Genomic DNA, 48,775 nt, shown 5'->3' on the forward strand with positions numbered 1-48,775 from the left:
TGCTATCAGCGACATGGCATCACAGATGCAGGCAAGCGGTAAAGTCGGTTGGTTGTATCGGGTGATTGCAGCGGGGCGCGTCTCAACGGATTCGCCGCTGGAGCTGGCGTCACGGGTTAGCGATGTGAGCGTTGATGAAGCGGGTGCGATTGCCTGGTATCAGCCGTTTGATGATGAGCAGTACCACCGTTTGTTGTCGGCAGCAGGGTTATCGGCCAGCTGGACGCGAACGTTACAGAACCGGCGGATCCACGGCAAAATTGAAGATGATTCCCGTCGGTTGTGGGGTAAATAATCGCGGGCAAGAAAATGCCCTCTCTTGCCGGGAGAGGGCATGCAGTCATGCGCGTTTGTATAACGGCAGCCAGAGCGTTAAGCGTAAACCGCCCAGCGGGCTGTCATCCGCTTTTACCCAACCGCGGTGCTGCTGGATAGCGGTTTCTACAATCGCCAGTCCCAGCCCGGTGCCGCCGGATTCCCGATCACGTGCTTCATCTGTCCGGTAGAACGGGCGGAAAATCTGTTCGCGATCTTCCGGGCTGACGCCAGGACCGTCATCATCAACGTTGATGGTGATGCCGTCTTTATCCACCGCAAAGCTGACTTCGATTTTGCTGTGTGAGTAGCGCAGCGCATTGCGGACAATATTCTCCAGCGCACTTTCCAGCGCGTTCGGGTTTCCGTACAGCGGCCATGGCCCCGGCGGGAAATTGACCGTCAGGGATTTCCCCATCTGTTCTGCTTCAAAGGCGGCGTTATCCAGCACCTCTTTCCACATTTGGTTAGCTTTGACCGTTTCGCTCACCAGCGCATTTTTTTGCTGATTACGCGACATGACCAGCAGGTCGTTTATCATGCCATCCAGTCGCTGTGCTTCCGTTTCAATTCGTTCCAGCTCTTTGCTTTCGCCACTGCGGCGACGCAGCAACGCCGTACCCAGTTGCAGGCGCGTAAGCGGTGTACGCAGTTCGTGAGAAATATCGGAAAGCAGGCGCTGCTGCGCGGTTATCATGCGCTCCAGTGCCGTTACCATCTGGTTAAAACTGGCACCGGCGGCGAGAAACTCCTGTGGCCCGGCTTCCAGCTCCGGATGTTGCCGTAAATTGCCCTGGGCGACTTCGTCGGCTGCATTTTTCAGTTTACGCGCCGGTTTTGCCAGGCTCCATGCCAGCCACAGCAACAAGGGTGAACTGATCAGCATGGTGACGATCAGCAGTAACAGCGGGCGATCGAACAGCAGGTTGATAAAGTCGGATTGCGAGCTGCTGGCAGGTCGAATCAAATAGAGTTGGTAGTTATCTTCGCCGTCACGCACTGAAAAAGGGCCGACCATTTCTACCCGGCCATATTTTTTCTTCTGCGGATGATCGGAGTTGTCTGCCTGGCCAATGAAATTGCGGATGATCTGCATTTCATTGCGCTCGGCACCAATGACGCGGCCTTCGCTCGTCACCAGCAGCAGTCGTTGACCCGGCGGCGCCCATTTGTCGATGGCGCGAAACAGCCTGCGCCACCACATCAGGTCGTTAGGTGGATCGTTAGAGAGTTCTGCTTCGACATGCTGCTCGATCATCACCCCCTGACGCTGCTCACTGTCGAGCAGTTCTGTCATTTGGCGCGAATCAAGCTTCGGCACCATCAATACCAGCATCAAAACCAGCGCCAGCGTGAGCCAGAAAATGGCAAAGATGCGGGCAGTCAAACTTCCTATCATGAAGCGGATACCATCAGATAGCCGCGACCACGCAAGGTTTTAAACCACGGGTGCCCATCTTTGCGGTCCGGCAGTTTGCGACGCAGGTTCGAAATGTGCATATCGATGGCGCGGTCAAACGGCGTTAAGCGTTTGCCCAGAACCTCCTGGCTCAGGTGTTCACGAGAAACCACCTGACCCAAATGCTGAGCCAGCAAGTAAAGCAGGGTGAACTCCGTGCCCGTCAGCTCCAGCGCCGTGCCATCAAAGCTGGCCTCCTGGCGACCCGGATTAAGGCTTAATGCATCCACTTCCAGCGTTGGGGAACTGTTATCGCTGTTCTGCTGTTGTTCACTCCAGTGTGAACGGCGCAGGATCGCACGGATACGTGCAACCAGCTCACGGTCATTAAACGGTTTCGGCAGGTAGTCATCCGCGCCCAGTTCAAGGCCAAGAACGCGATCAAGCTCGCTGCCGCGTGCAGTCAACATAATCACAGGCGTCTGGTGTGTCTGACGTAGCTCTTTAAGGGTATCAATGCCGTTTTTCTTCGGCATCATCACGTCGAGCAAAAGCAAATCGATACTGTCGTCGAGGAGGTCGAGCGCCTGTTCCCCGTCATGAGCAACGAGCACATTAAAACCTTCCATGTCGAGTAGCTCTTTTAACAGGGATGTAAGCTCTCGGTCATCATCTACTAAAAGGATTTTATTCATTGTTTAAATACCTCCGAGGCAGAAATTACGTCATCAAGAGTCGCTAATCCATGACTTTACGTTGTTTTACACCCCCTGACGCATGTTTGCAGCCTGAATCGTAGACTCATTCTCGTTGATACGCGATACGGAAATATTACTGGAGTAAATGATGCGCAAAGTTACCGCTGCCGTCATGGCCTCAACGCTGGCGTTAAGTGCTGTTAGCCAGGCGGCTGAGGTCGTAACAGGCGATAACTGGCACCCGACTGATAGTCTCGCGCAGCGCAGTGTCCAGAACCATATGTTCGACGGAATTAATTTAACCGAACAGCAACGTCAACAGATGCGGGATCTCATGAGACAGGCACGGCACGATCAGCCTCCTGTTAATGTTAGCGAAATGGAGACAATGCACAGTCTTGTCACCGCAGAAAATTTTGATGAAAACGCTGTGCGCGCTCAGGCAGAAAAGATGGCGCAGGAACAGGTGGCTCGTCAGGTTGAAATGGCAAAAGTCCGCAACCAGATGTACCACCTGCTCACGCCGGAGCAGCAAGCGGTTTTAAACCAGAAGCATCAACAACGGATGGAACAACTGCGAGAAATTGCGCAGATGCAGCAAAGTTCCCCGTCAACAGTGTTAAGTAGCAGCAGTACCCGGCATTACCAGTAACAAACCCTGTTTTCCTTGCCATAGACACCATCCCTGTCTTCCCCTCCATGATGGAGGGGTTTTTTTTATCAATGCTTTGGCATTCTTGCCTGTAAACAGTGTTTTCATCCGTTAAATAAAATCCCTAAATGGCGCAAGACAGATAGCAACTGCCTTAATGAAAAACAGGGAGTAATACTTTTCATGCGGCTTGCCTGAAAATACCCTACATATGGTCGAAATATACTTTAGGCCCGCTCGAACGTTTGCCCTCCCGGTGCAATTCCCTGACTCTTACAAGTAACCTGCGTGGCTCTATTCTGTGTCACTGTTTGAAAACGTGACGCAGTAAAAATCGTCAGGGAATTGGCTATCATCTGTATGTCTGCGAATGACATCAACGATGGTAGTCGATTCCCTATAGAAACAAGGGCTTCTATCGCATCATACGGTTTGTTATCACCTCTTCTTACGTTTAATCCTTTCATTGCCGCCCGCACCATCCGTTATAATTTCTGCATAGAAAAGCAGGAGCCTCTATGAATGAATCCTATGGGCGGCTGGTCACCCGCGCCGCAGTCGCCGCGACAGTCATGGCATCGTCATTACTGGTCATTAAAATCTTCGCATGGTGGTTTACCGGTTCAGTCAGTATCCTGGCAGCCCTGGTTGATTCGCTGGTCGACATTGCCGCGTCGCTGACCAACTTGCTGGTAGTGCGTTATTCACTCCAGCCTGCGGATGAAGAGCATACGTTCGGCCACGGCAAAGCGGAATCACTGGCTGCCCTGGCGCAAAGTATGTTTATTTCCGGCTCGGCATTGTTTCTGTTTTTGACCGGTATTCAGCATCTCGTCAAACCTGAACCTTTGAATGCGCCAGGCATTGGTGTGGTAGTCACTGTGGTCGCGTTGCTCAGTACTGTGATTTTGGTCACTTTTCAGCGCTGGGTGGTGCGTAAAACCCAGAGCCAGGCCGTGAGGGCGGATATGCTTCATTATCAGTCTGATGTTATGATGAACGGCGCAATCCTTATCGCTCTTGGTTTGTCATGGTATGGCTGGCACCGGGCAGATGCATTATTTGCGCTGGGTATTGGCGTTTATATTTTGTCCAGCGCGTTACGCATGGGTTACGACGCAGTCCAGGCATTACTGGATCGTGCATTGCCCGACAACGAGCGTCAGGAAATTTTCGAAATCGTTATTTCCTGGCCGGGCGTCAGCGGTGCACACGATCTTCGCACGCGGCAGTCAGGGCCGACTCGCTTTATTCAAATTCATTTAGAAATGGAAGATAACCTGCCGCTGGTTCAGGCTCATCGGGTTGCCGATCAGGTCGAGCAGGCGATTCTGCAGCGTTTTCCGGGATCGGATGTGATTATTCATCAGGATCCTTGCTCCGTTGTCATTCAGGGACGATAAGCAATTAAAAGCTTTCGTTTTTCAGTGGAAAAAAAATGCGTCAGGCCTGCTTTTTGTGTATAAATTATCACCATTTGGCCTGACCTGAATCAATTCAGCAACCAGGGATTGATATACTATTTGCAGCATAGTTGTTCGCTCCCATTGGGGAGTCGCTTCGGGCCACAGAATTTTATTTTGCATTCCTAAGTTCAGAGGTAGTCATGATTAAAAAAATCGGTGTGTTAACAAGTGGCGGTGATGCGCCAGGCATGAATGCCGCGATCCGCGGTGTCGTCCGCGCAGCATTAACAGAAGGTCTTGAAGTTGCAGGGATTTATGATGGTTACCTCGGCCTGTACGAAGACCGTATGATCCAGCTAGACCGCTACAGTGTATCCGACATGATCAACCGCGGTGGTACGTTCCTGGGTTCTGCCCGCTTCCCGGAGTTCCGTGAAGAGCATATCCGCGCCGTGGCTATTGAGAACATGAAAAAACGCGGTATCGACGCGCTGGTTGTTATCGGCGGCGACGGTTCCTATATGGGTGCTAAGCGCCTGACGGAAATGGGCTTTCCGTGCATCGGTCTGCCAGGCACCATCGACAACGACGTAGCGGGTACTGACTACACCATCGGTTACTTCACCGCGCTGCAAACCGTGGTTGAAGCTATTGACCGCCTGCGTGACACTTCCTCCTCTCACCAGCGCATCTCCATTGTTGAAGTGATGGGGCGCTATTGCGGCGATTTGACCCTGGCGGCGGCCATTGCCGGCGGTTGCGAGTTTATCGTTCTGCCGGAAGTGGAATTCAACCGCGAAGATTTGGTGTCGGAAATCAAAGCCGGCATCGCGAAAGGTAAAAAACACGCGATTGTGGCCATCACTGAACACATTTGTGATATCGATGAACTGGCGAAGTATATTGAAAGCGAAACTCAGCGTGAAACGCGTGCTACCGTGCTTGGTCACATCCAGCGTGGCGGTTCGCCGGTTCCTTACGACCGTATTCTCGCTTCCCGTATGGGCTCGTACGCTATCGAACTGCTGCTGCAGGGCTACGGCGGTCGCTGTGTCGGCATCCAGAACGAAAAAATGGTTCACCATGACATCATTGATGCTATCGAAAACATGAAGCGTCCGTTTAAAGGTGACTGGCTGGACTGCGCGAAAAAGCTTTATTAATTACCGATACGCCCTCAAATACGAGGGCGTTTTTTCACTTCTGATATTCCCGCAAGTTATAGCAAATCTTTTTTTATTCTTTATTCATTGATTCGCTTTCTGGCACTCTGAGGCCATCAAAATAGCTAACCTTGAGAGAGTGGGCGATGAATAAATGGGGCGTGGGAATAATACTACTGCTGGCTTCCACCAGCGTTCTGGCAAAGGATATCCAGTTATTAAACGTATCTTACGATCCAACGCGCGAATTGTATGAACAATACAACAAGGCGTTCAGTGCGCACTGGAAACAAGAAACCGGTGATAACGTTGTGATTCGCCAGTCGCATGGCGGTTCCGGCAAACAGGCGACCTCTGTTATCAACGGTATCGACGCGGATGTCGTGACGCTGGCGCTGGCTTATGACGTTGACGCTATCGCTGAACGCGGGCGCATTGATAAAAACTGGATCAAACGCCTGCCAGATAACTCCGCGCCCTATACCTCAACTATCGTTTTCCTGGTACGTAAAGGCAACCCGAAACAAATTCATGACTGGAGCGATTTGATCAAGCCCGGCGTCTCGGTGATCACGCCGAACCCAAAAAGCTCCGGTGGCGCACGCTGGAACTATCTAGCGGCCTGGGGTTACGCCCTGCATCAGAATGGTGGCGATCAGGCGAAAGCTCAGGAGTTCGTGAAGGCGCTGTTTAAGAACGTAGAAGTGCTGGACTCTGGCGCACGCGGCGCAACCAACACCTTTGTAGAACGTGGTATCGGTGATGTGCTGATTGCCTGGGAAAATGAAGCACTACTGGCGACCAATGAACTGGGTAAAGATAAGTTCGAGATTGTGACGCCGAGTGAATCGATCCTTGCCGAGCCGACAGTGTCGGTGGTGGATAAAGTGACGGAGAAAAAAGGCACGCAAAAAGTTGCCGAGGCTTACCTGAAGTATCTTTATTCACCGGAGGGCCAGGAGATCGCAGCGAAGAACTTCTATCGCCCGCGCGATCCGCAGGTCGCCGCGAAATATGCTAATGCGTTCCCGAAACTGAAACTCTTTACCATTGATGATGAGTTTGGTGGCTGGACCAAAGCGCAGAAAGAGCATTTCTCTAATGGCGGTACTTTCGACCAGATCAGTAAGCGTTAATTCTTCCTCTTCACATCGCCCTCGCATGAGGGCGATGTCGTTTGGTTCTGGCAAAATTCTGGATTTCCAACTTCCCTGGCGTTTTGCGCTATCATTCCGATTCTTTCAGCAAAGGAAGCGGAAATATGAAAACAGCTCGTCGCATCGCGGTTGCTCTGTTGGTGCTGGCCGTATTGGCCGGGGCAGGAGCCTGGTATTGGCTTAAGAGTAGCGGCAATCCTAATGCCTTACGTCAGATAGTCCTGGAGCAATGCCTGCCGAATGCCCGCGAGCATCACTCCCCGGAACCTTGCGCGCAGGTTAACCAAAAAAGCGGCTATGTACTGATGAAAGATCGCAACGGCCCGCTCCAATTTTTGCTGATGCCGACTTACCGCATCAACGGTACGGAGAGCCCGCTGTTGCTCGATCCTGCGACCCCCAATTTCTTTTGGCAGGCATGGCAATCCCGCGATGTGATGAGCAAACAGCGCGGCAGTAAAGTGCCGGAAAACGCCATCTCTCTGACAATTAACTCGCGTACCGGGCGCACGCAAAACCATTTCCATATTCATATTTCCTGCCTGCGTTCAGACGTGCGCGCTCAGCTTAATGACAATGCGGCCCGCATTAGCAGCCAGTGGCTGGATTTCCCCGGCGGTTTGCGGGGTCATCACTATCTGGCGCGCCGCGTGACCGAGGCGGAGCTGGTACAGCGCAGCCCGTTCCTGATGCTGGCTGAAGAAGTGCCGGAAGCGAAAGCCCATCTGGGGCGCTTTGCGCTGGCGATGGCGCAGCAGGCCGATGGCTCCTTTATTTTGCTGGCAACGGAGCGAAACTGGCTGGCATTTAACCGTGCTTCGGCTGAGGAAATTCAGGATCATCAATGCGATATTCTGAAATAGCCCCACCATAATTCGCGTTTACTCCTCCTGCCTGTCGCCGTAGACTTGCTGAAAAAATCTACAGGAGACAGGCATGTCGCTCTGGTTTACACATCCTCTGTTCCTTCCCTCTGTGATTGTCGGTATCACCATTGTGTTGTGGGCCACTTCATTGCTGCCGGAGTTTATTACTGCGCTGTTGTTTTTTACGGCGGCGATGGTGGCAAAAATCGCGCCCACGGACGTCATCTTTGGCGGTTTTGCTTCCTCCGCTTTCTGGTTGGTGTTCAGCGGCTTTGTGCTGGGCGTCGCCATCCGTAAAACCGGGCTGGCAGATCGGGCGGCGACGGCGCTATCGGCGAAACTGACCGACTCATGGCTGCAAATGGTCGCCAGCGTCGTGCTCTTGAGTTATGCACTGGCTTTTGTCATGCCTTCGAATATGGGACGCATTGCGCTGTTAATGCCGATTGTCGCAGCGATGGCTGCACGCGCGGGCATTCACGAGGGGACGCGCCCCTGGTACGGACTGGCGCTGGCGGTGGGATTTGGCACGTTCCAGCTTTCCGCTACTATTCTGCCTGCAAACGTACCTAACCTGGTGATGAGCGGTGCGGCAGAAGGCTCATACGGTATTCACCTTAATTATGTGCCGTACCTGCTGTTGCACACGCCGGTTCTGGGGATCCTGAAAGGCATGATCCTGATTGGCCTGATTTGCTGGCTGTTCCCGGGCCAGCCGCAAGCGCCACGTGAACAGTTGCCTTCACAGCCAATGAGTCGACAGGAGAAACGCCTGTCGTGGTTACTGGCTGTAGTGCTGACACTGTGGGTGACCGAAAGCTGGCATGGCATTGGCCCGACGTGGACGGGCCTGGCGGCGGCCTGCGTGACGCTGTTGCCGCGTGTCGGGTTTATTAATGGCGATGAGTTTTCCAGCGGGGTGAACATTCGCACTTGTATTTATGTTGCCGGGATCCTGGGTCTGGCGATCACCGTGACGCAGACTGGCATCGGTAACGCGGTGGGTGATGCATTGCTGCATGTCATGCCACTCGATCCCGACCGGCCGTTCACCAGCTTCCTGGCGCTGACGGGCATCACCACGGCTCTGAATTTTATTATGACTGCGAACGGAGTTCCTGCGCTGTTTACTACGCTGGCGCAGAGTTTCTCCGAGGCGACCGGTTTCCCACTGCTGTCGGTCATTATGATCCAGGTGCTGGGCTATTCGACGCCGCTATTGCCTTATCAGGCGTCACCGATTGTAGTGGCGATGGCGCTGGGAAAAGTACCTGCCCGTGCGGGGATGTTGCTGTGTCTGGCGCTGGCGGTGGCGACATATCTGGTGTTGTTACCGCTGGATTACGCGTGGTTTAGCGTACTGGGGAGACTCTGAATAAGCCTCTCCCCGGCAGGGGGAGAGGTAGTAAGCAGCTAACAGCGATTAGGCCTGTTTTGCTGCTTCGGCTGCTTTTACGATCACGGCAAATGCGTCTGCTTTCAGTGACGCGCCGCCAACCAGTGCGCCATCAATGTCCGGCTGGGTGAACAGCTCTGCAGCATTGCCAGCGTTAACGGAACCGCCGTACTGAATGATCACTTGCTCAGCCACTTTCGCGTCTGCTTTGGCAATGTGATCACGAATAAATTTGTGAACAGCCTGTGCCTGTGCCGGGGTGGCGGATTTGCCAGTACCGATAGCCCAAACCGGTTCGTAAGCAATGACTGCGCCTTCGAACGCAGCTGCGCCCTGCGTTTTCAGTACTGCGTCGATCTGACGTGCACACACTTCTTCCGTTTTACCGGCTTCGTTTTCCGCTTCGGTTTCGCCGATGCACAGTACAGGGATCAGACCCTGCGCTTTCAGCACCGCAAATTTTTTGGCGATGAATTCGTCAGACTCCGCGTGGTAAGTACGACGCTCAGAGTGACCAATAATGATGTATTTCGCGCCAATATCTTTCAGCATCTCGGCAGAGGTTTCGCCGGTGAATGCGCCAGACAGGTTAACGTCAACATTCTGCGCGCCCAGTACGATGTGGCTACCGTCAGCAGCATGCTTAGCCAGATCCAGGTACATTTCAGGTGGGGCAATAGCAACGGCACAGCCTGTTACGCCGGCCAGTTCGGTACGCAGATTAGCAACCAGTTCGTTTACCATGTGGCGGCTGCCGTTCAGTTTCCAGTTACCCATCACTAAAGGATGTCGCATTTTTACTCTCCACGCGCTTGGCGAATTAAGGAATATGGCCGCCCCTGGGGGCAGCATGTCTGTGAAACAGTATAGAGATTCATCCCCTGAAAGGCTTTGCTTTTTGTCATTTATTGTTACCTTCAAGGGCCTCAGATAACGCCAGCTTAATCGGTTCAACAGCGAAGGTCAGCCCCTTTTCGCCGTTATCTGCTACCACATAGCGGATCGCGCCTTCCGTTTCGGCGTAGTAGGGTTTGCCTTTGCCATTCGTCAGCAACTTTTGCAGCTTCTGTACACTTTGCGCGCTGGTCAGCGTTGGCGAAAATTCGCGAATAAACGCCGCCATATACTCCTGTGCTTTCGATTTTGCCGCTTTTTGCTCCGGCCCTTGCACGGGTAGCCAGGTGATCTGCATTGATTTGATTTTCAGCGTGCCTTGCTCCAGCGCCGTGGAGGCGTAGAGGTTTTCATTAATTTTCGTTGCTGCGCGGGTCAGGCTTTTGTCGCCGTCACTGTCTACTGCACGAAATTCATTTAGCACAAGCGTAGGATTGTCGTTATTAAACTTCTCGCGAAACTGGCTAATAGATTGATCAAACGTCGGCGCGCCCGGCAGTAAATAGGGCGCAGTCGCCACCGTTGGTGTGTCTTCCGCCATGGCGGGCGAGCAGAAGACCAGCGCTGAAAATAGCAGCCAAATTTGATAACGCCACGCTTTCATTAACATCGTCCTCTGTACAGTTTGCTCACGATTAAAACGATAACAGACGGGCTTGTCAAAAACTCCCGCCGCCAGGGTAAACTACGCAGCATTACGATAATAAGGAACCTTACATGGGCATACAGCAGTGGTTGTTTTCCTTCAAAGGGCGCATCGGGCGCCGTGATTTTTGGATTTGGATCGTGCTCTGGGTCGTGAGCATGACGGTACTGTTTGCACTGGCAAACAGTGGCATGCTTGATTTTCAGATGGCGGCTTTTTTGCTGGTGTGTCTGGTCTGGCCGACGGCCTGCGTGATGGTAAAACGTCTGCATGACAGAGGGCGTCACGGTGCGTGGGGATTTCTGATGGTGCTGGCGTGGATGCTGCTTTCCGGCCATTGGGAAGTTCTGAATGAGACTATGGCGTGGGTGGTGGGACGCCTGATCCCGGTAGTGATTGTGGTGATGATGCTGATTGACCTGGGCGCGTTTATCGGCACCCAGGGAGAAAACAAATACGGCAAGGATACGCTGGAAGTAAAATTCCGCTGATCACCAGTAATGTTCAGCAGTAATGTGCCCCGGTCGACGGCGAAGATGTTTCGCCATTTGCCGGGTATCTTTCAGCAATTGCGTGGTATCGCGCACCATCTGCGGGTTGCCGCACAACATCACATGGCTGGTTTCCGCGTTGATCGGTAGCCCGACGGCCTCTTCCAGCGCGCCGCTGGTGATCAACGCCGGTATGCGCCCGGTCAGTGAACCGGAAAGCGTTTCCCGGCTGACGACGGTTTGAATACGTAATTTACCTTCGTAGCGTTTTTGCAGCTCCAGCATCAACGGTAAATAGCTTAAATCTGCCGCGTAGCGTACCGCGTGAACCAGTACCAGATTTTTAAAGCGCTCAAGATCTTTCCCTTCCTGCAAAATCGACAGATACGGCCCAATCGCCGTTCCGGTCGCCAGCATCCACAGCGTTTCGCAGTCTGGAACCTCTTCCAGCACGAAAAATCCAGCGGCTTCGCTGACCATCAGAATTTCATCGCCGGGTTGCAGCGCTGCCAGACGCGGGCTCAATTTCCCTTCCGGAACAGTCACGAGGTAAAACTCAAGGTCGGGGTTGCCTGGCGCATTCACATAGGAATAAGCGCGTTGAACACGCTCGCCGTCAATTTCCAGCCCAAGTTTGGCGAATTGCCCGGCAGTGAAGGGGAGAACGGGGGCACGTACGGTGAGGCTAAACAGCGCATCGGTCCAGAATTGTACCTTTGTGACTTTTCCTGTTACCCAGTCCGCCATGGTTATCTCCTGTTCTGTTGCGTTGCTTTATCTTCATGCTTGCGGTGTGAGATTTCCAGCCCGCCGGGGCCGGAAAGCTCAATTGAACAAATACCCTTACAGTATATGACGCTGCACATCCGGATCTTTGCGATCAAGATAGTGAATGGATTGGATACGGCGAATGGTGCGTGATTTGCCGCGGATCAGCAGCGTTTCGGTGGTGGCGATATTCCCCTTACGGGTAATGCCATCCAGCAGATCGCCTTTAGTAATGCCGGTCGCGGAAAAGATCACATTGTCGCTACGCGCCATTTCGTCCAGACGCAGGACATTTCCGGCTTCGATCCCCATACCGCGGCAGCGTTTTAGCTCCTGCTCGCCAATCCGGCGATTCTCTTCGCTGTCGCCTTTGACCTGATGGCGAGCCAGCAGGCGGCCCTGCATATCGCCATCAAGCGCGCGGATCACTGCGGCAGAAACGACCCCTTCCGGGGCGCCGCCAATGCCGTACAGCACATCCACTTCACTGTCTGGCATACAGGTCAGGATCGAGGCCGCCACATCACCATCGGGAATGGCAAAAACACGCACACCCAGTGTTTGCATCTCTGCAATGGTAGTATCGTGGCGCGGTTTCGCCAGAATTGTCACCGTCAGCTCGCTCAGCGGTTTGCCCAGCGCGTTCGCAACATTACGCAGGTTATCCGCCAGTGGCAGGTTAAGATCAATAGCGCCTTTGGCTCCCGGCCCGACAATCAGCTTCTCCATATACATATCCGGCGCATTGAGGAAACAGCCTTTATCGCCTACGGCCAGCACGGCCAGTGCGTTGGCCTGCCCCATGGCCGTCATGCGGGTACCTTCAATCGGATCGACCGCAATATCAACGGCATCGCCTTTACCCGTGCCCACTTTTTCACCGATAAACAACATCGGCGCTTCGTCAATTTCCCCTTCGCCAATGACAATGGTTCCGTCGATATTGACGTTATTGAGCATAATACGCATGGCATTGACCGCCGCGCCGTCAGCTGTGTTTTTGTCGCCGCGTCCCAGCCATTTGTAGCCAGCCAGCGCCGCAGCTTCAGTAACACGGGAGAATTCGATGGCAAGTTCTCGTCTCATAACAAACTCTATAGTGAAAGAAATTGAGCGAAGTTTATCACAGCGAGAGGGGGAGGGTGGCCGGGCAGACGCCCTCTCACCGTGAGTGAGAGGGCGTTGTAAAGGGATTACTCGTCGCGCTCTTCCCATGCCAGTGCACGTTTAACGGCTTTTTTCCAGCCGCTGTAGCGGAAGTTACGCTCCGTGGTTTCGATACCCGGGCGGAATTCGCGCTCAATGACGGCTTTTTCCTGCAGCTCATCCAGATTTTGCCAGAAACCGACAGCCAGACCAGCCAGATACGCCGCACCCAGCGCCGTCACTTCACGCACTTCAGGACGTTCCACGCGGGTGCCAAGAATATCGGACTGGAACTGCATCAGGAAGTTGTTCGCCACTGCGCCGCCATCCACACGCAACGCGTGTAAACGGATGCCGGAGTCAGCCTGCATCGCTTCCAGCACGTCACGGGTCTGATAAGCAATAGACTCGAGCGTGGCACGAATGATGTGGTTGGCGTTAACACCACGGGTCAGGCCAAAGATGGCACCGCGGGCATACGGATCCCAGTATGGCGCGCCAAGGCCAGTAAACGCAGGCACGACATACACGCCGTTGGTGTCTTTCACTTTGGTGGCGAAATATTCGGAGTCGAATGCATCGCTGAGCAGCTTCATCTCATCACGCAGCCACTGAATGGACGCACCCGCCATAAACACCGCACCTTCCAGCGCATAGTTCACTTCGCCTTTCGGGCCGCAGCCAATGGTGGTCAGCAGGCCATGCTCGGATTTCACGGCTTTCTCACCGGTGTTCATCAGCATAAAGCAGCCGGTGCCGTAGGTGTTTTTTGCCATCCCTTCTTTAACGCACAGCTGGCCAAACAGCGCTGCCTGCTGGTCACCGGCAATACCGGCGATAGGAATACGCGTGCCGCCTTTGCCGCCAATGTTGGTCTGACCGTAGACTTCGGATGATTTACGCACTTGTGGCAGCATGGCGCGCGGAATATCCAGCGCGTCCAGCATCTTGTCATCCCAGTCCAGCTCGTGAATGTTGAACAGCATGGTACGCGAGGCGTTGGTGTAATCGGTCACGTGGACGCGACCCTGGGTCATTTTCCAGATAAGCCAGGTATCGACCGTACCGAACAGCAGTTCGCCGCGTTTGGCGCGCTCACGGGAGCCTTCGACATGGTCGAGGATCCACTTCACTTTGGTACCGGAGAAGTAAGGGTCAACCACCAGGCCGGTGGCGTTACGCACATACTCTTCCATGCCGTCGCGTTTCAGTTTTTCGCAAATATCAGCCGTACGGCGGCACTGCCAGACAATGGCGTTATAAATGGGCTTACCGGTTTCGCGCTCCCAGACAATTGCAGTTTCACGCTGGTTGGTAATTCCGATAGCGGCGATTTGGTCTGAACTGATGTCGGCTTTCGCTAACACTTCCACCAGCGTGGAGCTTTGCGAGGCCCAGATTTCCATCGGGTCATGTTCAACCCAGCCTGGCTTCGGATAAATTTGTTCAAATTCACGCTGTGAAACGCTGATGATGTTGGCGTCATGATCCATCACCACGGCGCGGGAGCTGGTAGTGCCCTGGTCGAGCGCAACGATATATTTTTTGTCAGTCATGGTTATGTTCCCGTAGTCACATTACAGCGAAGCTTTTTGTTGAGTGGTGGAGGCGGTGCCTTTTTCTTCCGCAGCCTCACTGGCATCGGACGGCAGATGGCGACCAATCAATTTACGATAACCGAATGCGCCTAACGCCGCCCCTACAATCGGCCCAAACAACGGCACGAGGAAGTAGGGAATATCTTTACCGCCGGTAAACGCGACGTTACCCCAGCCCGCAAGCCAGGCGAAGGTTTTCGGCCCGAGGTCACGTGCCGGGTTCATGGCGAAGCCCGTCAACGGTCCCATCGATGCGCCGATCACGGCAATCAGCAGGCCGATCAGCAACGGCGCCAGCGGACCACGCGGAATACCGTTACCATCATCGCCCAGCGCCATAATCACACCCATCAGAACGGCGGTAATCACCATTTCAACGGCGAAAGCCTGTACAAAATTGATGTGCGGGTTCGGGTACGTTGAGAAAATACCAGCCAGATCAAGGCTTTCTACGCTACCGCGCACCATGTTGTGTGTTTGTTCAAAGTCGAGGAAAAGATTGTAATAAAGCCCGTAAACAAGTGCAGCCGCGCAAAACGCGCCGGCAAACTGAGAAATGATAAAAGGAACAACTTTACGTCCGTCAAAACTGGCGAAGAGCCACAATGCAATCGTCACTGCCGGGTTGAGATGCGCGCCGGAAACCCCTGCGGTCAGGTAGATGGCCATCGCCACGCCCAGACCCCAAATAATACTGATTTCCCATTGACCAAAGGTGGCACCAGCCACTTTTAGTGCCGCGACACAGCCCACACCGAAGAAAATCAACAACCCGGTGCCGAGAAACTCGGCGATGCACTGGCCTTTTAAGGTTGATGTTTGACTCATAATCGGATCCTGCAAAAGTTTAGTGGTTATTGTTAGCACGGAGGTACAAGGCCGCCATGATGTCGTGTAGACATAGTGTTAATTTATCGTTAACGAGCAAAAACGAGAAATATCGAAATTAAAATGTGTGTACTGCGTCAATAAAATGAGCGTTTTCGAGCGCTAGTGCGCATTTTTGCATCATGGAGAAATGAGAGCTGAATCATTTTTGTAACCGGGGAATTAACAATTTATAGATAGATGCGTGTCTTGCACCAGGAGCAGACTGAAAAGTGTTGCAAAGCGCAAACAGCGCGGCTCTACGCTGGACAGGGGCTGGTGGGCTTCATACAATCGGTAACAAGCGAAATACGCTCATATTCATAAGGCGTCACCAATCGTTGGGACGAGGATTTTAAAGACACGTATCATTCGGCGGGCTACGGGTTTCGCCGAAGAGTGAAGTGAATATCCATCAACGCCTTGCAACTCAGGAGAGGTATGACAATGTCATTAGAAGTATTTGAGAAACTGGAAGCGAAAGTGCAGCAGGCGATTGATACCATCACGCTGTTGCAGATGGAAATCGAAGAGCTGAAAGACAAAAACAACAGCCTGGCTCAGGAAGTGCAATCCGCACAGCAGGGTCGTGAAGAGCTGGAGCGCGAAAACCACCAGTTAAGAGAGCAGCAACACGGCTGGCAGGAGCGTTTGCAGGCATTGTTAGGGCGCATGGAAGAAGTCTGATTACGCTTTCTTTCGCCTAATCGCCAGTCCATGCCGGATAAGCGTAGCGTTATCCGAAATGATGAAAATAAAAAAGGGCGCCTGTCGGCGCCCTTTTTTTATTCGATATCCAGTGGATCTTCCGACAGGATAATGCCGGTGTTGTCGGCGTAGAGATGGTCGCCGGAGAAGAAGGTGACGCCGCCAAAATTGACGCGAACATCGCTTTCGCCAATGCCTTCGCCCGTAGCACCAACCGGAATTGCGGCAATCGCCTGAATGCCGATATCCAGTTCTTCAAGGTCGTCTACCTGGCGCACCGCACCATAGACCACAATGCCTTCCCACTCGTTTTGCACTGCAGTGCGCGCGAGATCGGCATCGATTAACGCCCGGCGCACCGAGCCGCCGCCGTCTACCAGCAGGATTCGACCACGGCCATTTTGTTCGAGCAGATCGTACAGCAACCCGTTGTCCTCGAAACATTTCACTGTGATGATTTGCCCGCCAAAAGATGACCGTCCGCCAAAATTGGAGAACAGAGGTTCCACGACGTTGATCTCTTCCTGGTAGATATCACAAAGCTCAGAAGTATCGTATTTCATAGGCTTAACGTTTAGTTGCTGCGAGAGTTGTCAGTATATCGCGCATCGCGCATTGTTGGCAAAATCATCAATTGTTAATTGACATTAATCAGTTATAAATGTGCCTGGCTGAGCATAATTCCCATCACAAACAAAAGGTTAGTCAGGAGTGCTCCTTTTACGGTACGTTCAAGCATTGGCGGCATAGCGCGGGGATCGCGCTCGCGCAGGACAAAACGGGCCTGTTTTATTAACAACGGCGCGGCAAGAAGAAACAGCCAGCCCCATGGGCTGTGCAACGAAAGCAGGTTAAATAGCGCCAGGCACAGCAGCGCGCCCGCCAGCAGGCCAGCATGATAGCGCCGTGCGTTTATGGGGCCTAAACGTACTACCAGCGTGTTCTTACCGTTGTCACGGTCGCTGTCGATATCACGCAGGTTATTGATGTTCAAAACTGCCGTCGCCAGCAGACCGCAGGCGGTGGCAGGAAGGATCACGGCAGGGATCAGCATATGGGTTTGCAGATACCAGCTCCCGATTACGCTCAGCCAGCCAAAGAACACCAGCACAGAGACATCGCCCAGCCCAATATAGCCATACGGGCGTTTACCGACGGTATAAGTGATCGCGGCGACAATTGATAAACCGCCGAGGATCAGAAAGCCCACAAAATCGGTCATGGTCTGTGTCGCTGCGGTGACCAACAACAATCCGGAAATGCAGCTCAGCGCAATGATCACCATTAATGCGCGCTTCATTTGCGCAAGTGAAATGGCGCCTTTTTGCATTCCGCGCAGCGGCCCGATGCGGTCCGGCTTGTCGCTGCCTTTCACCGCATCGCCATAGTCATTAGCGAGGTTAGACAAAATTTGCAGCAAACCGGCGGTCACCAGTGCAAGTAACGCCACCAGCGGATCGAAAAAGCCCTGCCACCAGGCCAGCACTGTGCCGACGATAATGGCCGCGAAGGCCAGCGGCAGTGTTTTCGGGCGCAGGCTTTCTAACCAGGCTTGGGTACGGCTCAGAGATTGCGTTTCGTTCATAAATTAGGCCAACAAAAATGGGGGCATAAGCCCCCATCGAATGTGATGAAAACGTTGTGGCCGTGATTATAAGATAAAACGGCTCAGATCTTCATCTGCCACTAAAGCATCAAGATGTTTACTCACATAGTCTGCATCAATGATGATTGTCTCACCGCCCAGATCGCTGGCATCGTAGGAAATATCTTCCATCAAGCGTTCCAGCACGGTATGCAGACGACGCGCACCAATGTTTTCTGTGGTTTCGTTCACCTGCCATGCCGCCTGGGCGATACGTTTGATGCCATCATCCGTAAAGTCGATGTTGACACCTTCAGTCGCCATTAACGCTTTGTACTGCACGGTTACCGACGCGTTTGGCTCGGTCAGAATACGTTCAAAGTCATCGGCGGTCAGCGCCTGCAGTTCTACACGAATCGGCAAACGCCCCTGTAGTTCCGGGATCAGATCCGACGGGCTGGCAATCTGGAATGCACCAGAGGCGATAAACAGAATGTGATCGGTTTTCACCATCCCGTGCTTGGTCGACACAGTACAACCTTCGACCAGAGGCAGCAGATCGCGTTGCACACCCTCGCGGGACACATCCGGGCCGGAGGTGTTGCCGCGCTTACAGATCTTGTCGATTTCGTCGATAAACACGATCCCGTGCTGCTCAACCGCATCAATAGCATCTTGTTTCAGCTCTTCCGGGTTAACCAGCTTCGCCGCTTCTTCCTCAATCAGCAGCTTCATCGCGTCTTTGATTTTCAATTTACGCGGTTTCTGCTTCTGGCCGCCCAGATTCTGGAACATGGATTGCAACTGGTTGGTCATCTCTTCCATGCCCGGAGGCGCCATGATCTCGACACCCATTGGCGCGGCAGCAAGATCGATTTCGATCTCTTTATCGTCGAGCTGGCCTTCACGCAGCTTTTTGCGGAAAGACTGGCGCGCAGCAGAAGGCTCAGCCGCCTGCTCGGGTTGGCCCCAGTTGTTTTTGGCCGGAGGGATCAGCACGTCGAGAATGCGCTCTTCCGCCATTTCTTCTGCACGGTAGCGGTTTTTCTCGATCGACTGGCTGCGTACCATTTTCACGGCGGCATCGGTTAGATCGCGGATGATAGAATCCACTTCTTTACCTACATAGCCCACTTCGGTGAACTTGGTCGCTTCAACTTTGATAAACGGCGCGTTGGCGAGTTTTGCCAGGCGGCGGGCAATTTCCGTTTTACCCACACCGGTTGGGCCGATCATAAGAATGTTTTTTGGGGTGACTTCATGGCGCAACTCTTCGTCAAGTTGCATACGACGCCAGCGGTTACGCAGAGCAATCGCTACGGAACGCTTGGCGGCGTCCTGGCCGATAATGTGTTTATTCAGTTCGCTGACAATTTCGCGTGGGGTCATTTCAGACATGGGAAATCCTTACGCTTCAGAGGATAATTCTTCGATGGTATGGAAGTGGTTGGTGTAAATGCAGATATCGCCTGCAATACCCAACGCCTTCTCAGCAATTTCACGCGCGCTCAGCTCGGTGTTTTCCAGCAACGCACGGGCTGCGGCCTGGGCGTATGGCCCGCCGGAACCGATGGCGATCAGATCGTTTTCCGGCTGCACCACATCGCCGTTACCGGTGATGATGAGAGATGCCGTTTCATCTGCGACCGCCAGTAAGGCTTCCAGTTTGCGCAGCATACGATCGGTACGCCAGTCTTTTGCCAGTTCCACGGCGGCTTTCACCAGATGACCCTGGTGCATTTCCAGCTTGCGTTCGAACAATTCAAACAGGGTGAAAGCATCGGCGGTGCCGCCAGCAAAACCGGCGATCACTTTGTCGTGATACAGGCGACGGACTTTTTTCACGTTGCCTTTCATCACAGTGTTACCCAGTGTGGCCTGGCCATCACCGGCGATAACGACATGGCCGTTACGGCGTACGCTTACTATTGTTGTCACGAGCAGACCCCTTGGTTACAAATGCAGATTACAGACCCCATACGTGGTATGGGGCAGAATGCAATTATAGATGGGGGGGATTTCGGGGGTTTCAACCCCCGGAGGCAAGACGGATACAGTTTGTATGGCCGGCCATTTTCAGGCGGCTAATGGTGGAGTCGGCATTCTCTTTGCCTCTGATCGGACCAATGACTACGCGATTCCAGCCATTATTGGCGGTAATCCGCGAATCGAAGCCTTCAAACGCCAACTGCGCACGTACCGTTTCTGCCTGATCCTGGCCTTTAAACGACCCACACTGAACCAGCCAGCGTCGATCGTCTTTCTTCTCCGCCGTTTGCGGCTTGGGCGCTTCTGCTTCACGCGTTATTGGCGCCGCCTGCTGCGTTTTCGGCTGCGCAGCCGAGGTATGCGGCGGCGTTTGTAGCAGATCCTGATATGGCTGCGTGGTCGTTACGGGTTTCTGTTGCTGCGCCTGCCGTGGCTGCGCGGCAGCTTGCGTATTGCGTGCAGGCTGCTGCACCGGTTGCTCGGTGATACGCGCCTGTGTTCTGGGCTGCTGTACTGGCTGCGTCCACTGCTGCTGTTGTACTTGTTGCTGTGCCTGACGCTGGCGTTGCAGTGTTTGCTGACGCTGTTCGGCGGTCTGCTCGTTCCACGGTACTTCGTTAAGCTGTGTCGGCTGCTGGCGCATATCCGCCTGCATTTGCGCTAACAACTGTCGTTGTTCATCCGTGAGCTGATCCGGGTTTTTCACTTCGCCACCCGCCGACGGCTCGGTAGGTGCGCGCACGCCAGGCTGACGGCTCTCCAGCTCTTTAATATAGCGCCAGCGCTCTTCCGGTTTCGGCGGCAGGCCGTTACCGGTGACTTTGGTGTTTTGCAGCGCTTCAGATTCTTCTTTCTTGTGGTGCGTAATAAAGTACAAACCACCGATAAAGGCAACCAACACGGCGGCCGCAATGGCGACCATAGCCGGAGAGACCGCAGACTGACTGCGTTGCTTATTCCTTGAGTTACTCTTTTTGCGCCGCGAAGGAGCCGACTGGCTGCCGCGGCGTACATAATCTCGTTGTGCCACTATCGTTTCGCTGTCTTTATTTCGTTTATCAGCCCGCCATGTTACTTAAGCGACGGGCTTTTGACCAGAAGAGGGAGTCCGAAAGCCCCCCGGCTTTACTTCAGCGGCTGGGTTGAACCACGCAGGACCAGTTCGCAATCCAACAGGCGCGATCCACTGCTGACGTTATGCCCCTGCAATTGCTCAAGCAGTAATAACATCGATTCACAGCCAATCTCGTAGCGAGGCTGCGCAACGGTAGTCAGCGGCGGCTCGCAGAACTGCGCCAGCGCGATATTATCAAAACCGATAATGGAGAGATCCTGAGGGACTTTCAAACCGCGCTGTTTCGCCTGAGAAAGCGCGCCGAGCGCCATTACATCGCTGTGGCAGAAAACTGCTGTTGGCGGTTTTGGCAGTGTCATGAGTTGTTCCAGCGCGTGCGCGCCCGCTTCATAGGTAAAATCGCCGCGCACAATATAGTGAGGATCCACCACGGTGCCTGAACGGCGCAGCGCCTGCACGTAGCCCTGCAACCGGTAGTGGCACAGCAGCAACTCTTCCGGCCCGGCAATACACCCAATAAGGTGGTGCCCTTGCTCTTGCAGATAATTAACGGCATTAAACGCGGCGGTCAGGTTATCAATGTGAACCGTGGGCAGCTCCAGCTCGGGCGCAAATTCATTCGCCATAACCATCGGCGGTAAATTGCGCTGTTCTTCAATGCTGGCGTCAAAAGGAAGACGCGATCCCAGCAACAGCATGCCATCGATTTGTTTGGTGATAATCAGATCAATAAAGGTCTTTTCCTGCTGATTCTGATGTGCGCAGTCGCCAATTAACACCAGGTAGCCGTGACTGGCAGCTGTGACTTCGATACCACGAATGATTTCGCTGAAAAAGGGATCGCAAATATCCGGCACAATTACCAGGATGGTGCGTGATTCATTGCGTTTGACGTTGCGTCCCGTCGACTGGGGTAAATAACCCACTTCCATCGCCGCCTGCTCAACCCGATTGCGGGTAGCTTGCGCCACTTTGTCCGGATTCATTAACGCACGGGATACGGTTGCCGTAGAAACCTTTGCTTTCATGGCAACATCTTTCATGGTCGCTGCCGCAACCTGATTTTTGGGTTTCACCTTATTCTCCTCGCATGCACGGCGCAGGCGTAGTTACATTTTTATCAGATAGTTAAGCCCATCGGTTACAGAATTTTCATGAAAAGTGTGATGAATCTTGAATTTTTCGAGCTGCCTTCCAATATCAGCTTTCGATTGGGTCGACATCCAGAACCCATTTCACCCGTCTCGCTTCCGGTAGCGTGTTAATTAGCGCCAGCGCACCGTTTACTATGTGCTGCAGACGAATACGGGAAGGGTGCTGCAAGAGGATTTGCCAGCGATAGCGTCCGGCACGTTTTGCTGCCAGAGCGGGTACCGGGCCGAGGATCCACAGCTGGTTATCAGCGAGCGGGCTGGCCTGCAACAAATTCCTCAGATGCTGTAGGAACAGCGGAGCCTGCTGATTGTTTTGATCTTCCGCGCGAATAAGAACATGGCTGGTCCAGGGGGGAAGTTGCATGGCCTGCCGTTCTGCCAGAGCCTGTTCTGCAAAAGTGTCATAGCCTTTATGCAGCAATGTCAGCAGTAAAGGGTGTTCCGGGTGATGAGTTTGCAGCACCACTTCGCCCTGTTTCCCGGCACGTCCGGCACGGCCTGAAACCTGGGTATAAAGCTGAGCAAAGCGTTCGGCGGCACGGAAGTCAGCCGAAAATAGTGCACCATCGACATCCAGCAGCGCCACCAGCGTCACATCCGGGAAGTGGTGGCCTTTGGCGAGCATTTGGGTGCCAATCAGTATGCGCGCACCGCCGCGATGAACTTCCGCCAGATGCTGTTCCAGTGCACCTTTACGGCTGGTGGTATCGCGGTCGATGCGTGACACCGGCACACCAGGAAACAGCGGGGCCAGTACCTGCTCCAGCTGTTCGGTACCGAGGCCGACAGGCAGCAAGTGCGTGGAGCCGCAGGATGGGCACTGACGTGGAACGGGACGCTGGCTATCACAATGGTGGCAGCGCAGGTGCCGTTGCGCCTGGTGGAACGTGTAATAGTGATCGCAGCGTGGGCATTCCGCTATCCAGCCACAATCATGGCACAGCAGGGCCGGCGAGAAGCCGCGGCGGTTAAGAAACAGGATCACCTGATTGCCCGCCTGCAAATGCTGACGCATGCGGTTAATTAACGCAGGCGCCAGCCCGGCCTGTAACTGTTGACCTTTCATATCCAGCACGTGTTGCGCTGCCGGGCGGGCATTACCCGCCCGGCGGGTCAGCCGTAGCAGGTTGTATTTACGTACGCGCACGTTATAGAGCGTTTCCAGTGCCGGGGTGGCCGAGCCAAGAATAATCGGGATTTGCTCACTGTGGGCGCGGTAGACCGCCAAATCGCGGGCATGATAGCGCCAGCCTTCCTGCTGTTTATAAGAGCTGTCGTGTTCTTCATCGATAACGATCACACCGAGGTTTTTAAACGGTGTAAACAGGGAGGAGCGCGTGCCGATCACAATGGCTGCTTCGCCGCTTTTGGCTTTCTGCCAGGTTATGAGCCGTTCGCTGTCATTCAGCCCGGAATGCAGAACTTCTACCGGCGCATTAAAGCGTTCGCGAAACCGGGCAATGGTTTGCGGCGTTAAACCGATTTCCGGCACCATCACCAGCGCCTGTTTGCCCTGCGCCAGGACATTTTCCAGCACGCTCAGATAGACTTCCGTCTTGCCAGAGCCCGTGACCCCCGCCAGTAGCCAGGCGGAGAATCGATCGGCCGCGCTGTGGATCGCGCCTACCGCCGTGGCCTGTTCGGTATTCAGCCGCAGGCGATCGCCACTGACGGCAAAGCTGCTGCGCCAGTCGCTAAATGTGGGCGCTTCGCTGTTCATCTCTGCAAGGCCTTTCGCGCGCAGTGCTTGCAGGGTGACGCTTTTCAGATCAAGCGCGGCTAACTGATGTTGCCAGATTTTACCTTTACGCAGCGCGGATAAAGCCTGCTGCTGCCTGGGCGACTTTACACGGTTGATGTCGGTCGCCAGGCCTTGTTCAGTGGCGAACCAGTAGCCCTGAAATTCAGCGCTCGCGGGTTTGGTTTGCCGCATCAATACGGGAAGCGCGTTAAACAGTACATCGCCAATCGGGTGATGGTAATACTCTGCCGCCCACAACAGCAGGCGCCATACCGAGGGAGAAAACGACGGTTCGCTATCAAGCACTTCATCGACGCGTTTTAAGTCGGCGAGCGGTAACTCGCTGTTGTCACTGACGGCGACCACGATGCCAACGCGATGCTGAGTACCAAATGGCACACGCACGCGACAGCCTGCGCTGACGGACATGTCATCTGGCAGCAGGTAATCAAAGGTGCGGGGCAAAGGCACAGAAAGTGCAACGTGGGCGACGGGCATCTCATTTTCCTGGCTTGAAAACTGGCGGGTTAGTATACACATTGTCTGGAGTTGCGAGCTGAACAGTTTGCATGTGTTGACCAATTTCTGTATGATTCGCCGCCTTTGATGCGTATTTGGCGTGCCAAAGATACACTTATACTTTAACTCGCGTGGTGTCTGGCGTTAGGGCTGGAAGAGCGACGCGGCCTTAAACTGAGGTTTCCCATGAAAAAAGGTATTCACCCGAATTATGTAGCTATTACTGCAACCTGTTCTTGCGGTAATGTGATCAAAACCCATTCTACCGTGGGTCACGACCTGAACTTGGACGTGTGCGGCAACTGCCACCCGTTCTTCACGGGTAAACAGCGTGTTGTTGATACCGGTGGTCGTGTTGAGCGTTTCAACAAACGCTTCAGCATCCCGGGCAGCAAATAAGTTGCCAGTCGAAAAAAGCGCCGGAAGGCGCTTTTTTTGTGTCTGAATTATCCCGCAGGGAGGTATTTTTGTGATTGGCATCACAAAAATATTGCTCTGAACAAAAAATGAGCATATCCTTTTCATCGTTGAGCACTGTGAACAAGGCGTGAGGAAAGGTGAGTAATATGCTGACTGCAATGAAAAACGTATTTATGTCTTATCTGTTATCGCTGGCAGAAGTGCACCCGGAAGTGACGCGCTTCTAAACCATCAGATTTTTAAACAAAAAGGGCGGAAGATTTCTTCCGCCCTTTTTGTTTATCAGTATTCCCACGTATCCGGGTCGATACCCAGCTCGCGCATGATCACTTTTGCCGCTTCGGGAATTTCATCGCTGCGCTCTTTACGCAGATCTTCATCGTTTGGCAAAGGTTGACCCGTGAATGCATGCAAAAACGCCTCGCACAGCAGCTCGCTGTTGGTGGCGTGACGCAGGTTATTCACCTGACGACGAGTACGTTCATCAGTGAGGATCTTCAACACCTTAAGAGGAATGGAAACTGTAATTTTCTTTACTTGTTCACTCTTCTTGCCGTGCTCAGCGTATGGGCTGATATATTCGCCGCTCCATTCAGCCATGAGATACCTTTAATCCTCTCAGTCATTAGTCTAAGACTCAGGTCTCTGCACCTGAGCCATCATCCCGCGTAGTTTACCGTAGAGTCATCAACCTGACACGGTGTATCGCGTGGCGGTGTCATACTAAAGCATATAATTTTAACGGCTATTATGCCTTTGCTCAATCTATACGCAAAGAAGTTTAGATGTCCAGATGTATTGACGTCTATTGTTGCAGTGTTTACTCTGTGCGCAGACTTTTCATCCATTAAGCCAGGAAGCCTTCACCATGACGCGTAAACAGGCCACCATCGCAGTGCGTAGCGGATTGAACGATGACGAGCAGTACGGTTGCGTTGTCCCGCCGATCCACCTCTCCAGTACCTATAATTTCACCGGTTTTAATGAACCACGTGCGCATGATTATTCGCGTCGTGGCAACCCAACGCGTGATGTTGTGCAGCGTGCGCTGGCGGAACTGGAAGGCGGCGCAGGCGCGGTGATGACCAATACCGGCATGTCGGCTATCCATCTGGTGACCACCGTCTTTTTAAAACCGGGCGATTTATTGGTGGCACCGCACGATTGTTACGGCGGAAGTTATCGCCTGTTTGATAGTCTGGCAAAGCGTGGCTGTTACCGTGTGCGATTTGTCGATCAGGGGGATGAGAAGGCGCTGAAAGCCGCGCTGGCAGAAAAACCGAAACTGTTGCTGGTCGAAAGCCCGAGCAACCCATTGTTGCGTGTCGTGGATATTGCGAAAATCTGTCAGCTCGCCAGGGAAGCTGGCGCTGTCAGCGTTGTGGACAATACGTTCCTGAGCCCGGCGTTGCAAAACCCGCTGGCACTGGGTGCCGATCTGGTTTTGCACTCTTGCACCAAATACCTGAACGGGCATTCCGATGTGGTGGCAGGCGTGGTGATCGCTAAAGATGAAGCCACTGTCACTGAACTGGCATGGTGGGCGAATAACATTGGCGTCACCGGAAGCGCCTTCGACAGTTATCTGTTGCTGCGTGGCCTGCGCACATTGTCGCCGCGTATGGAAGTCGCCCAGCGTAATGCCCAGGCGATCGTTGATTTCCTGAAAGAGCAACCGCTGGTGAAAAAGTTGTACCATCCTTCTTTGCCGGATAATCAGGGGCATGAAATTGCTGCGCGCCAACAAAAAGGCTTTGGTGCGATGTTAAGTTTTGAACTGGATGGCGACGAGCAGACGCTGCGCCGCTTTCTGAGCGGGTTATCGCTCTTTACGCTGGCAGAATCGTTAGGCGGGGTCGAAAGCCTCATCTCGCATGCCGCCACGATGACCCATGCGGGCATGGCGCCGGAAGCGCGTGCCGCCGCCGGGATCTCTGAGACGCTGTTACGCATCTCTACCGGTATCGAAGATAGTGAAGATCTAATTGCCGATCTGGAAAATGGCTTCCGGATCGCCGCTGAGGGGTAAACATGAGTGTGATTGCGCAGGCAGGGACGAAGGCTCGTCAACTGCACAAATTTGGTGGGAGTAGTCTGGCTGATGTGAAATGTTACCTGCGTGTCGCAGGGATCATGGCGGAATATTCGCAACCGGGCGACATGATGGTCGTTTCGGCTGCAGGCAGCACCACCAACCAGTTGATTAACTGGCTTAAATTAAGCCAGACCGATCGCCTCTCTGCGCATCAGGTTCAGCAATCGCTGCGGCGTTATCAAAGCGATTTGATCGCCGGGCTGTTACCCGCCGACATTGCCGACGGGTTAACCAGCGAATTCATTCACGATCTTGAGCACCTTGCCGGGCTGTTGGATACCGGTATTACTGACGCTGTTTATGCGGAAGTGGTCGGTCACGGTGAAATCTGGTCGGCACGTTTAATGTCGGCGGTATTAAATCATCAGGGTCTGGACGCCGCCTGGCTCGATGCCCGCGATTTCCTGCGCGCCGAGCGCGCCGCACAACCGCAGGTGAACGAAGGGGCTTCGTACCCGTTATTGCAACAACGTCTGGCGCAATACCCAGGAAAACGCATTGTGGTGACGGGTTTTATTAGCCGCAACGAGGCGGGTGAAACGGTACTGCTGGGTCGAAATGGTTCTGACTATTCGGCGACGCAAATCGGCGCGCTGGGTGATGTAGCCCGCGTGACCATCTGGAGTGATGTGGCAGGGGTCTACAGCGCGGACCCGCGCAAAGTGAAAGATGCCTGTTTGTTACCGCTGCTGCGGCTGGATGAAGCCAGCGAGCTGGCGCGCCTGGCGGCGCCGGTACTGCATGCCCGTACTCTGCAGCCTGTTTCCGCCAGCAATATCGATTTGCAACTGCGCTGTAGCTACACGCCAGAACAAGGATCAACGCGTATTGAACGCGTGCTGGCATCCGGTACGGGAGCGCGTATTGTCACCAGCCATGATGACGTTTGCCTGATTGAGTTCCTGGTGCCATCGGGGCAGGATTTTAAGCTGGCACAAAAAGAGATAGATGTTGTCCTGAAACGTGCGCAGGTGCGTCCGCTGGCGATCGGGGCGCATGCTGACCGTAACCTGTTGCAACTCTGCTACACCTCGGAAGTAGTGGATAGTGTCTTTAAACTGCTGGACGAAGCCGGTCTGCCGGGCGAACTGCGCCTGCGTCAGGGGCTGGCGCTGGTGGCGATGGTCGGCGCAGGCGTCTGCCGTAATCCGTTGCATAGCCACCGTTTTTGGCAACAGCTGAAAGGCCAGCCAGTAGAATTTATCTGGCAGTCCGACGAAGGAATCAGCCTGGTGGCCGTGTTGCGCGTCGGGCCAACCGAGAGCCTCATTCAGGGGCTGCACCAGTCGTTGTTCCGTGCAGAGAAGCGCATTGGTTTGATGCTGTTCGGCAAAGGCAATATCGGTTCGCGCTGGCTGGAGCTTTTCTCTCGCGAACAGAGCGCGTTATCCGCGCGTACTGGTTTTGAATATGTTCTGGCGGGCGTGGTGGACAGCCGCCGCAGTCTGCTGAGCTATGACGGGCTGGACGCCAGTCGTGCGCTGGCCTTTTTTAATGATGAAGCGGTTGAACAGGATGAAGAAGCTCTGTTCCTGTGGATGCGCGCTCACCCGTATGACGATCTGGTGGTGCTGGATGTCACTGCCAGTTCACAACTTGCCGATCAGTATCTGGATTTCGCCAGCCACGGCTTTCATGTGATCAGCGCCAATAAACTGGCAGGTGCCAGCACCAGTGACAAATATCGCCAAATCCATGATGCGTTCGAAAAAACGGGGCGCCACTGGTTATATAACGCGACAGTCGGTGCCGGGTTGCCGGTTAACCACACCGTGCGCGACCTGCGCGAAAGCGGTGATGTCATCCTGGCGATCAGCGGTATTTTCTCCGGCACGCTCTCCTGGCTGTTTTTGCAGTTTGACGGCTCTGTACCCTTTACGGATTTGGTCGATCAGGCCTGGCAGCAGGGGCTGACGGAGCCAGATCCGCGAGTTGATCTCTCCGGTAAAGATGTGATGCGTAAACTGGTTATCCTGGCACGCGAAGCGGGCTATGACATTGAACCGGATCAGGTGCGTGTGGAGTCGCTGGTGCCATCGGGCTGTGAGGAAGGGTCTGTTGATCACTTCTTTGAAAATGGCGATGAACTTAATGACCAGATGTTGCAACGTCTTGAAGCCGCCCGCGAAATGGGGCTGGTGCTGCGTTACGTAGCCCGCTTTGACGCGAACGGTAAAGCGCGGGTAGGCGTTGAAGCTGTGCGACCAGAGCACCCGTTGGCGTCACTGCTGCCTTGCGATAACGTCTTTGCCATCGAAAGCCGCTGGTATCGTGATAACCCGCTGGTGATCCGCGGGCCAGGCGCGGGCCGTGATGTGACTGCCGGGGCTATCCAGTCTGATATCAATCGCCTGGCGCAACTGTTGTAGTTCTTCACACGTTTTCCCCTCTCTCCGCACAGAGAGGGGCTTCCCTCAGGTCATGAATCTTTTTCATCTTCGCTGAACATTCCTCACTCATAATAATGATTTTCCTGTTGACGACTTAACCGTTTTCCGTCATTTTTACATCTGGACGTCTAAACGTATAGAAGTTCACAAAACAACAAACCCTGATATGCGATTGATGAGGTAAGGTATGAGCTTTTTTCACGCCAACCAGCGGGAAGCCCTGAATCAGAGCCTGGCAGAAGTACATGGCCAGATTAATGTTTCCTTTGAATTTTTCCCGCCGCGCACCAGTGAAATGGAACAGACCTTATGGCACTCCATCGATCGTTTAAGCAGCCTGAAGCCGAAATTCGTTTCGGTGACATATGGCGCGAACTCCGGCGAGCGGGATCGTACCCACAGCATCATTAAAGGCATTAAAGATCGTACGGGTCTTGAAGCGGTACCACACCTGACCTGCATTGATGCCACTCGTGATGAGCTGCGCACCATCGCACAGGATTACTGGGATAGCGGTATCCGCCATATTGTGGCGCTGCGCGGTGACCTGCCTCCTGGCGGCGGTAAACCAGAGATGTATGCCGCCGACCTGGTCACCCTGCTGAAAGAGGTGGCCGACTTTGATATTTCTGTTGCGGCCTACCCGGAAGTGCATCCGGAAGCGAAGAGCGCGCAGGCCGATTTGTTGAACCTCAAGCGTAAAGTCGAGGCTGGCGCCAGCCGCGCGATCACCCAATTCTTCTTCGATGTGGAAAGCTACCTGCGTTTTCGCGATCGCTGTGCCGCGACAGGCATTGATGTAGAGATTGTTCCGGGTATTCTGCCGGTGTCCAACTTCAAGCAGGCAAAGAAATTTGCGGATATGACGAATGTGCGTATCCCGGCATGGATGTCACAAATGTTTGCCGGGCTGGATGACGATGCAGAAACCCGCAAACTGGTTGGTGCCAATATCGCAATGGATATGGTGAAGATTTTAAGTCGTGAAGGGGTGAAAGACTTTCATTTCTACACACTGAACCGGGCCGAAATGAGTTACGCCATCTGCCATACGTTGGGTGTGCGTCCGGCGGTATAAACGGAGCAAATGCCGAAACTCTCCGGCCAGTAACACTTCTCAGGCCCGGTAATCGCCAGCATTACTGGGCCTGTTGCTTTTAAGGTTTATTCCCACTCATCTAAAAAAAGCTGACCATATTTGTCTGCCACCCGCAGCGCTGCATAGACCTGATCGGGCGTTGCGCCACCGGGCATATTGTGAATGGTTTCACCCTCGGCACAGGCCGCCTGCGCCACAATACGCATTTTGTCTTCAATATCGGTTTTGATATCCAATTGTGCCAGAGTGATCGGCAGACCGACGGCGTGGCATAGCGCTGCGACCGTTTCGATCTCGTCCTGCGGCGCATTTTCCAGCACCAACTGTGTTAAAGCGCCAAAAGCCACTTTCTCGCCATGGTAGTAATGGTGTGCGTCCGGGATCGCGGTTAAGCCATTATGAATGGCATGCGCCGCCGCCAGTCCACCGCTTTCAAAGCCAACGCCACTCAGGTAAGTATTGGCCTCTACAATGCGTTCCAGCGCCGGCGTAACAACATGCAGCTCAGCCGCCAGCATGGCTTTTTTGCCTTCTTCTATCAGCGTGTTATAGCAGAGTTCCGCCAGGGCGAGTGCAGCCTGAGTACACTGGCCGCCTGCCATGGTTTTTGCGCCGCTGCGCGAGCAGGCCCGGGCTTCAAACCAGGTGGCCAGCGCATCGCCGATCCCTGCCGCCAGTAAACGTGCCGGGGCACGAGCAATAATGCTGGTATCCACAATAACCCGATCCGGGTTATTGGGAAGCAGCAGGTAACGATCAAATTCCCCCTCGTCCGTGTAGATCACAGACAGTGCGCTGCAGGGGGCGTCAGTCGAAGCGAGCGTTGGGGCGATAGCCACCGGCACGTGCAGAAAATGTGCCAGCGCTTTGGCGGTATCCAGCGTTTTGCCTCCGCCAATACCCAGTACTGCCCCGCAATGGGCGTTTTGCGCAATGCCGCGCAGCCTGTCGATCTCATTTTGTGAACATTCCCCGCCAAAGGGCGCGATTTCACATGACAATCCGGCATCTGTCAGGCTTTTTTCAAGCGTCTGCCGGGCGAAACCTAAAACGAATTTATCACCGACGACCAGCCAGCGTTCGGCCAGTGGTTTGAGATAGTCACCGAGACGGGTGATGACATCGGCACCCTGGATATACTTACCTGGCGCCTGGATGACACGATCCATATACTCCTCCTTACAGGTTGAGGTTGCCAAAAGCTGTTTTCCAGTCCTGTTCAAACTTCTCCACCGCTGACTCTACTGCTGGCGTATTGAGCATTTGTTGCGCTACATCTAAAGGGAGTGTGATTGCTTCGCATCCTGCCAGCAGGCAATCGAGCGCCTGACGTGGCGTTTTGAAGCTGGCGGCCAGCACTTTACTGCCCGGTGCGTGGCGTTCCAGCAGGGTTTGCAGCTCCTTGACCATACGAATACCGTCGCCACCCTGTGCGTCGACACGGTTAACGTACGGTGCGACATATTTCGCGCCGGCAAGCGCGGCGAGCAGGCCCTGCGCTGCGCTGTAGACCGCCGTTCCCAGTGTCTCAATGCCCTCTTTTTTTAACTGTTTAATGGCGGCAAGGCCCTGTGTCGTGACCGGAATTTTCACCACAAGGCCAGGCACGGCATTATTCAGCCGTTTTGCTTCGGCTACCATGCCCTCTGCTTCGCGACTCATCACTTGCGCAAATAGCGTACCTTCCGGACCGATAGCCTGTTGCAGGCGCGGTAACACTTCCCACACAGAGACTTTGCCTGCAGCAATAATGCTGGGGTTCGTTGTAACGCCTGCAAGAGGATAAATGTGCGCCAGACGTTCCACTTCTGCCACGTTGGCTGTATCCAGGTAGAGTTCCATGATGTTTCCTCGTATGTCGTTTCTGACAACAGCATACGAGCGACAGGGCAGCCGTTGCCATATCACAAACCTGCCAAATACTGGACAAATGTCATCTCTATGGATAAGTGTGATTTACTTCACAAATCAATATGGGTATTGATACGGTGCGATATCGGGGCATGATCGGGATGAAAAAAGGGATACTGAGTGTACAAAAATCCAGAAAAAGTGGCTTTTATCCAGACTAATCTTCCTCAGAGAGCTTCTCGCTGAGTTGGCTGTGATAGTGCCGACGGTATTCAGAGGGCGAGCGTTCAGTATTCTTGCGGAACAGGCGGCAAAAATAGTTGCTATCAACAAAGCCGCAAGTATGGGCCACTTCTTTTATTTTCAGATCGTAACCTTTGAGCAGCGTTTTGGCATGTTCCAGCCGGGTATGGTTGAGGTATTCATTAAAACCGATCGTGCCGGTTTTCTGGAACAGATGGGAAAGATAGTTGGGTGAAATGTAAAACGCCTGTGCCACGGATTCGCGGGTAACCGGCATCGCATAATGTTCATCAATGTAATCACGAATGGCTTCAAACAGCGCCTGGCTACGGGAGGCGGTTTGGATCTGGCTTCCCAGTAAATCGCTACAGTGGCTCAGAAGACTGGCGACAATCAACCGCGCAGTTTGCTGCTCCTGCGGTTGCATTTGGATTTCGTGCAAAGTTTGTAGCAAAAAAGAGCCAATACGTGGTCCACGCCGGGCAACGTGCTGTTTTGCCACATTATTCACAGTAGCGCCATCCCATTGCGTCACGCTAAAGCCCAGTTGTTGCTTGCCAAACAGTATGCTTAACGTGGTGGCGGGTGCCTGCCATTGTGGCTGCGTCCAGCCGCCTGCGGGAATATACAGCACATCATGTTGCGCCATCCGCCTGTTTTCTCCCGCGATCCCGTCATCCGTCAGTGTGCCTTCCAGTACAATTTCCAGCCGTGGGAAATCAACCTGCAATGCCTGTGCGGGTGCCGCGCCAGATGCCCCGGCAAAGTGGATTTTGCGCAACGGCAGTGGGCCGTTAATCAGGCGGGAGAGAAGATGGCTGACATCAAGGCTCATAATATTCCCCGGTGGAGACGCGAAGGGGACAACCTTAACCGCGCGCAAAAAAAAAGGCCACAACAGCGGTGGCCTTTTGCGATAACCGATAAAAATTAGCCTGTGTTACGCATACCAGCCGCAACCCCAGCGATGGTGACCATCAGCGCCTGTTCAACACGCTGATCCGACTCTTTACCTTCTTGCTCCGCCTGGCGTGAACGGTGCAACAGCTCTGCCTGGAGAACGTTTAACGGGTCTGTGTAGATATTACGTAACTGGATAGACTCCGCAATCCATGGCAGATCCGCCATCAGATGAGAGTCGTTAGCGATATCCAGTACCACTTTAATGTCGGCTTCCAGCAGCTTACGCAGTTCGGTACCCAGCGCCCACAGCTCTGGTTTAACCAGTCGCTGATCGTAGTATTCCGCCAGCCAGAGATCCGCTTTAGAGAAGACCATTTCCAGCATGCCAAGGCGGGTAGAGAAGAATGGCCAGTCACGGCACATTGCTTCCAGTTCGCTCTGCTTGCCATTTTCCACCACTTTTTGCAGTGCTGCGCCTGCGCCCAGCCAGGCCGGAAGCATAAGGCGGTTCTGCGTCCAGGCGAAAATCCACGGGATGGCACGCAGCGACTCGACGCCGCCAGTAGGGCGACGTTTTGCCGGACGGGAACCGAGTGGCAGTTTACCCAGCTCCTGCTCCGGTGTTGCGGAACGGAAATAGGGTACGAAGTCTTTGTTTTCGCGCACATAGCCGCGATACATCTCGCAGGAGGTATCGGAAAGCTCATCCATAATATGACGCCATTCGGCTTTCGGCTCCGGCGGTGGCAGCAGGTTCGCTTCCAGAATCGCGCTGGTATACAGCGAGAGGCTGCTGATGGTGATTTCCGGCAGACCATATTTAAAGCGGATCATTTCGCCCTGTTCGGTCACGCGCAGCCCGCCTTTCAGGCTACCTGGCGGTTGGGAGAGCAGCGCTGCATGTGCCGGTGCGCCGCCGCGGCCGATAGAGCCGCCGCGACCGTGGAACAGCGTCAGTTCGATACCGGCTTTTTCGCAGGTTTTGATCAGTGCGTCTTGTGCCTGGTATTGCGCCCAGCTTGCCGCCATTACGCCCGCGTCTTTTGCCGAGTCGGAATAGCCAATCATCACCATCTGTTTGCCCTGAATAAAGCCGCGATACCAGTCGATGTTTAACAACTGGGTCATGACGTCATCGGCATTGTTCAGGTCATCCAGCGTTTCAAACAGCGGTGCGACCGGGAGCGCAAAACCAATCCCGGCCTCTTTGAGCAGCAGGTGTACCGCCAGCACATCAGACGGTGTTTTCGCCATGGAGATCACATACGCGGCGATAGATCCGCGCGGCGCTTCGGCGATCACCCGGCAGGTTTCCAGCACTTCACGGGTTTCGTCACTTGGCTCCCACTGACGTGGCAGCAACGGACGCTTGGAATTCAGTTCGCGGATCAGGAAAGCCTGCTTGTCGGCTTCAGACCAGCTTTCATAATCGCCAATGCCGAGGTAGCGGGTCAGTTCGCCCAGCGCTTCGGTATGACGGGTGCTTTCCTGACGAATATCGATTCGTACCAGCGGAACGCCGAAGCACTTCACGCGGCGCAGAGTATCGAGTAGCTCGCCATTCGCGATAATGCCCATCCCGCAGGCTTGCAGCGATTTATAACAGGCGTACAGCGGTTCCCACAGTTGCTCATTTTGCGTAAGCAACCCGGCCGGTTTTGGCAGCTTCTGACCTTTCAGGCGCGCTTCCAGCCAGGCTTGCGTTGCCATCAAATCGCTACGCAGCTTTTTCATCAGATAGCGGTACGGCTCGCGTGCGCCTTCGGCGCCTGCCAGCTCGCGCAGCTCGTCGGTGCATTCAACCATCGACAGTTCAGAGATCAGCAACTGAATATCTTTCAGGAACAGATCGGTCGCTTTCCAGCGGCTCAGCAGTAGCGCGTGACGGGTAATATCCGCCGTGACGTTCGGGTTACCGTCGCGGTCGCCACCCATCCAGGAGGTAAAGCGCACCGGTACAAAGTCCACCGGTAGCTTGTAATTGAGGTTATCTTCCAGTTGTTCGTTCAGCTCGCGCAGGTAGTTTGGCACCCCTTCCCACAGGCTGTTTTCTACCACGGCAAAGCCCCATTTGGCTTCGTCGATGGGGCTCGGGCGATAGCTGCGGATCTCATCAGTATGCCAGGATTGGGCAATCAACTGACGCAGACGGCGCATTAACTGGTGGCGCTCGTAATCGGCCAGATCGGTGTTATCCAGCTGTTTTAAGCAGGCATTCACTTCCACCATTTTGTGAATAAGCGTGCGGCGGGTGATCTCGGTCGGGTGGGCGGTGAGCACCAGTTCCAGCGACAGAGACTCCACGGCTTTGGTGATTGTGGCTTCGTTGAGATTCGGTTGGTCTTTCAGTTTTCTGAGGGTGCGGGCAATCACTTCCGGGTTATTGGCGGCTTCGCCCTTTGCGGAGATGCTGTGGTATTGCTCAGCGGTGTTAGCCAGATTCAAAAACTGGCTGAACGCACGCGCTACGGGTAGCAGCTCGTCAGTAGACAGGTTCTGCAAGGTGTTGAGCAGTTCCTGACGATTGGCTTCGTTGCCGGCACGAGAAGATTTAGACAGCTTACGGATTGTTTCTACACGGTCGAGAATGTTCTCACCCAGTGCATCTTTGATGGTATCTCCCAGCAGTTTGCCGAGCATACTGACATTACTACGCAACGCGGAATATTGTTCGTTCATGTTACCCCAGACACCCCATCTCATTTTATTTTGTTATATCTGCCGTTGAGCAGATATAAGACACCGCCTTTTATAAAGCCACGTAAAACCCACCACGTCAATTGTTGCGAAATCGCTTCAGCAAACGAATAAATGTCGACAATTTACGAAATTTAATTCGCATTCTGTCAGATAAGTTTCGCTTATGAAAACGTGACAGTTGTCACGTCGGGAAGCTCATCAAAAACCCCCTCATGCGAGGGGGCGAAAGGCGAGACGGGTTTAATGCCAACAGAAATGATGGACAACCTGGGTGATCAGTTCACGGGTGGGTTTGATAAAACGCGTTTCTAAATATTCATCAGGCTGATGAGCCTGGTTAATGGAACCTGGGCCCAGTACCAGCGTTGGACACAGCGTCTGAATAAAGGGCGCTTCGGTGCAGTAGTTCACTACCTCGGTTTGAACGCCGAGCAACTTCTCCACGACTTCCACCAGTTTATGATCCGGCGGGCACTCGTAGCCCGGAATTGGCGGATGCAGCTCGGAGACCGTCAGGCGGCCAGGCCAGCGGGAACTGACGGGTTCCAGCGCATCGTTCAGCAGGCCGTTTAAATCATTCAGCGTCATGCCTGGCAGCGGACGGATATCCATATGCAATTCGCAACAGGCGCAAATACGGTTCGCTGCATCACCACCGTGAATATGTCCAAGATTCAGCGTTGGATATGGCACGGTAAAGGCATCGTAGTGATAACGCGCTTTCAGGCTGTCGCGCAGTTGCAAAATATGGCCAATAGCTTCATGCATCAGTTCAATCGCATTCACACCTCGCGCCGGATCGCTTGAGTGGCCGGACTGACCCAGAATACGAACGGCATTCGAGATATGGCCTTTGTGTGCCCGTACCGGTTGTAAAGAGGTCGGCTCACCAATGATGGCGCAGTCTGGGCGCAAGGTTGTGTGCTCAGAAAAGTAACGTGCGCCCGCCATACTGGTTTCTTCATCGGCGGTTGCCAGCACGTAAAGCGGCTTGCTAAGTTTTGTCACATCGACGTCACGCAACGCATCGAGAATAAAGGCAAAAAAGCCCTTCATATCGGCCGTGCCGAGGCCGTAGAGCTTGTTATCGTGTTCCGTCAGCGTAAAGGGATCGCGCGTCCAGCGTCCGTCATCAAAGGGAACGGTGTCGGTGTGGCCTGTTAATAGCAATCCGCCAGCGCCAGTACCGGCACTGGCCAGCATGTTGAATTTATTGCGTGTGCCAGGCACCGGTTGCACTTCAACATTGAAGCCGAGATCGCCAAACCAGCCAGCCAGCAAATTGATTAAAGACGCATTGCTTTGATCCAGCGCTTCTTCCGTTGCGCTGATCGACGGCGTGGCAATCAGGGCGCGGTAAATCTCGATAAATGGCGGCAAATTCATTTTCATTGTTGACATACCTGAGTTCGTGATAGTATCAATATTCATGCACTAAATGTGAATAAAAATACATTAATGTTGAGCGTAAGGGAACCCATCCGGCGACTTTGCTCAGCGACGCGGGATTGATGCCGAGTCTCTCCCTGACACACATGACGTAAGAAGGTAAACCGCCCCAATGTTGAACACATTAATTGTGGGCGCCAGCGGTTACGCCGGCGCAGAGCTAGTGACCTATGTAAATCGCCATCCTCATATGAACATAACCGCTTTGACGGTTTCTGCGCAAAGTAATGATGCTGGAAAATGTATCTCCGATTTACATCCGCAGTTGAAAGGCATTGTTGATCTTCCGTTGCAGCCGATGTCCGACATTGGGGAGTTTCTGGAAGGTGTGGATGTCGTCTTTCTGGCGACGGCGCACGAAGTGAGCCACGATCTCGCGCCAGCGTGTCTGGCGGCGGGTTGTGTCGTGTTTGATCTCTCCGGTGCGTTTCGCGTTAACGACCCCGCGTTCTACAAAAAATTCTACGGTTTTACCCATCAGCATGCCGATCTGCTTGCGCAGGCCGTGTATGGGCTGGCGGAGTGGAACCACGATCAACTGAAAAATGCACAACTGATTGCCGTACCGGGCTGCTACCCGACGGCGGCGCAGTTGTCATTAAAACCGCTGATCGACGCCGGGCTACTGGATCTCAACCAGTGGCCAGTGATCAACGCCACCAGTGGCGTGAGCGGTGCAGGACGTAAGGCAGCGCTTTCCAACAGTTTCTGTGAAGTGAGCCTGCAGCCCTACGGTATTTTTAATCATCGTCATCAGCCGGAGATCGCTACACATCTCGGTACTGATGTGATTTTTACCCCACATCTGGCCAGCTTCCCGCGCGGTATTCTGGAAACGATCACCTGCCGTTTGCAGACGGGTGTGACCCACGCGCAGATTGCCGACGTGTTTAACCAGGCTTACGGGAAGAAACCGCTGGTGCGTCTGTATGAGAAAGGTGTTCCGGCGCTGAAAAATGTTGTTGGCCTGCCTTTTTGCGACATCGGCTTTGCCGTGCAGGGGGAACATTTGATTGTCGTCGCCACGGAAGATAACCTCCTGAAGGGCGCGGCGGCACAGGCAATGCAGTGTGCAAACATTCGTTTCGGCTATGCTGAAACCCAGTCACTTATTTAATTGAACAGGCGTGATGATGAATCCATTAATTATTAAGCTCGGTGGCGTACTGCTGGATAGCGAGGAAGCGCTGGAACGTTTGTTTACCGCACTGGTGCAATACCGCGAATCTCATCAGCGCCCGTTGGTTATCGTCCACGGTGGTGGGTGTGTGGTGGATGAGTTGATGAAACAGCTCAACCTGCCGGTGAAAAAGAAAAACGGTTTGCGTGTGACTCCCGCCGATCAGATTGACATTATTACCGGTGCGCTGGCCGGTACCGCCAACAAAACGCTGCTGGCCTGGGCGAAGAAGCATCATATTGCGTCTGTCGGTCTGTTCCTTGGGGATGGCGACAGCGTGAAAGTGACACAGCTTGACGAAGAACTGGGTCATGTTGGCCTGGCGCAGCCGGGTTCTCCGAAACTGATTAATGCATTGCTGGAGGGCGGCTTCCTGCCGGTGATCAGCTCTATCGGTGTGACCGATGAGGGCGATCTCATGAACGTTAATGCAGACCAGGCTGCGACCGCTCTGGCGGCAACGCTCGGCGCGGACCTGATCCTGCTCTCAGATGTCAGCGGCATTCTCGATGGTAAAGGGCAGCGTATTGCCGAAATGACTGCGGCTAAAGCAGAGCAACTGATTGCTCAGGGCATTATTACCGATGGCATGATCGTAAAAGTGAATGCGGCGCTGGATGCAGCGCGCACACTGGGCCGCCCGGTCGATATTGCCTCCTGGCGTCATGCTGAGCAGCTGCCAGCGCTGTTTAACGGCACGCCGATTGGTACGCGTATCCTGGCGTAATAGATGAAAACGCCCGGTGGCATAATCGCGCCGTGGCGAATTAACCTCCATGCCGGAAGCGCAACGCCATCCGGCTGTGAAACTCAAGAAATTAAGGAAGCATATTATGGCACTTTGGGGCGGGCGTTTTACTCAGGCTGCAGATCAACGGTTCAAACAGTTCAACGACTCTTTGCGCTTTGATTACCGCCTGGCGGAGCAGGATATCGTTGGCTCTGTGGCCTGGTCTAAAGCGCTGGTGACGGTGGGCGTGTTAACGCAGGCTGAACAACAGCAACTGGAAGAAGCGTTGCACGTTTTGCTGGAGGAAGTACAGGCCAATCCGCAACAGATCCTCGAAAGTGATGCAGAAGACATCCACAGCTGGGTAGAAGGCAAACTGATCGCCAAAGTGGGGCAACTGGGTAAAAAATTGCATACCGGGCGCAGCCGTAACGATCAGGTCGCTACCGATCTTAAGTTATGGTGTAAAGACACCGTAAGCGAACTGCTGATTGCCAACCGCCAGTTGCAAAATGCGCTGGTGGTGACGGCGGAAAATAATCAGGATGCCGTCATGCCCGGTTATACCCATCTGCAGCGTGCCCAACCGGTGACGTTTGCACACTGGGCGTTAGCTTACGTAGAAATGTTAGCCCGTGATGAAAGCCGCCTGCAGGACACGTTAAAGCGCCTGGATGTAAGCCCGTTGGGCTGCGGCGCGCTGGCAGGAACCGCTTACGAGATCGATCGTGAGCAACTGGCGGGCTGGCTGGGCTTTGCTTCGGCAACGCGCAACAGTCTGGACAGCGTTTCCGATCGTGATCATGTGCTGGAACTGCTGTCGGATGCTTCAATTGGTATGGTGCACCTGTCGCGTTTCGCCGAAGATCTGATTTTCTTTAACTCCGGTGAAGCGGGCTTCGTTGAGTTGTCTGACCGTGTCACCTCTGGCTCATCATTAATGCCGCAGAAGAAAAACCCGGATGCGCTGGAGCTGATCCGCGGAAAATGCGGCCGTGTTCAGGGGGCGCTGACCGGCATGATGATGACGCTGAAAGGTCTGCCGCTGGCCTACAACAAAGATATGCAGGAAGACAAAGAAGGGCTGTTCGACGCGCTGGATACCTGGCTCGACTGCCTGCATATGGCGGCGCTGGTGCTGGATGGAATTCAGGTGAAACGCCCACGTTGCCAGGAAGCGGCGCAACAGGGCTATGCAAACGCGACGGAACTGGCGGACTACCTGGTCGCGAAAGGCGTGCCGTTCCGTGAAGCGCACCATATTGTGGGTGAAGCGGTGGTCGAAGCCATCCGTCAGGGAAAACCGCTGGAAGCGTTGGCACTTGCCGACCTGCAGCAATTCAGCGCGGTGATCGGTGATGATGTGTACCCGATTCTGTCATTGCAATCCTGCCTTGATAAACGTGCAGCAAAAGGCGGCGTGTCGCCGGTGCAGGTGGCGCAGGCAATTGCCGATGCGAAGACGCGGCTGGTGTAACCCGCCTTTATCGAAAGAGAGCCTGGCCTGTGCCGGGCTTTTTTATGCAAAAAAAAAGCGGACACGGGGTCCGCAAAAGTTCACGTTGGCTTTAGTTGTTCAGAGAAACTTGAGGGTAAGCAGTCTTATCAAGGGTCAGTTGACGTTCCGCTTCGTTTCTGGAGTCAATTATTAAACAGAATGCTTGATAGGGATAATCGTTCGTTGCTATGCTATCTATCGCCATGAACTATCGTGGCGACGGAGGATGAATAATGAATATTCGTGATCTTGAATACCTGGTGGCGTTAGCTGAACACCGCCATTTTCGCCGGGCAGCCGATTCCTGCCATGTCAGCCAACCGACGCTGAGTGGGCAGATCCGTAAACTGGAAGATGAACTTGGCGTGATGCTGCTGGAACGCACCAGCCGCAAAGTGCTGTTTACCCAGGCGGGGTTGCTGCTGGTGGATCAGGCGCGCACTGTACTGCGCGAGGTCAAAGTGCTGAAGGAAATGGCAAGCCAGCAGGGGGAAACCATGTCCGGCCCGCTGCATATTGGTCTGATCCCCACCGTTGGGCCTTATCTGTTGCCGCAAATTATTCCGATGTTGCACCAGACTTTCCCGAAACTGGAAATGTATCTGCATGAAGCTCAGACGCACCAGCTACTGGCACAGCTGGACAGCGGTAAGCTTGATTGCGCCATTCTGGCGCTGGTGAAGGAGAGTGAAGCTTTTATCGAAGTTCCGCTGTTCGATGAACCGATGATGCTGGCGATTTATGAAGACCATCCCTGGGCGAACCGCGATTGCGTGCCGATGGCCGATCTGGCGGGTGAAAAACTGCTGATGCTGGAGGATGGGCACTGCCTGCGCGATCAGGCGATGGGTTTCTGTTTTGAAGCAGGCGCCGATGAAGATACCCACTTCCGCGCAACCAGTCTGGAAACGCTGCGTAATATGGTCGCAGCCGGGAGTGGCATCACGCTGTTGCCTTCGTTGGCCGTGCCGCGTGAGCGCAAACGCGATGGCGTGGTTTATCTGCCGTGCATTAAGCCCGAGCCGAAACGTACCGTTGGGCTTGTTTACCGCCCGGGATCACCGCTGCGCAGCCGCTATGAGCAGTTGGCAGAGGCCATCCGTAGCTCGATGGATGGCCATTTTGATAGTGCGTTAAAACAGGCGGTTTAAACCGTTTAGCGCCGCTACCCGGTAAGCTTCTGCCATTGTCGGGTAGTTAAAGGTGGTGTTAACGAAGTACTCAATGGTGTTACCACCGCCTTTCTGTTCCATGATGGCCTGGCCGATATGAATAATTTCGGCCGCGCGCTCGCCAAAGCAGTGAATACCCAAAATCTCTTTGGTTTCGCGATGGAACAGGATCTTCAACGTACCCACATTCATACCGACAATTTGCGCCCGCGCCAGGTGCTTAAACTGCGCGCGACCCACCTCATACGGCACTTTCATGGCAGTAAGCTGTTGCTCGGTTTTGCCCACTGAGCTGATTTCCGGAATGGTATAGATGCCAGTCGGAATATCTTCAATCAGATGTGCGGTTGCTTCACCTTTGATCATTGCCTGTGCGGCAATGCGTCCTTGATCGTAAGCCGCTGATGCCAGGCTTGGGTAACCGATCACATCACCGACTGCATACACATGCGGCAATGCAGTCTGGTACATGCTGTTGACCTTCAACTGGCCGCGACCGTCCGCTTCCAGGCCAATATTGCCCAGTTGCAGACTGTCGGTGTTGCCGGTACGCCCGTTTGCATAGAGTAAACAGTCTGCTTTCAGCTTCTTACCAGACTTAAGATGCATGATCACACCATCGTCCAGCGGTTCTATGCGCTCGTACTCTTCGTTATGACGGATCACGACGCCGCTGTTCCAGAAGTGATACGAGAGCGAATCTGACATCTCCTGATCGAGAAACGCCAGCAGACGATCCCGTGTGTTAATCAGATCCACTTTGACGTTCATTCCGCGGAAGATCGAAGCATATTCGCAACCGATCACCCCCGCGCCATAAATGATCACATGACGGGGTTCATGGTGCATATCCAGAATCGAGTCGCTGTCGTACACCCGTGGGTGGTTAAAATCGACATCAGTAGGGTGGTAAGGGCGCGAGCCGCAGGCAATAACAAATTTTTCGGCGGTGAGGGTTTCGACGGTACCGTCGTGACACTCCAGCGCCAGTGTGTGGTCATCAATAAAATGCGCGCTACCTTCTAAAATTTCACAGCGGTTGCGCTCATAAAAGCCCTGACGCATGCGCGTTTGCTGATTTATTACGCTTTCAGCATGGTTCAGGATATCGGCGAAAGAAGAACGAAGAAGGCGGGAGTGGTCGCTGTAGAGGGGGTTCTGATTGAACTCAATAATACGGCTGACTGCGTGGCGCAACGCTTTGGATGGTATGGTGCCCCAGTGCGTACAGCCGCCGCCGACGTTATGGTAGCGTTCTATCACCGCTACCCGTGCTCCGTTTTTAACCAGGCCCATAGCAGCGCCTTCGCCGCCGGGACCGGAGCCTATTACTATTGCATCATAATCGTAGGAATGTGGCATGGTAAGGCTTACCTGTTCTTATACATAAAAACAACATAATAGTAACATCATTGCCCTGATAACCCAATTATCGTTGTGCTTTTTTCAAGCGTAAGAGAAGAAACAGCGCGTAAACAATCAGTCACAATCCAGTACAATCGGATTAGATTTATTCTCTGGTATAGTGCCAGCTGGCCTTTGGAAGGATTCAAACATCGTGATGGGTGTAAGAGCGCAGCAAAAAGAAAAAACCCGGCGTTCGCTGGTAGAAGCCGCATTTAGCCAACTGAGTGCTGAGCGTAGCTTTGCCAGTCTGAGTCTGCGCGAGGTTGCCCGCGAGGCGGGGATCGCACCGACGTCATTTTACCGGCATTTTCGCGATGTAGATGAACTTGGCCTGACGATGGTGGATGAAAGCGGGTTAATGCTCCGCCAGCTGATGCGCCAGGCGCGCCAGCGAATCGCCAAAGGGGGTAGCGTGATCCGTACCTCCGTGTCTACATTTATGGAGTTTATCGGTAATAACCCCAACGCATTCAGGCTTCTGCTGCGAGAGCGCTCCGGTACGTCTTCCGCTTTTCGTGCGGCGGTTGCGCGCGAGATCCAGCATTTTATTGCGGAACTTGCCGACTATCTCGAACTCGAAAACCACATGCCGCGCGCTTTCACTGAAGCACAGGCTGAAGCGATGGTGACTATTGTGTTCAGCGCTGGCGCAGAAGCGTTAGATGTCGGTGCTGAACAACGCCGGCAATTAGAAGAGCGACTGGTGCTGCAACTGCGGATGATTTCCAAAGGCGCATATTACTGGTATCGCCGCGAGCAAGAAAAAATAGCGCATCAAATTGATGAGTAAAGGATGAGTAATGAAACAGTCAGGTCAAGATAAAGGTACGTTGCTGCTGGCGCTACTCGCTGGCTTGTCGATCAATGGAACGTTTGCCGCCATTTTTAGCTCCATTGTACCGTTTTCTGTTTTTCCGATTATCTCGCTGGTGCTGACGGTTTACTGCCTGCATCAGCGTTATCAAAACCGCACTATGCCTGTTGGCTTGCCGGGCCTTGCCGCCGCCTGCTTTATCCTTGGCGTGCTGCTGTACAGCACCGTTGTACGCGCAGAGTATCCGGCGATTGGCTCCAACTTCCTGCCTGCGGTACTGTCAGTGATCCTCGTATTCTGGATCGGCTTTCGTTTGCGCAACCGTAAACACGACGAAGCCTCTGAATGAGGCTTTCCCCTCATGCGTTGAGGGGAACCGCGTGGAGTCTTATTTGCGGGTAAGCAGCACACCGCATTCCATATGATGTGTGTAGGGAAACTGATCAAACAGGGCCAGACGCGAGATGTTATGTGTCTGGCTCAGCGTTTCCAGGTTCTTACACAGCGTTTCGGGGTTGCAGGAAATATAGAGGATACGCGGGTAGGCCTGCACCATTTTCTCGGTTTCTGCATCCAGCCCGCTACGCGGTGGATCGACGAAAATAGTCTCACACTGGTAGCTTTTCAAATCGATACCCTGCAGACGGTTAAACGCCCGCACGCCATTCATCGCTTGTGTAAATTCTTCAGCCGCCATGCGGATAATCTGCACATTATCAATATGATTCGCCGCAATATTGTACTGGGCCGCAGCGACTGACGGTTTAGCAATCTCGGTGGCCAGCACACGGTTGAAATTACGCGCCAGTGCCAGCGAGAAATTCCCGTTGCCACAGTATAATTCCAGCAGATCGCCGGTAGAACCGCGGGTCACGTCCAGCGCCCATTCCAGCATCTGAATATTCATAGCCGCGTTCGGCTGTGTGAAGCTGTTTTCTACCTGGCGGTAAATCATCTCTCTTCCGCCGACCGGTAGTCGCTCGTCGACATAATCTCTGTCGAGTTCGATTTTGGTTTTAGTGGCCCGGCCAATCAGCTGCACGTTCAGGTTTTGCGCACGCAGAGCATCCCGCAAACGGGTCGCTTCTGCCCGCCATTCCTCATCCAGTTTCTTGTGATACAGCAGACTGACGATAGCCTGGTTACTGACGGTACTCAGGTAATCAATCTGGAACAGTTTATGGCGCAGTACTTTATTCTTACGCACGGCTTCCAGCATCACGGTCATTAACTGGTTAATCAGTTCGCTGGCAGCGGGGAAGCTGTCCACGCGGATCCGTGATTTCGTCTGTTGATCAAAAATGATGTGATAAAGGTCGTCACCGTCATGCCAGATGCGGAACTCAGCGCGCATGCGGTAGTGGCTAACCGGTGAGCGGAACACCTCCGGCAGTGGCGCGGAAAAGGGCGTCATCATTGATTGCAGACGCACGACTTTTTCGGCCAGTTGGGCTTCGTATTGTTCTGTCGGCAGGTGTTCGGGAGTCATGATGTTTCCTGAGAGATTAAGAATAACGCGGGGATTGTAGGGGTTGCTCACGGGATGTCCAGTACCGGATGTTTTCTAAATACCCGCTTAGCAGTCTGGACATCCATATGTAACAGAATGTAGCATCCCTGTTCCGGTCCTGTGAGTTAAAAGGGAACCCAGTGTGAATCTGGGGCTGACGCGCAGCGGTAAGGATAAGGTGAGATGGTCGCGCAAGCAGACACTGCCAATGGTGGGAAGTCGCCGTCTCGTAATACCCCCAAGCCCGAAGACCTGCCGGAATACGTCGCATTTGGTTCACATCATCGCGTGCTATTGATGGAGCCTGCGGCATCCTTTTACTTTGTGGATGCTCTCACAATGATTAAAAAAGCTTCGCTGTTGACGGCGCTCTCCGTCACAGCTTTTTCCGGCTGGGCGCAAGATAGCAGTTCAGACAACCTGGTGGTGACAGCAAACCGTTTTCAACAACCTGTCAATACGGTACTGGCACCGACGGAAGTCGTGACGCGTGAAGATATCGATCGCTGGCAGGCCCGAACGTTAACGGATGTGATGCGCCGTTTGCCGGGTGTCGATGTGGCGGAAAACGGTGGCATGGGGCAAACAAGCTATATCTATATCCGTGGCGCAGAAGCGCGCCACACGCTGGTATTGATCGATGGTATTCCGCTGGCGAAGTCCGGTATTACCGGTATCGCCGACTTCAGCCAGATCCCCGTATCACTCATTGAACGAATCGAGATGATCCGAGGGCCACGTTCTGCCGTGTATGGCGCAGATGCCATTGGCGGTGTGATCAACATCATCACCCAGAACGCGACGCCAGGTGGAAAAATCGAGGCTGGCATCGGTTCTAATCACTACCAGAAATATGATGCGACAGTTCGCCAGAAACTGGGCGAGGATACTCTGGCAACCGTTGCTGGCTCCTTCAGCGATACGCGCGGCTATAACATTCGCCCACAATCGACTTACTCTGTGGATAGCGATCGCGACGGTTTTCGCAATAAAACCTTCTGGGCAGGCCTGAATCATCAGTTCAGTCAGGAAATTTCGGGGTTTGTGCGTGGCTACGGCTACAGCAACAAAACGGGCTATGATGCGGGCTATACCGATGGCGGTGATGAGCGCCAGGTCTATAACCACACCTATGAAACCGGGCTGACTTACAGCGGCGAGATCTTCTCCTCTCAACTGACCGGCAGTTATCAGCGCTATAAAGACTATAACTATGCGGGCACGTTAGGACTGTATAACGACGGCACCTCGCTGGATGATATGACCCAACGCAACCTGCAATGGGGTAACAGCCTGGCGCTGGGCGCGGGCACAGTCAGCGCAGGTATCGACTGGCAGCAGCAGAAACTGACCTCAGCAGATAACTATTACAGTAACAAATATAAACGGGATAACACCGGCTATTATCTGACGACGCAACAGCAGCTCGATAGCGTAACGCTTGAAGGTTCTGTCCGTGGCGATGATAACGATCAGTTTGGCTGGAATGGCACCTGGCAGGCAGCGGCAGGCTGGGAATTTGTGCCGGATTATCGTGTTACGGTTTCTTATGGTACCGGTTTCCAGGCACCGACTTTGGGGCAACTTTACGGGCAGGAGCGTCTTTTTATTGTTGCTAACCCGGACTTGAGTGCCGAGAAATCCCGTCAGGTTGAAGTTGGACTGGAAGGTCTGACCGGGCCGGTTAACTGGCGTCTGTCTGCTTATCAAAACAAAATCAAGAACCTGATCGATTACTACTACGATGAAGATACCTTCCTTGGCAGCTATTACAATATTCAATCTGCGACCATCAAAGGTGTTGAGTTAACAGGTAGCTTTGACACAGGAGTGATCAGCCATCGTATTACGCTGGGTTATCTTGATCCGCGCCGCGACAGTGACAATGAAGTGCTGGCTCACCGCTCACGTCAGCAATTCAAATATCAACTGGACTGGACACTGTTCGGACTGGACATGGATGCCGCGTGGCAATACTTTGGTAAGAGCTACAATAACAATACCAACCAGTTTGCGGACACGCAGCGCCGTATGTCGTCTTACAGCCTGGTTGATCTCTCTGCTTCATATCCTGTGACCTCAAACCTCACAGTTCGTGGTAAAATAGCTAACCTGTTCGATAAAGATTACGAGACAGTTTATGGCTATCGCACTGCAGGACGAGAATATACCTTGTCTGGCAGCTACACCTTCTGACGCACGTCCCACCGTCCTGGTGTTTGACTCCGGCGTCGGTGGGCTATCCGTTTATGATGAGATCCGGCATCTCCTGCCGGATCTGCATTTCATCTATGTTTTTGACAATGTCGCGTTTCCTTATGGGGAAAAAAGTGAAGCGTTTATCGTGGAGCGCGTTGTCGAAATCGTTACCGCCGTACAGGCACAATATCCCCTGGCGCTTGCAGTAATCGCCTGCAATACCGCGAGTACCGTCTCTTTGCCCGCGCTGCGCGAGAAATTCACTTTCCCGGTTGTGGGTGTGGTTCCGGCCATCAAACCTGCTGCGCGCTTAACGGCAAACGGTGTAGTAGGGCTGCTGGCGACCCGTGGAACGGTAAAACGCCCTTACACTCACGAGCTGATCTCACGCTTTGCGAATACGTGCCGCATTGAGATGTTGGGTTCGGCAGAGCTAGTGGTGCTGGCTGAGGGGAAACTGCATGGTGAGCCTGTACCGCTGGAGGAGTTGCGTCGTATCCTGCGTCCCTGGTTGCGTATGAGTGAGCCGCCAGACACGGTGGTGCTGGGGTGTACGCACTTCCCGTTATTGCAGGAAGAGTTGATGCAGGTGTTACCAGAAGGAACCCGGCTGGTGGATTCGGGAGCAGCTATCGCTCGCCGTACCGCCTGGTTGCTTGAGCATGAAGCGCCGGATGCCAAATCGACGGACGATAATATTGCGTACTGTATGGCGTTAACCCCGGAGACTGCACAATTATTGCCCGTTTTGCAGCGCTACGGCTTTAAATCGCTCGAAAAACTGGCGCTTTAGGGTTGGTTTGCACAAAAAAGAGACGGTTGATAACTTTTTTTAAATTAGGGGTTGTCAGCCGGAATTAACTCCCTATAATGCGCCTCCAC

At 53.7% G+C, this 48,775-nt stretch carries 44 protein-coding genes and 1 riboswitch (1 of these 45 running past the window's edge); of the genes, 21 read left to right on the top strand and 23 right to left on the bottom strand.

What is annotated here, in order from left to right; genetic code table 11:
* Window positions 1-295, top strand: partial view of a 6-hydroxyaminopurine reductase gene (yiiM, locus tag RTX30_RS17930; RefSeq protein ID WP_312691524.1) — the end only. 380 nt of this gene lie to the left of the window's left edge; 295 of the gene's 675 nt are visible here — the last part of the coding sequence; its start codon lies beyond the left edge, outside the window; its stop codon occupies window positions 293-295.
* A gap of 45 nt (window positions 296-340) precedes the next feature.
* Here yiiM and cpxA read toward each other — a convergent pair whose 3' ends face one another.
* Window positions 341-1,714 carry an envelope stress sensor histidine kinase CpxA gene (cpxA, locus tag RTX30_RS17935; protein WP_312691525.1) on the bottom strand — a complete coding sequence of 458 codons (1,374 nt, stop codon included), beginning with the start codon at window positions 1,712-1,714 and terminating at the stop codon, window positions 341-343.
* Window positions 1,711-2,409 carry an envelope stress response regulator transcription factor CpxR gene (cpxR, locus tag RTX30_RS17940; RefSeq protein WP_312691526.1) on the bottom strand — a complete coding sequence of 233 codons (699 nt, stop codon included), beginning with the start codon at window positions 2,407-2,409 and terminating at the stop codon, window positions 1,711-1,713. Before cpxR ends, cpxA begins: the two co-directional genes overlap by 4 nt.
* Window positions 2,410-2,560: 151 nt before the next feature.
* Between cpxR and cpxP the strand changes: the two genes are divergently transcribed.
* From cpxP to RTX30_RS17970, 6 genes are all read left to right on the top strand, one after another.
* Window positions 2,561-3,064, top strand: coding sequence for a cell-envelope stress modulator CpxP (cpxP, locus tag RTX30_RS17945; protein WP_312691567.1), 504 nt, complete (start codon window positions 2,561-2,563; stop codon window positions 3,062-3,064).
* 518 nt (window positions 3,065-3,582) lie between these two features.
* On the top strand, window positions 3,583-4,467 hold the full coding sequence (gene fieF / locus RTX30_RS17950; RefSeq protein ID WP_312691527.1) for a CDF family cation-efflux transporter FieF: 885 nt from the start codon (window positions 3,583-3,585) through the stop codon (window positions 4,465-4,467).
* 203 nt (window positions 4,468-4,670) lie between these two features.
* Complete coding sequence (pfkA, locus tag RTX30_RS17955) at window positions 4,671-5,633, top strand: 6-phosphofructokinase (protein WP_312691528.1); 963 nt, start codon at window positions 4,671-4,673, stop codon at window positions 5,631-5,633.
* Window positions 5,634-5,779: 146 nt separating this feature from the next.
* Window positions 5,780-6,769 (top strand): sulfate ABC transporter substrate-binding protein, encoded by a 990-nt coding sequence (locus RTX30_RS17960; protein ID WP_312691529.1) that lies wholly within the window; start codon window positions 5,780-5,782, stop codon window positions 6,767-6,769.
* Window positions 6,770-6,894: 125 nt separating this feature from the next.
* A complete protein-coding gene (locus RTX30_RS17965) occupies window positions 6,895-7,653 on the top strand; it encodes a CDP-diacylglycerol diphosphatase (RefSeq protein ID WP_312691530.1) in 759 nt (252 codons plus the stop codon).
* A 73-nt stretch (window positions 7,654-7,726) separates the two neighbouring features.
* A complete protein-coding gene (locus tag RTX30_RS17970) occupies window positions 7,727-9,031 on the top strand; it encodes an SLC13 family permease (RefSeq protein WP_312691531.1) in 1,305 nt (434 codons plus the stop codon).
* A 48-nt stretch (window positions 9,032-9,079) separates the two neighbouring features.
* Here RTX30_RS17970 and tpiA read toward each other — a convergent pair whose 3' ends face one another.
* Window positions 9,080-9,847, bottom strand: a complete 768-nt coding sequence (gene tpiA, locus RTX30_RS17975) for a triose-phosphate isomerase (RefSeq protein ID WP_312691532.1) — start codon at window positions 9,845-9,847, stop codon at window positions 9,080-9,082.
* A 106-nt stretch (window positions 9,848-9,953) separates the two neighbouring features.
* Window positions 9,954-10,550: a YiiQ family protein gene (locus RTX30_RS17980; protein WP_312691533.1), complete on the bottom strand. Its 597-nt coding sequence runs from the start codon at window positions 10,548-10,550 to the stop codon at window positions 9,954-9,956.
* Window positions 10,551-10,663: 113 nt separating this feature from the next.
* Here RTX30_RS17980 and RTX30_RS17985 point away from each other — a divergent pair, with 113 nt between their 5' ends.
* A complete protein-coding gene (locus tag RTX30_RS17985) occupies window positions 10,664-11,083 on the top strand; it encodes a DUF805 domain-containing protein (RefSeq protein ID WP_312691534.1) in 420 nt (139 codons plus the stop codon).
* On the opposite strand, the gene fpr is transcribed toward RTX30_RS17985, so the two are convergent.
* From fpr to RTX30_RS18005, 4 genes are all read right to left on the bottom strand, one after another.
* Complete coding sequence (gene fpr, locus RTX30_RS17990; RefSeq protein ID WP_312691535.1) at window positions 11,084-11,830, bottom strand: ferredoxin--NADP(+) reductase; 747 nt, start codon at window positions 11,828-11,830, stop codon at window positions 11,084-11,086. It lies immediately after the preceding gene.
* 96 nt (window positions 11,831-11,926) lie between these two features.
* Window positions 11,927-12,937, bottom strand: a complete 1,011-nt coding sequence (glpX, locus tag RTX30_RS17995) for a class II fructose-bisphosphatase (protein ID WP_312691536.1) — start codon at window positions 12,935-12,937, stop codon at window positions 11,927-11,929.
* A gap of 107 nt (window positions 12,938-13,044) precedes the next feature.
* Entirely contained in the window at window positions 13,045-14,553 is a 1,509-nt protein-coding gene (gene glpK, locus RTX30_RS18000) for a glycerol kinase GlpK (protein WP_312691537.1), read from the bottom strand.
* 21 nt (window positions 14,554-14,574) lie between these two features.
* Window positions 14,575-15,423, bottom strand: coding sequence for an MIP/aquaporin family protein (locus tag RTX30_RS18005; RefSeq protein ID WP_312691538.1), 849 nt, complete (start codon window positions 15,421-15,423; stop codon window positions 14,575-14,577).
* A gap of 480 nt (window positions 15,424-15,903) precedes the next feature.
* On the opposite strand from RTX30_RS18005, the gene zapB reads away from it, so the two are divergent.
* Complete coding sequence (gene zapB / locus RTX30_RS18010) at window positions 15,904-16,149, top strand: septal ring assembly protein ZapB (RefSeq protein WP_312691539.1); 246 nt, start codon at window positions 15,904-15,906, stop codon at window positions 16,147-16,149.
* 98 nt (window positions 16,150-16,247) lie between these two features.
* Here the strand turns inward: zapB and rraA are convergent, their stop codons facing one another.
* From rraA to priA, 7 genes are all read right to left on the bottom strand, one after another.
* Complete coding sequence (rraA, locus tag RTX30_RS18015; RefSeq protein ID WP_312691540.1) at window positions 16,248-16,733, bottom strand: ribonuclease E activity regulator RraA; 486 nt, start codon at window positions 16,731-16,733, stop codon at window positions 16,248-16,250.
* Window positions 16,734-16,825: 92 nt separating this feature from the next.
* Window positions 16,826-17,755, bottom strand: coding sequence for a 1,4-dihydroxy-2-naphthoate polyprenyltransferase (gene menA / locus RTX30_RS18020; protein ID WP_312691541.1), 930 nt, complete (start codon window positions 17,753-17,755; stop codon window positions 16,826-16,828).
* A gap of 66 nt (window positions 17,756-17,821) precedes the next feature.
* Complete coding sequence (gene hslU, locus RTX30_RS18025; protein ID WP_312691542.1) at window positions 17,822-19,153, bottom strand: HslU--HslV peptidase ATPase subunit; 1,332 nt, start codon at window positions 19,151-19,153, stop codon at window positions 17,822-17,824.
* 9 nt (window positions 19,154-19,162) lie between these two features.
* Window positions 19,163-19,693: an ATP-dependent protease subunit HslV gene (gene hslV / locus RTX30_RS18030; protein ID WP_312691543.1), complete on the bottom strand. Its 531-nt coding sequence runs from the start codon at window positions 19,691-19,693 to the stop codon at window positions 19,163-19,165.
* Window positions 19,694-19,784: 91 nt separating this feature from the next.
* On the bottom strand, window positions 19,785-20,774 hold the full coding sequence (gene ftsN, locus RTX30_RS18035) for a cell division protein FtsN (protein WP_312691544.1): 990 nt from the start codon (window positions 20,772-20,774) through the stop codon (window positions 19,785-19,787).
* A 95-nt stretch (window positions 20,775-20,869) separates the two neighbouring features.
* A complete protein-coding gene (gene cytR, locus RTX30_RS18040) occupies window positions 20,870-21,895 on the bottom strand; it encodes a DNA-binding transcriptional regulator CytR (protein WP_312691545.1) in 1,026 nt (341 codons plus the stop codon).
* A gap of 124 nt (window positions 21,896-22,019) precedes the next feature.
* On the bottom strand, window positions 22,020-24,212 hold the full coding sequence (gene priA / locus RTX30_RS18045; protein ID WP_312691546.1) for a primosomal protein N': 2,193 nt from the start codon (window positions 24,210-24,212) through the stop codon (window positions 22,020-22,022).
* Between the two features lie 207 nt (window positions 24,213-24,419).
* Here priA and rpmE point away from each other — a divergent pair, with 207 nt between their 5' ends.
* Window positions 24,420-24,632 (top strand): 50S ribosomal protein L31, encoded by a 213-nt coding sequence (rpmE, locus tag RTX30_RS18050; protein ID WP_039055221.1) that lies wholly within the window; start codon window positions 24,420-24,422, stop codon window positions 24,630-24,632.
* 303 nt (window positions 24,633-24,935) lie between these two features.
* Here the strand turns inward: rpmE and metJ are convergent, their stop codons facing one another.
* Window positions 24,936-25,253, bottom strand: a complete 318-nt coding sequence (metJ, locus tag RTX30_RS18055; RefSeq protein WP_015960995.1) for a met regulon transcriptional regulator MetJ — start codon at window positions 25,251-25,253, stop codon at window positions 24,936-24,938.
* Between the two features lie 268 nt (window positions 25,254-25,521).
* Between metJ and metB the strand changes: the two genes are divergently transcribed.
* From metB to metF, 3 genes are all read left to right on the top strand, one after another.
* Window positions 25,522-26,682: a cystathionine gamma-synthase gene (gene metB, locus RTX30_RS18060; protein WP_312691547.1), complete on the top strand. Its 1,161-nt coding sequence runs from the start codon at window positions 25,522-25,524 to the stop codon at window positions 26,680-26,682.
* Window positions 26,683-26,684: 2 nt separating this feature from the next.
* Window positions 26,685-29,117 (top strand): bifunctional aspartate kinase/homoserine dehydrogenase II, encoded by a 2,433-nt coding sequence (locus RTX30_RS18065; RefSeq protein ID WP_312691548.1) that lies wholly within the window; start codon window positions 26,685-26,687, stop codon window positions 29,115-29,117.
* Between the two features lie 208 nt (window positions 29,118-29,325).
* The gene (gene metF, locus RTX30_RS18070; RefSeq protein WP_312691549.1) at window positions 29,326-30,216 is read left to right on the top strand and encodes a methylenetetrahydrofolate reductase; all 891 of its coding nucleotides are present in this window, start codon (window positions 29,326-29,328) and stop codon (window positions 30,214-30,216) included.
* Window positions 30,217-30,302: 86 nt separating this feature from the next.
* Here the strand turns inward: metF and RTX30_RS18075 are convergent, their stop codons facing one another.
* From RTX30_RS18075 to argE, 5 genes are all read right to left on the bottom strand, one after another.
* Entirely contained in the window at window positions 30,303-31,406 is a 1,104-nt protein-coding gene (locus RTX30_RS18075) for a glycerol dehydrogenase (protein ID WP_312691550.1), read from the bottom strand.
* Window positions 31,407-31,416: 10 nt separating this feature from the next.
* Window positions 31,417-32,079 (bottom strand): fructose-6-phosphate aldolase, encoded by a 663-nt coding sequence (gene fsa, locus RTX30_RS18080; RefSeq protein WP_312691551.1) that lies wholly within the window; start codon window positions 32,077-32,079, stop codon window positions 31,417-31,419.
* 226 nt (window positions 32,080-32,305) lie between these two features.
* Window positions 32,306-33,166, bottom strand: coding sequence for an AraC family transcriptional regulator (locus tag RTX30_RS18085; RefSeq protein WP_312691552.1), 861 nt, complete (start codon window positions 33,164-33,166; stop codon window positions 32,306-32,308).
* Window positions 33,167-33,261: 95 nt separating this feature from the next.
* The gene (gene ppc, locus RTX30_RS18090) at window positions 33,262-35,913 is read right to left on the bottom strand and encodes a phosphoenolpyruvate carboxylase (protein ID WP_312691553.1); all 2,652 of its coding nucleotides are present in this window, start codon (window positions 35,911-35,913) and stop codon (window positions 33,262-33,264) included.
* A 261-nt stretch (window positions 35,914-36,174) separates the two neighbouring features.
* Window positions 36,175-37,326 carry an acetylornithine deacetylase gene (gene argE, locus RTX30_RS18095; RefSeq protein ID WP_312691554.1) on the bottom strand — a complete coding sequence of 384 codons (1,152 nt, stop codon included), beginning with the start codon at window positions 37,324-37,326 and terminating at the stop codon, window positions 36,175-36,177.
* Between the two features lie 169 nt (window positions 37,327-37,495).
* Here argE and argC point away from each other — a divergent pair, with 169 nt between their 5' ends.
* The 4 genes from argC (at window position 37,496) to oxyR (ending at window position 41,942) form a co-directional block, all read left to right on the top strand.
* Window positions 37,496-38,500, top strand: coding sequence for an N-acetyl-gamma-glutamyl-phosphate reductase (gene argC, locus RTX30_RS18100; protein WP_312691555.1), 1,005 nt, complete (start codon window positions 37,496-37,498; stop codon window positions 38,498-38,500).
* A 13-nt stretch (window positions 38,501-38,513) separates the two neighbouring features.
* The gene (gene argB / locus RTX30_RS18105; protein ID WP_312691556.1) at window positions 38,514-39,290 is read left to right on the top strand and encodes an acetylglutamate kinase; all 777 of its coding nucleotides are present in this window, start codon (window positions 38,514-38,516) and stop codon (window positions 39,288-39,290) included.
* Between the two features lie 106 nt (window positions 39,291-39,396).
* Window positions 39,397-40,770, top strand: coding sequence for an argininosuccinate lyase (gene argH / locus RTX30_RS18110; RefSeq protein ID WP_312691557.1), 1,374 nt, complete (start codon window positions 39,397-39,399; stop codon window positions 40,768-40,770).
* Between the two features lie 254 nt (window positions 40,771-41,024).
* On the top strand, window positions 41,025-41,942 hold the full coding sequence (gene oxyR / locus RTX30_RS18115) for a DNA-binding transcriptional regulator OxyR (protein WP_312691558.1): 918 nt from the start codon (window positions 41,025-41,027) through the stop codon (window positions 41,940-41,942).
* Here oxyR and sthA read toward each other — a convergent pair.
* Window positions 41,925-43,325: a Si-specific NAD(P)(+) transhydrogenase gene (gene sthA, locus RTX30_RS18120; RefSeq protein WP_312691559.1), complete on the bottom strand. Its 1,401-nt coding sequence runs from the start codon at window positions 43,323-43,325 to the stop codon at window positions 41,925-41,927. The two genes, oxyR and sthA, sit on opposite strands and share 18 nt — an antisense overlap.
* A 196-nt stretch (window positions 43,326-43,521) precedes the next feature.
* Here sthA and fabR point away from each other — a divergent pair, with 196 nt between their 5' ends.
* Window positions 43,522-44,160: an HTH-type transcriptional repressor FabR gene (fabR, locus tag RTX30_RS18125; protein WP_312691560.1), complete on the top strand. Its 639-nt coding sequence runs from the start codon at window positions 43,522-43,524 to the stop codon at window positions 44,158-44,160.
* A 10-nt stretch (window positions 44,161-44,170) separates the two neighbouring features.
* A complete protein-coding gene (locus tag RTX30_RS18130) occupies window positions 44,171-44,533 on the top strand; it encodes a YijD family membrane protein (RefSeq protein ID WP_312691561.1) in 363 nt (120 codons plus the stop codon).
* 39 nt (window positions 44,534-44,572) lie between these two features.
* Here the strand turns inward: RTX30_RS18130 and trmA are convergent, their stop codons facing one another.
* The gene (gene trmA, locus RTX30_RS18135) at window positions 44,573-45,673 is read right to left on the bottom strand and encodes a tRNA (uridine(54)-C5)-methyltransferase TrmA (RefSeq protein ID WP_312691562.1); all 1,101 of its coding nucleotides are present in this window, start codon (window positions 45,671-45,673) and stop codon (window positions 44,573-44,575) included.
* Window positions 45,674-45,790: 117 nt separating this feature from the next.
* A riboswitch (cobalamin riboswitch) is annotated at window positions 45,791-45,969 on the top strand.
* Window positions 45,970-46,033: 64 nt separating this feature from the next.
* Between trmA and btuB the strand changes: the two genes are divergently transcribed.
* Both btuB and murI read left to right on the top strand, forming a co-directional pair.
* Window positions 46,034-47,890: a TonB-dependent vitamin B12 receptor BtuB gene (btuB, locus tag RTX30_RS18140; RefSeq protein ID WP_312691563.1), complete on the top strand. Its 1,857-nt coding sequence runs from the start codon at window positions 46,034-46,036 to the stop codon at window positions 47,888-47,890.
* Complete coding sequence (gene murI / locus RTX30_RS18145) at window positions 47,835-48,686, top strand: glutamate racemase (protein ID WP_312691564.1); 852 nt, start codon at window positions 47,835-47,837, stop codon at window positions 48,684-48,686. The genes btuB and murI overlap by 56 nt, the downstream gene beginning before the upstream one ends.
* Window positions 48,687-48,775 lie beyond the last annotated feature (89 nt).

The sequence above is a fragment of the Kosakonia sp. genome, from assembly GCF_032052965.1.
Classification (GTDB): Bacteria; Pseudomonadota; Gammaproteobacteria; order Enterobacterales; family Enterobacteriaceae; genus Kosakonia.

Excerpts from the sequence above, each read along its gene's own strand:
- cpxA (WP_312691525.1), bottom strand. The coding sequence starts at position 1,714 with ATGATAGGAAGTTTGACTGCCCGCATCTTTGCCATTTTCTGGCTCACG.
- cpxR (WP_312691526.1), bottom strand. The coding sequence starts at position 2,409 with ATGAATAAAATCCTTTTAGTAGATGATGACCGAGAGCTTACATCCCTG.
- cpxP (WP_312691567.1), top strand. The coding sequence starts at position 2,561 with ATGCGCAAAGTTACCGCTGCCGTCATGGCCTCAACGCTGGCGTTAAGT.
- fieF (WP_312691527.1), top strand. The coding sequence starts at position 3,583 with ATGAATGAATCCTATGGGCGGCTGGTCACCCGCGCCGCAGTCGCCGCG.
- pfkA (WP_312691528.1), top strand. The coding sequence starts at position 4,671 with ATGATTAAAAAAATCGGTGTGTTAACAAGTGGCGGTGATGCGCCAGGC.
- RTX30_RS17960 (WP_312691529.1), top strand. The coding sequence starts at position 5,780 with ATGAATAAATGGGGCGTGGGAATAATACTACTGCTGGCTTCCACCAGC.
- RTX30_RS17965 (WP_312691530.1), top strand. The coding sequence starts at position 6,895 with ATGAAAACAGCTCGTCGCATCGCGGTTGCTCTGTTGGTGCTGGCCGTA.
- RTX30_RS17970 (WP_312691531.1), top strand. The coding sequence starts at position 7,727 with ATGTCGCTCTGGTTTACACATCCTCTGTTCCTTCCCTCTGTGATTGTC.
- tpiA (WP_312691532.1), bottom strand. The coding sequence starts at position 9,847 with ATGCGACATCCTTTAGTGATGGGTAACTGGAAACTGAACGGCAGCCGC.
- RTX30_RS17980 (WP_312691533.1), bottom strand. The coding sequence starts at position 10,550 with ATGAAAGCGTGGCGTTATCAAATTTGGCTGCTATTTTCAGCGCTGGTC.
- RTX30_RS17985 (WP_312691534.1), top strand. The coding sequence starts at position 10,664 with ATGGGCATACAGCAGTGGTTGTTTTCCTTCAAAGGGCGCATCGGGCGC.
- fpr (WP_312691535.1), bottom strand. The coding sequence starts at position 11,830 with ATGGCGGACTGGGTAACAGGAAAAGTCACAAAGGTACAATTCTGGACC.
- glpX (WP_312691536.1), bottom strand. The coding sequence starts at position 12,937 with ATGAGACGAGAACTTGCCATCGAATTCTCCCGTGTTACTGAAGCTGCG.
- glpK (WP_312691537.1), bottom strand. The coding sequence starts at position 14,553 with ATGACTGACAAAAAATATATCGTTGCGCTCGACCAGGGCACTACCAGC.
- RTX30_RS18005 (WP_312691538.1), bottom strand. The coding sequence starts at position 15,423 with ATGAGTCAAACATCAACCTTAAAAGGCCAGTGCATCGCCGAGTTTCTC.
- zapB (WP_312691539.1), top strand. The coding sequence starts at position 15,904 with ATGACAATGTCATTAGAAGTATTTGAGAAACTGGAAGCGAAAGTGCAG.
- rraA (WP_312691540.1), bottom strand. The coding sequence starts at position 16,733 with ATGAAATACGATACTTCTGAGCTTTGTGATATCTACCAGGAAGAGATC.
- menA (WP_312691541.1), bottom strand. The coding sequence starts at position 17,755 with ATGAACGAAACGCAATCTCTGAGCCGTACCCAAGCCTGGTTAGAAAGC.
- hslU (WP_312691542.1), bottom strand. The coding sequence starts at position 19,153 with ATGTCTGAAATGACCCCACGCGAAATTGTCAGCGAACTGAATAAACAC.
- priA (WP_312691546.1), bottom strand. The coding sequence starts at position 24,212 with ATGCCCGTCGCCCACGTTGCACTTTCTGTGCCTTTGCCCCGCACCTTT.
- rpmE (WP_039055221.1), top strand. The coding sequence starts at position 24,420 with ATGAAAAAAGGTATTCACCCGAATTATGTAGCTATTACTGCAACCTGT.
- metJ (WP_015960995.1), bottom strand. The coding sequence starts at position 25,253 with ATGGCTGAATGGAGCGGCGAATATATCAGCCCATACGCTGAGCACGGC.
- metB (WP_312691547.1), top strand. The coding sequence starts at position 25,522 with ATGACGCGTAAACAGGCCACCATCGCAGTGCGTAGCGGATTGAACGAT.
- RTX30_RS18065 (WP_312691548.1), top strand. The coding sequence starts at position 26,685 with ATGAGTGTGATTGCGCAGGCAGGGACGAAGGCTCGTCAACTGCACAAA.
- metF (WP_312691549.1), top strand. The coding sequence starts at position 29,326 with ATGAGCTTTTTTCACGCCAACCAGCGGGAAGCCCTGAATCAGAGCCTG.
- RTX30_RS18075 (WP_312691550.1), bottom strand. The coding sequence starts at position 31,406 with ATGGATCGTGTCATCCAGGCGCCAGGTAAGTATATCCAGGGTGCCGAT.
- fsa (WP_312691551.1), bottom strand. The coding sequence starts at position 32,079 with ATGGAACTCTACCTGGATACAGCCAACGTGGCAGAAGTGGAACGTCTG.
- RTX30_RS18085 (WP_312691552.1), bottom strand. The coding sequence starts at position 33,166 with ATGAGCCTTGATGTCAGCCATCTTCTCTCCCGCCTGATTAACGGCCCA.
- ppc (WP_312691553.1), bottom strand. The coding sequence starts at position 35,913 with ATGAACGAACAATATTCCGCGTTGCGTAGTAATGTCAGTATGCTCGGC.
- argE (WP_312691554.1), bottom strand. The coding sequence starts at position 37,326 with ATGAAAATGAATTTGCCGCCATTTATCGAGATTTACCGCGCCCTGATT.
- argC (WP_312691555.1), top strand. The coding sequence starts at position 37,496 with ATGTTGAACACATTAATTGTGGGCGCCAGCGGTTACGCCGGCGCAGAG.
- argB (WP_312691556.1), top strand. The coding sequence starts at position 38,514 with ATGATGAATCCATTAATTATTAAGCTCGGTGGCGTACTGCTGGATAGC.
- argH (WP_312691557.1), top strand. The coding sequence starts at position 39,397 with ATGGCACTTTGGGGCGGGCGTTTTACTCAGGCTGCAGATCAACGGTTC.
- oxyR (WP_312691558.1), top strand. The coding sequence starts at position 41,025 with ATGAATATTCGTGATCTTGAATACCTGGTGGCGTTAGCTGAACACCGC.
- sthA (WP_312691559.1), bottom strand. The coding sequence starts at position 43,325 with ATGCCACATTCCTACGATTATGATGCAATAGTAATAGGCTCCGGTCCC.
- RTX30_RS18130 (WP_312691561.1), top strand. The coding sequence starts at position 44,171 with ATGAAACAGTCAGGTCAAGATAAAGGTACGTTGCTGCTGGCGCTACTC.
- trmA (WP_312691562.1), bottom strand. The coding sequence starts at position 45,673 with ATGACTCCCGAACACCTGCCGACAGAACAATACGAAGCCCAACTGGCC.
- btuB (WP_312691563.1), top strand. The coding sequence starts at position 46,034 with ATGATTAAAAAAGCTTCGCTGTTGACGGCGCTCTCCGTCACAGCTTTT.
- murI (WP_312691564.1), top strand. The coding sequence starts at position 47,835 with ATGGCTATCGCACTGCAGGACGAGAATATACCTTGTCTGGCAGCTACA.